At 64.7% G+C, this 57,671-nt stretch carries 46 protein-coding genes and 3 tRNA genes (1 of these 49 running past the window's edge); 20 read left to right on the top strand and 29 right to left on the bottom strand.

What is annotated here, in order from left to right; translation table 11 throughout:
* The 3 genes from BBA01S_RS00255 to pgi all read left to right on the top strand — a co-directional run.
* On the top strand, positions 1-67 hold the final stretch of the coding sequence (locus BBA01S_RS00255) for an FAD-dependent oxidoreductase (RefSeq protein WP_027814670.1). 1,229 nt of this gene lie to the left of the window's left edge; 67 of the gene's 1,296 nt are visible here — the last part of the coding sequence; its start codon lies beyond the left edge, outside the window; the stop codon is at positions 65-67.
* Between the two features lie 107 nt (positions 68-174).
* Positions 175-1,758 carry an NAD(P)H-hydrate dehydratase gene (locus BBA01S_RS00250; RefSeq protein ID WP_027814669.1) on the top strand — a complete coding sequence of 528 codons (1,584 nt, stop codon included), beginning with the start codon at positions 175-177 and terminating at the stop codon, positions 1,756-1,758.
* Between the two features lie 236 nt (positions 1,759-1,994).
* On the top strand, positions 1,995-3,614 hold the full coding sequence (gene pgi / locus BBA01S_RS00245) for a glucose-6-phosphate isomerase (RefSeq protein WP_027814668.1): 1,620 nt from the start codon (positions 1,995-1,997) through the stop codon (positions 3,612-3,614).
* Positions 3,615-3,698: 84 nt separating this feature from the next.
* Here the strand turns inward: pgi and BBA01S_RS39520 are convergent, their stop codons facing one another.
* Positions 3,699-4,442, bottom strand: a complete 744-nt coding sequence (locus BBA01S_RS39520) for an ABC transporter ATP-binding protein (protein ID WP_042295500.1) — start codon at positions 4,440-4,442, stop codon at positions 3,699-3,701.
* A gap of 6 nt (positions 4,443-4,448) precedes the next feature.
* On the opposite strand from BBA01S_RS39520, the gene BBA01S_RS00235 reads away from it, so the two are divergent.
* Together BBA01S_RS00235 and BBA01S_RS00230 are read left to right on the top strand one after the other, a co-directional pair.
* On the top strand, positions 4,449-5,204 hold the full coding sequence (locus BBA01S_RS00235; RefSeq protein ID WP_042295498.1) for an arylesterase: 756 nt from the start codon (positions 4,449-4,451) through the stop codon (positions 5,202-5,204).
* 181 nt (positions 5,205-5,385) lie between these two features.
* A complete protein-coding gene (locus BBA01S_RS00230) occupies positions 5,386-5,733 on the top strand; it encodes a hypothetical protein (protein WP_027814666.1) in 348 nt (115 codons plus the stop codon).
* A gap of 160 nt (positions 5,734-5,893) precedes the next feature.
* Here BBA01S_RS00230 and BBA01S_RS00225 read toward each other — a convergent pair whose 3' ends face one another.
* The 8 genes from BBA01S_RS00225 to tig form a co-directional block, all read right to left on the bottom strand.
* On the bottom strand, positions 5,894-7,837 hold the full coding sequence (locus BBA01S_RS00225) for a SurA N-terminal domain-containing protein (RefSeq protein WP_027814665.1): 1,944 nt from the start codon (positions 7,835-7,837) through the stop codon (positions 5,894-5,896).
* 112 nt (positions 7,838-7,949) lie between these two features.
* Positions 7,950-8,026 (bottom strand) — tRNA-Asp (locus tag BBA01S_RS00220).
* Between the two features lie 86 nt (positions 8,027-8,112).
* Positions 8,113-8,188, bottom strand: a tRNA-Val gene (locus BBA01S_RS00215).
* A gap of 41 nt (positions 8,189-8,229) precedes the next feature.
* On the bottom strand, positions 8,230-8,502 hold the full coding sequence (locus BBA01S_RS00210; RefSeq protein WP_027814664.1) for an HU family DNA-binding protein: 273 nt from the start codon (positions 8,500-8,502) through the stop codon (positions 8,230-8,232).
* Positions 8,503-8,833: 331 nt separating this feature from the next.
* Positions 8,834-11,263: an endopeptidase La gene (gene lon, locus BBA01S_RS00205; RefSeq protein WP_027814663.1), complete on the bottom strand. Its 2,430-nt coding sequence runs from the start codon at positions 11,261-11,263 to the stop codon at positions 8,834-8,836.
* Between the two features lie 191 nt (positions 11,264-11,454).
* The gene (gene clpX, locus BBA01S_RS00200; protein WP_027814662.1) at positions 11,455-12,726 is read right to left on the bottom strand and encodes an ATP-dependent Clp protease ATP-binding subunit ClpX; all 1,272 of its coding nucleotides are present in this window, start codon (positions 12,724-12,726) and stop codon (positions 11,455-11,457) included.
* Between the two features lie 233 nt (positions 12,727-12,959).
* Positions 12,960-13,613, bottom strand: coding sequence for an ATP-dependent Clp endopeptidase proteolytic subunit ClpP (clpP, locus tag BBA01S_RS00195; protein ID WP_027814661.1), 654 nt, complete (start codon positions 13,611-13,613; stop codon positions 12,960-12,962).
* Positions 13,614-13,801: 188 nt separating this feature from the next.
* Entirely contained in the window at positions 13,802-15,148 is a 1,347-nt protein-coding gene (gene tig, locus BBA01S_RS00190) for a trigger factor (RefSeq protein ID WP_027814660.1), read from the bottom strand.
* 656 nt (positions 15,149-15,804) lie between these two features.
* Between tig and BBA01S_RS00185 the strand changes: the two genes are divergently transcribed.
* Together BBA01S_RS00185 and BBA01S_RS00180 are read left to right on the top strand one after the other, a co-directional pair.
* Entirely contained in the window at positions 15,805-16,962 is a 1,158-nt protein-coding gene (locus BBA01S_RS00185) for a glycerate kinase (protein ID WP_027814659.1), read from the top strand.
* A gap of 219 nt (positions 16,963-17,181) precedes the next feature.
* Positions 17,182-17,628 carry a MarR family winged helix-turn-helix transcriptional regulator gene (locus BBA01S_RS00180; RefSeq protein ID WP_027814658.1) on the top strand — a complete coding sequence of 149 codons (447 nt, stop codon included), beginning with the start codon at positions 17,182-17,184 and terminating at the stop codon, positions 17,626-17,628.
* 859 nt (positions 17,629-18,487) lie between these two features.
* Here the strand turns inward: BBA01S_RS00180 and BBA01S_RS00170 are convergent.
* A tRNA-Leu gene (locus BBA01S_RS00170) sits at positions 18,488-18,574 on the bottom strand.
* A 250-nt stretch (positions 18,575-18,824) separates the two neighbouring features.
* Here BBA01S_RS00170 and BBA01S_RS00165 point away from each other — a divergent pair.
* Positions 18,825-19,667, top strand: coding sequence for a squalene/phytoene synthase family protein (locus tag BBA01S_RS00165; RefSeq protein WP_027814656.1), 843 nt, complete (start codon positions 18,825-18,827; stop codon positions 19,665-19,667).
* Positions 19,668-19,690: 23 nt separating this feature from the next.
* Here BBA01S_RS00165 and BBA01S_RS00160 read toward each other — a convergent pair whose 3' ends face one another.
* The 3 genes from BBA01S_RS00160 to BBA01S_RS00145 all read right to left on the bottom strand — a co-directional run bounded on the left by BBA01S_RS00160 (position 19,691) and on the right by BBA01S_RS00145 (position 23,238).
* A complete protein-coding gene (locus BBA01S_RS00160) occupies positions 19,691-20,917 on the bottom strand; it encodes a DUF1501 domain-containing protein (protein WP_027814655.1) in 1,227 nt (408 codons plus the stop codon).
* Positions 20,918-20,984: 67 nt separating this feature from the next.
* Positions 20,985-22,514 carry a DUF1800 domain-containing protein gene (locus tag BBA01S_RS00155; RefSeq protein WP_407668281.1) on the bottom strand — a complete coding sequence of 510 codons (1,530 nt, stop codon included), beginning with the start codon at positions 22,512-22,514 and terminating at the stop codon, positions 20,985-20,987.
* A gap of 400 nt (positions 22,515-22,914) precedes the next feature.
* Positions 22,915-23,238, bottom strand: a complete 324-nt coding sequence (locus BBA01S_RS00145) for a hypothetical protein (RefSeq protein WP_245641392.1) — start codon at positions 23,236-23,238, stop codon at positions 22,915-22,917.
* Positions 23,239-23,467: 229 nt separating this feature from the next.
* On the opposite strand from BBA01S_RS00145, the gene ompR reads away from it, so the two are divergent.
* The 3 genes from ompR (at position 23,468) to BBA01S_RS00130 (ending at position 26,314) form a co-directional block, all read left to right on the top strand.
* The gene (gene ompR / locus BBA01S_RS00140) at positions 23,468-24,202 is read left to right on the top strand and encodes an osmolarity response regulator transcription factor OmpR (RefSeq protein ID WP_027814652.1); all 735 of its coding nucleotides are present in this window, start codon (positions 23,468-23,470) and stop codon (positions 24,200-24,202) included.
* 72 nt (positions 24,203-24,274) lie between these two features.
* Entirely contained in the window at positions 24,275-25,624 is a 1,350-nt protein-coding gene (locus BBA01S_RS00135; RefSeq protein WP_027814651.1) for an ATP-binding protein, read from the top strand.
* A 141-nt stretch (positions 25,625-25,765) separates the two neighbouring features.
* Entirely contained in the window at positions 25,766-26,314 is a 549-nt protein-coding gene (locus tag BBA01S_RS00130) for a peroxiredoxin (RefSeq protein ID WP_027814650.1), read from the top strand.
* Positions 26,315-26,330: 16 nt separating this feature from the next.
* On the opposite strand, the gene BBA01S_RS00125 is transcribed toward BBA01S_RS00130, so the two are convergent.
* The 3 genes from BBA01S_RS00125 to ispD form a co-directional block, all read right to left on the bottom strand.
* The gene (locus tag BBA01S_RS00125; protein WP_042295493.1) at positions 26,331-27,470 is read right to left on the bottom strand and encodes an acyltransferase family protein; all 1,140 of its coding nucleotides are present in this window, start codon (positions 27,468-27,470) and stop codon (positions 26,331-26,333) included.
* Between the two features lie 219 nt (positions 27,471-27,689).
* Entirely contained in the window at positions 27,690-28,169 is a 480-nt protein-coding gene (ispF, locus tag BBA01S_RS00120) for a 2-C-methyl-D-erythritol 2,4-cyclodiphosphate synthase (RefSeq protein ID WP_027814648.1), read from the bottom strand.
* Between the two features lie 40 nt (positions 28,170-28,209).
* Entirely contained in the window at positions 28,210-28,923 is a 714-nt protein-coding gene (ispD, locus tag BBA01S_RS00115) for a 2-C-methyl-D-erythritol 4-phosphate cytidylyltransferase (protein WP_027814647.1), read from the bottom strand.
* Positions 28,924-29,187: 264 nt separating this feature from the next.
* On the opposite strand from ispD, the gene mfd reads away from it, so the two are divergent.
* The 4 genes from mfd to mscL all read left to right on the top strand — a co-directional run bounded on the left by mfd (position 29,188) and on the right by mscL (position 35,829).
* Positions 29,188-32,673, top strand: a complete 3,486-nt coding sequence (gene mfd / locus BBA01S_RS00110) for a transcription-repair coupling factor (RefSeq protein WP_027814646.1) — start codon at positions 29,188-29,190, stop codon at positions 32,671-32,673.
* A 205-nt stretch (positions 32,674-32,878) separates the two neighbouring features.
* Positions 32,879-34,159 (top strand): acetylornithine deacetylase, encoded by a 1,281-nt coding sequence (argE, locus tag BBA01S_RS00105; RefSeq protein WP_027814645.1) that lies wholly within the window; start codon positions 32,879-32,881, stop codon positions 34,157-34,159.
* A 32-nt stretch (positions 34,160-34,191) separates the two neighbouring features.
* Positions 34,192-35,208: a threonine ammonia-lyase gene (locus tag BBA01S_RS00100; protein WP_027814644.1), complete on the top strand. Its 1,017-nt coding sequence runs from the start codon at positions 34,192-34,194 to the stop codon at positions 35,206-35,208.
* Positions 35,209-35,379: 171 nt separating this feature from the next.
* A complete protein-coding gene (mscL, locus tag BBA01S_RS00095) occupies positions 35,380-35,829 on the top strand; it encodes a large conductance mechanosensitive channel protein MscL (RefSeq protein ID WP_027814643.1) in 450 nt (149 codons plus the stop codon).
* A gap of 121 nt (positions 35,830-35,950) precedes the next feature.
* Here mscL and BBA01S_RS00090 read toward each other — a convergent pair whose 3' ends face one another.
* From BBA01S_RS00090 to BBA01S_RS00080, 3 genes are all read right to left on the bottom strand, one after another.
* Entirely contained in the window at positions 35,951-37,951 is a 2,001-nt protein-coding gene (locus BBA01S_RS00090) for a hybrid sensor histidine kinase/response regulator (RefSeq protein ID WP_027814642.1), read from the bottom strand.
* 208 nt (positions 37,952-38,159) lie between these two features.
* Entirely contained in the window at positions 38,160-38,666 is a 507-nt protein-coding gene (locus tag BBA01S_RS00085) for a response regulator (protein ID WP_027814641.1), read from the bottom strand.
* A gap of 159 nt (positions 38,667-38,825) precedes the next feature.
* Positions 38,826-40,556, bottom strand: coding sequence for a sensor histidine kinase (locus tag BBA01S_RS00080; RefSeq protein WP_027814640.1), 1,731 nt, complete (start codon positions 40,554-40,556; stop codon positions 38,826-38,828).
* Positions 40,557-41,050: 494 nt separating this feature from the next.
* Between BBA01S_RS00080 and BBA01S_RS00075 the strand changes: the two genes are divergently transcribed.
* Positions 41,051-41,554 (top strand): hypothetical protein, encoded by a 504-nt coding sequence (locus BBA01S_RS00075; RefSeq protein ID WP_027814639.1) that lies wholly within the window; start codon positions 41,051-41,053, stop codon positions 41,552-41,554.
* Positions 41,555-41,663: 109 nt separating this feature from the next.
* On the opposite strand, the gene BBA01S_RS39515 is transcribed toward BBA01S_RS00075, so the two are convergent.
* Positions 41,664-44,150, bottom strand: a complete 2,487-nt coding sequence (locus tag BBA01S_RS39515; RefSeq protein WP_042295490.1) for an AsmA family protein — start codon at positions 44,148-44,150, stop codon at positions 41,664-41,666.
* Positions 44,151-44,278: 128 nt separating this feature from the next.
* Here BBA01S_RS39515 and BBA01S_RS39510 point away from each other — a divergent pair, with 128 nt between their 5' ends.
* Both BBA01S_RS39510 and BBA01S_RS00060 read left to right on the top strand, forming a co-directional pair.
* Positions 44,279-45,055, top strand: a complete 777-nt coding sequence (locus BBA01S_RS39510) for an ABC transporter ATP-binding protein (RefSeq protein WP_042295487.1) — start codon at positions 44,279-44,281, stop codon at positions 45,053-45,055.
* On the top strand, positions 45,052-45,867 hold the full coding sequence (locus tag BBA01S_RS00060; RefSeq protein WP_027814638.1) for an ABC transporter permease: 816 nt from the start codon (positions 45,052-45,054) through the stop codon (positions 45,865-45,867). The genes BBA01S_RS39510 and BBA01S_RS00060 overlap by 4 nt, the downstream gene beginning before the upstream one ends.
* Before the next feature lie 33 nt (positions 45,868-45,900).
* Here the strand turns inward: BBA01S_RS00060 and BBA01S_RS00055 are convergent, their stop codons facing one another.
* Complete coding sequence (locus tag BBA01S_RS00055; RefSeq protein ID WP_027814637.1) at positions 45,901-46,455, bottom strand: DUF6013 family protein; 555 nt, start codon at positions 46,453-46,455, stop codon at positions 45,901-45,903.
* Positions 46,456-46,661: 206 nt separating this feature from the next.
* A complete protein-coding gene (ligD, locus tag BBA01S_RS00050) occupies positions 46,662-47,549 on the bottom strand; it encodes a non-homologous end-joining DNA ligase (RefSeq protein ID WP_052391636.1) in 888 nt (295 codons plus the stop codon).
* A gap of 594 nt (positions 47,550-48,143) precedes the next feature.
* Between ligD and serB the strand changes: the two genes are divergently transcribed.
* Complete coding sequence (serB, locus tag BBA01S_RS00045; protein ID WP_027814635.1) at positions 48,144-48,983, top strand: phosphoserine phosphatase SerB; 840 nt, start codon at positions 48,144-48,146, stop codon at positions 48,981-48,983.
* Positions 48,984-49,079: 96 nt separating this feature from the next.
* Here serB and BBA01S_RS00040 read toward each other — a convergent pair whose 3' ends face one another.
* Positions 49,080-50,264 (bottom strand): cystathionine beta-lyase, encoded by a 1,185-nt coding sequence (locus tag BBA01S_RS00040; RefSeq protein ID WP_027814634.1) that lies wholly within the window; start codon positions 50,262-50,264, stop codon positions 49,080-49,082.
* A 161-nt stretch (positions 50,265-50,425) separates the two neighbouring features.
* Positions 50,426-51,559: a tyrosine-type recombinase/integrase gene (locus BBA01S_RS00035; RefSeq protein ID WP_027814633.1), complete on the bottom strand. Its 1,134-nt coding sequence runs from the start codon at positions 51,557-51,559 to the stop codon at positions 50,426-50,428.
* Positions 51,560-51,745: 186 nt separating this feature from the next.
* Between BBA01S_RS00035 and BBA01S_RS39505 the strand changes: the two genes are divergently transcribed.
* Positions 51,746-52,687 carry a DNA-binding protein gene (locus BBA01S_RS39505; RefSeq protein WP_167335989.1) on the top strand — a complete coding sequence of 314 codons (942 nt, stop codon included), beginning with the start codon at positions 51,746-51,748 and terminating at the stop codon, positions 52,685-52,687.
* Positions 52,688-52,723: 36 nt separating this feature from the next.
* Here BBA01S_RS39505 and BBA01S_RS39500 read toward each other — a convergent pair whose 3' ends face one another.
* The 5 genes from BBA01S_RS39500 to BBA01S_RS00005 form a co-directional block, all read right to left on the bottom strand.
* Positions 52,724-53,266: a hypothetical protein gene (locus BBA01S_RS39500; RefSeq protein WP_042295481.1), complete on the bottom strand. Its 543-nt coding sequence runs from the start codon at positions 53,264-53,266 to the stop codon at positions 52,724-52,726.
* A 41-nt stretch (positions 53,267-53,307) separates the two neighbouring features.
* Positions 53,308-54,234, bottom strand: coding sequence for a sugar kinase (locus tag BBA01S_RS00020; RefSeq protein ID WP_027814632.1), 927 nt, complete (start codon positions 54,232-54,234; stop codon positions 53,308-53,310).
* Between the two features lie 17 nt (positions 54,235-54,251).
* The gene (gene rimO / locus BBA01S_RS00015) at positions 54,252-55,589 is read right to left on the bottom strand and encodes a 30S ribosomal protein S12 methylthiotransferase RimO (protein WP_027814631.1); all 1,338 of its coding nucleotides are present in this window, start codon (positions 55,587-55,589) and stop codon (positions 54,252-54,254) included.
* A 417-nt stretch (positions 55,590-56,006) separates the two neighbouring features.
* Positions 56,007-56,627 (bottom strand): polyhydroxyalkanoate synthesis repressor PhaR, encoded by a 621-nt coding sequence (phaR, locus tag BBA01S_RS39495; protein ID WP_042295476.1) that lies wholly within the window; start codon positions 56,625-56,627, stop codon positions 56,007-56,009.
* A 153-nt stretch (positions 56,628-56,780) separates the two neighbouring features.
* Positions 56,781-57,521, bottom strand: a complete 741-nt coding sequence (locus BBA01S_RS00005) for a 3-ketoacyl-ACP reductase (RefSeq protein WP_027814630.1) — start codon at positions 57,519-57,521, stop codon at positions 56,781-56,783.
* Between the last annotated feature and the right edge of the window lie 150 nt (positions 57,522-57,671).

Below are 57,671 nucleotides of genomic sequence, written 5' to 3'. Positions count from 1 at the left end.
GATTTCCGGCACCGCTCCGGAACTGCCCACCGAAACGGTCGAGGCACTCCGGCCGGAGCGCAGTTAAGCAGGCATTCGCGCCATGCGCCTTGTAGTGGTTGCGGGCGGACGTCGCTCGGGTATCGTTGCGCTATCGATTGAACGCACGAACTCACGAACGCACGCTCCGCCGCCATGACCGACGCCACGCCTTCTCACCCCACCCTCGTCAATCCGCATGACCGCGCCGTGGCACTGCTCACGGTCGCTCAACTGCGCGAACGCGAGCACGCCGCCCAGGCGTCGCTGCCCGCCCATACGCTGATGGCGCGCGCCGGAGCCGCTGCTGCGCACTTCCTGCGCGAGCAGATCGTTCATGCGCCTTCGCCGGTTAGCGCAAGACCGGTCTGGTTCGCCGCGGGGCCCGGCAATAACGGCGGCGACGCGCTGGTGGCCGCCGCCGCGCTCAAACGCGCGGGCATCGACTGCGAAGTCTGCATGCCCATCGAAGTGAAACCCGACGACGCACGCTGGGCGCTTGCCGAAGCGCGCGCAGCCGGCGTGCCGATCACACAGACGCCGCCCGCCTCGTTCGACGCTTACGGCTGGCTCGTGGACGGACTGTTCGGCATTGGACTCGCGCGCGCGCTGGACGGCGAATTTGGCGCGCTGGCCGAACGCCTGTCGGCGCGCTCCCGCAGCAATGGGCACGTGCTTGCGCTCGACGTGCCCAGTGGACTCGACAGCGACACCGGCAACGTTGTCGGCGGAGGGCCGGCGGTGCGCGCGAGCCACACGATCACGTTCATCGGCGCGAAGCCTGGACTTTATACCGGCATGGGACGCGATTACGCAGGCGTCGTGAGCATTGCGCCGATCGGCATTGAAGTCGAGGTTTCGCTGCACAGCGCCGATATCGCCGTGCTCAACGCCACGGTGCTGTTCGGCCCGTCCATGCCCGCGCGCGACTTCGCAACCCACAAGGGCAGCTTCGGCACGCTGGCGGTCGTCGGCGGCGAAACCGGCATGTGCGGTGCGCCGATCCTCGCTGCACGAGCCGCGCTGCTCGCGGGCGCGGGCAAGGTCAACGTGGGCTTTCTCGGCAGCGACGCGCCGCCCTATGACACGCCGCATCCCGAGCTGATGCTGCACAACGCCGGCAAGCTCGCGCTCGACGCCATGAGCGCGGTTGCAGCGGGCTGCGGCATGGGCAACAGCGCGTCGGCGCGGCAACTGGTCGAGCGCATCCTGCGGCTCGACGCCGCCGTGCTGCTCGATGCCGATGCACTCAATCTCGTCGCGCGCGACGATGCCCTCGCCGCACATGTCAGCGAACATGCCCGCACAAGCGGCGCGCCTTGCGTGCTGACCCCGCATCCACTCGAAGCCGCACGTCTGCTCGGCGCCGATACGGCAGCGGTGCAGCGCGACCGGCTCGCGTCGGCGCGCACGCTTGCCGCGCGCTTCGACGCGGTCGTGGTGCTCAAGGGCAGCGGCACGGTGATCGCGGCACCGGACGGACGCCTCGCGATCAACCCGACCGGCAACGCTGCGCTCGCCACGGGCGGCACCGGCGACGTGCTCGGCGGCCTCATCGGCGCGCTGCTCGCGCAGCGTCTGCCGCCCTTCGAAGCCGCGCTCGCGGGCGTCTATCTGCACGGCCTGGCCGCCGACGCGCTCGTGGCACATGGCGACGGCCCCGTGGGCCTCGCGGCGGGCGAACTCGCGCCGATGGTTCGACGCCTCGTGAACCGGCTTTTTTACGCGCCGAAAGAATGAAGCTCGATCACATACTGAGAACAACCGGGAAGAAGGCGCGGCACACCGTTTGCTAACGTCGCGACATTGCCGTTAGCACAGCCCGCCCCGTGCGCATGCTCGCCCAGGCCCGCTATACTGATCTTTCGCGCGCCGCCCACCGGTGGCGCGCTTCCCCGCAGCGCGTGACGCGCGCGTCGGCCTGACCGGCTGACGCCGTCCGCCGCCCTTCATTCGTTTTCCCTCGCTAGACGAACATGACGAATCCGCTCCCTGCCTGGTCCGCGCTACAGACGCATTACGAACAGATCCGCAACGAACAGATGCGCGACTGGTTCGCACCCGCCAACGATCCCGCACCGACCCGCGCCGAACGCTACACGTACGCAGGCGGTGGTCTTGCCGCCGACTTCTCGAAGAACCGCATCAACGACGCCACGCTGAAGCTGCTCGTGCAGCTCGCGCGCGAAGCCGGCGTCGAGCAGCGCCGCGACGCGATGTTCGCGGGCGAAGTCGTCAACCCGACCGAAGGCCGCGCCGCCCTGCACACGGCGTTGCGCGCCACTGAGCCGAACGCACCGTTTCACGCCCAGGTGCTCGCCGAAAAAGCCAAGATGGCGAAATTCGCCGACGCCGTGCGCAGCGGCGCATGGACGGGCTACACCGGCAAGCGCATCCGCCACGTGGTGAACATCGGCATCGGCGGCTCGGATCTCGGGCCGAAGATGGTTGTGCACGCACTCAAGCACCTGGAAACGCCGGAACTCGACTCGCACTTCGTGTCCAACGTCGACGGCGCCGATCTCTGGCGCGTGATCGAAGACATCGATCCGGAAGAGACGCTCGCGATCATCGTCTCCAAGACTTTCACGACGCTCGAAACCATGACGAACGCGCGCTCGATGCGCGACTGGTTCGTCCAGCACGGCTGCCCGGAAGATGCGCTCGCGAAGCACTTTGTCGGCGTGTCGGCGAATCCCGCGGAAGTCGTCAAGTTCGGCATTGCCAAAGAGAATGTCTTCGAGATGTGGGACTGGGTCGGCGGGCGCTACTCGCTGTGGTCGGCCGTGGGCCTGTCGATCATGATTGCGATTGGGCCGCAGCAGTTTGACGAACTGCTCGCGGGCGCGCACGACATGGACGAGCACTTCCGCACCGCGCCGCTCGAAAAGAACCTGCCGGTGCTGCTCGGCATGATCGGCATCTGGTATCGCAACTTCTTCGGCTCGCAAAGCTACCTGGTTGCACCGTACTCCGAAGCATTGCACTACCTGCCCTCCTACCTCCAGCAACTGGAAATGGAGAGCAACGGCAAGCAGGCGCGCCTCGACGGCAAGTTCGTCGACTACGCGACCTCGGCGATCACCTGGGGCGAGCCTGGCACCAACGGCCAGCACGCGTTCTTCCAGATGCTGCACCAGGGCACGACGATCGTGCCGATCGACTTCATCGCCGTGCTCACGCCCGAGCACCCGCTCGCCGATCATCACCCGAAGCTGCTCGCCAACTGCTTCGCGCAGAGCGAGGCCATGATGCTCGGCCGCACCGAGGAAGAAGCGAAGAAGATCGCCGGCCCGGACAAGCCCGAGCTCGTGCCGCACATCATGTTCCCCGGCAACCGCCCGACCACGACGCTGCTCGTCGACGCGCTTACGGCGCGCTCGCTCGGCGCACTGATCGCACTGTACGAGCACAAGGTGCTGGTGCAGGCGTCGGTGTGGAACATCAATCCGTTCGACCAGTGGGGCGTGGAGCTCGGCAAGATCCTCGGCAAGGTCGTGGAAGCCGATCTCACCGCGGCAAGCGGCGACGTGAAGGCGCACGATTCGTCCACGAGCGCGCTGATCGCGCGGGCACGCGCGGCGCTCAAGCGCTGATGCCCTGCTGATGTAGAAAAGGCGTGTACGGTGATTGCCGTGCACGCCTTTGTTTTTTGTAGCGCCAGATTTCAGTCGATGTGCTTACCGGGCCGTTTCGATGCGATCATCGTTGGCGTCTTCCGGGCCGTCGACGTGCAATGCGTTCGCCACGCGGCGGCCCGCTTCGATCGTCACCACGGTATCGCAGCGACGCGCGAGATCGATGTCGTGCGTGACCAGTACGAGCGTCGCGCCATTCGCGCGGTTGAGTTCGAACATCAGGTCGATGACGGCATGGCCCGTGGCGGCGTCGAGGCTGCCGGTGGGTTCGTCGGCGAAGAGCACGGCCGGATGCGTGACGAAGGCGCGCGCAAGCGCCACACGCTGCTGCTCGCCGCCCGACAGCAGCTTGGGATAGTGCCCGGTGCGCTGGCCGAGGCCCACGCGCTCCAGCAGCGCACGGGCGCGCGTAAAGGCTTCCCGCGTGCTCAGGCCGCCTTGCAGTTCGAGCGGCAGCGCGACGTTCTCCAGTGCGCTTAGATGCGGCATCAACTGGAACGACTGGAACACGAAACCGACCGCGCCATTGCGCAACGCAGCGCGACGATCCTCCGCCATGCCGGTAAGCTCATGTCCAAGCAGGCGAACCGAGCCGGCGCTCGCGCTGTCCAAACCGGCCAGCAAGCCCAGCAATGTCGACTTGCCCGACCCCGACGCACCCACGATCGCCACGCTGCTGCCCGCGTGCACGGTCATGTCGATGCCGTCGAGGATCGTCAGTTCGCCGGCGGCGTCAGTGACGCGCTTGCTTAAACCCCGTACTTCGATGACTGGATCGCTATTCATTCGCACATGATGAAGCAAAGATTAGCCGACAGGAAACACCCTCGCGCACGCCTTGGGGCGTTGGTCACCCCGTTTGCCGCCCCGTTTGCCGCGCGATGCGTCGCGGCCTTCGTGCTGTTCGCGGCGATCGCGCTGCCCTGCGCAGCGCCGACTACCGCCGCTGCGGCCACGCCGCCCGCCGCACAAAACGTCGCGGCCAAACCTGTGATCGCCGTGCTCGGCGACAGTCTTTCCGCCGAATACGGCCTGCCACGCGACACGGGCTGGGTGGCCTTGCTGCGCCAGCGCCTCACCAGCGAGCGAATCGATTATAGCGTCGCGAATGCCAGCATCAGCGGCGACACGACGAGTGGCGGCCTCGCGCGCCTGCCGCTCGTCATGCAGCGCATGAAGCCCTCAGTCGTGATCGTCGAGCTTGGCGCGAACGACGCGCTGCGCGGCGTACCACTCGCGACAACCAGCAGCAATCTGCGCGCCATCGTCGCCCAGATCCGCGAGGGTCATGCGCAGCCGGTGCTGGTGGGCATGTACGTGCCACCCAATTACGGCCCCGACTACACCCAGAATTTCCACGCTCTCTACGGTCAGCTCGCAAAGGAACTGCACGTGCCGCTCGTGCCGTTCCTGCTCGCGGGACTCGAAAACAAGCCGGATCTCTTCCAGGCCGACCAGATGCATCCGACCCAGCAGGCACAGCCTTTGCTCCTCGACAACGTGTGGCCGACGCTCAAGCCGCTGCTGGGTGGCAGCGCGCAGCGCTAACGGACACGTGGCAGGCGTCACGACGCGCTGCCGCGTATCCTGCCGCTGTCAGATGTCCTGTCCGGTGTTCTGCCCGCGCAGAGCGTCTGGTGTGGAGGCGTCGTGCATCAGGTCACATTTTTATGCGCCGGACGAGAAGCTTCGTCCACTCTCAGATTGACCCTGACTGGAGGGATAAAACGTGAAATATTTACCTCTTATTGTCGTTACGGCAGCCCTTGCTGCCTGCGCCAATCAGCCGATGCCGAGCGGCACGCAATCGGTCGGCACCAGCCAGCAACCGCCGACGGCCGTTGCTCAGTGCATCGCCAAGAAGTGGGCCGACAAGTCCCAGCAACAAGTCGTCTCGCAAAGCGTGATGGCGAACGATCAGGCCGTGGACGTCTATGTCCCGGGCCAGCAGCCGCCTAACGGCGCTGCCGCGACGGTGCGTCCGGCGTGGAACGCCAATGCGAAGACCTGGGTGGGCTTCCGTGCGGGCGGCGGCGCTGGCGCCGATGCCACGAGCGATATCAGCGCCTGCCTTTGATGCGCTTTGATGTGTGGCGTCTGAGGTGATTCTGTGTGCGCCGCATTCCGGGCTCGACTCGCGAATACAGCGCACAAAAGCAAAACGCCCCGCAAGTTGCGGGGCGTTTTCGTTTGCTGCGTTTGCTGCGTTTGTTGCTTCAGACTGGCAGGACAGCGGCTTACTGGCCGTCGCCGTCGCTCTGCTGGTTCGACGCACCGAGCGAGCCGTAGTACTTGACCTTCGAACGCTCGCGCAGCGCATCGAGGTAAGCCTGCGTCTGCGACTGGCCGCCCACGCCTGCAAGCTGCTGCTGAGCCGTCGCGAGACGCTGACCGTCGGCCGCCGGGCCATTCGTCACGCTGTTCACGCGATAGATCGCGTAACCATCCTTGCCGAGATCGACACCCACGTAAGCGGGCAGCTTCTGCGCATCAGCCTTGAACACCGCTGACAGCGCGCTGGGCGGCAGGCCCTGTGCGTCGCCGCGCGACACCTTGAGCGCCGACGAGAAACCATCGGTCGACTTCGACTTCTGAAGATCGGCCAGCTTCGCTTCGCCGTCCTTGCGGGCCATATCGGCGGCCTGTTGCGCGACCACCTTCTGATGCACCGCATCCTTGACCGCGGCGAACGCGGGCACGGTGGCAGGCTGGAAGTTCGTCACGTGCGCCGAGATCAGCGTGCTGCTGCCCACGTCGATCGCCTGCGTGTTGTTGTGGCTCGTGACCGAATCGTTCGCGAACACCGCATCCAGGAACTTCTGGTTGTTCAGCGGGCTATCCGGCGGCAGCGCGGGGTTCGGCTTCGGCGTGACCGTGGCGGTCTGGATCGTCAGCTTGTACTTGTCGGCGGCCGGCTGCAGGCTCTTGGCCTGTTCGTAGACCGTCGAGGTAAAGCCTTCCGTTGCATCGGCCAGCACCTTGGCGGCCTGCTGCGTCTTCACGTCGTTGAGGATTTGCCCCTTTACGTCGTCGAACGGCTTCGTCACCGACGGCTTGATGTCCGTGACCTTGACGATGTGATAGCCGAAGTCCGACTGGATCACGTCGCTGATCTCGTCCTTCTTGAGCTTGAAAACAGCGTCGTCGAAAGCCTGACCGCCGGCGATCATGCCCGGGCCGAAGTAACCGAGATCGCCACCCTTGGCAGCCGAGCCCGGATCCTGCGAATCCTTCTGCGCGAGCTGCGCAAACTGATCCGGATGCGCCTTCACGTCGGCGAGGATCTGCTCGGCCTTCTGTTTCGCGGCTGCGCGATCGGCCGCGCTTGCGTCCTTTGCCACCGTGATCAGGATGTGGCTCGCACGCACTTCTTCCTGCGACTTGTAGTGCGCGATGTTGTCGTCGTAGTACTTCTTCAGATCAGCGTCGCTCGGGTTGACCGACGCTGCAACCGTCGCCGCCGACAGCACCAGATACTGGATCTGCGCGGTAGCGGGCGTGGCGAACTCGTTCTTGTGCGCGTCGTAATAGGCCTGCATCTGCGCGTCGGTCGGCTGAACCTTCGGTGCATAGTCGCTCGCGTGGAACGCGAGACCCTGCACTTCACGCGTCTGTTCCGACAGACCCGTGAGCTGCTGCGCAAGCGCCTTCGACGTGAACGCGCTGTTTACGAGCGCCGCGGGCAATTGCTGCATCGCGAGGCTGTAACGCACCCGCTCGTCGTACTGCTCGGGCGTCATGCCCTGCATCGCGAGCAACTGCTTGTATTTGTCGAGATCAATCGAACCGTCGGGGTTCTTGAGCGACGAGATGATCGGATCGGCGAGCAGCGTGCGGCGCACGGCTTCGTCCGAAGCCGTCAGGTGCAGACGCTGCACTTCGTCGGCGAGCACGCGCTGCTGGATCAGACCGTCGAGGACGTCCTTGCGACGTTGCGGCGTGTCGAACAGAGTGGCGTCGAACTGCGCGCCCATCATCTGGCGCGCCTGATCCATCTGCTGGCGCACGGCGCCGTCGTAATCGACGCGAGTGATCTTGTGACCGTTGACGCTGGCGACGTTCGCGCTTTCGTCAAAAAAGCCGCGGAAACCTTGAATACCGACGAAGCCGAGACCTGGCAGAATCACCAGCATCAACATCAGCATCATCAGTCGTTTGTGATTGCGGAAAAAGTCGAGCATGCGGGACCAAGCGTTGAGGGGCGCCAAAAAACAGAACGCCCGATCTTACATCAGCAGGCAACAAAAAAGGCGAACCGGAGTTCGCCTTCTTGCTTTGCTGCTGGAGTATTCCTGGCGGAGCGGACGGGACTCGAACCCGCGACCCCCGGCGTGACAGGCCGGTATTCTAACCAACTGAACTACCGCTCCGTGCGGTTTGCTGCTTCATGTACTGCTGAGGTACTACCGAGTGCCAGCGCGGCGATGTTTCGCGCGCAACGGCCGATCTGAAACTGTGGTGGGTGCTGAGAGGCTCGAACTCCCGACCTACGCCTTGTAAGGGCGCCGCTCTACCAACTGAGCTAAGCACCCAGCTTCAGACTGTCTGCGCTGCTTCACATGCACAGAGCCCGCTAGTTTAGCGCATCTTTGAGCGCTTTGCCAGGCCTGAATTTAGGAATTTTTGCGGCTTTAATCTTGATCGCGTCGCCGGTGCGCGGATTGCGCCCCGTGCGGGCCGCGCGCTTGCCGACCGCGAAGGTGCCAAAGCCGACCAGCGTGACCGAACCGCCCTTCTTCAGCGTGCCTTTGACGCCGTTGATCACCGCATCGAGTGCGCGTCCTGCGGCCGCTTTCGAGATGTCGGCTTGTTGCGCGATGTGGTCGATCAAATCCGTTTTATTCATTCCAGCCCCCGAGAATGTGTTTTGGGCAATCGTGGTGGCGCATCGTGCCGCCATGCGCCGCGAAGGAACATCGCTTATGGGTGTCGCTATGGATGATGCCGGTGTTGCGGCCACGGCCTGAAGCCGGAGCCCGCTCATTTAACGAAGCCGAATAAGACGTGTCAAGCGGGGTTCAGCCTGATAAGACGGGGCTTTCGAGGAAGTCTTCGACAACACAACGGCAGCGCAACGTCAACGAATCTCACGCCGTTGCATCGGGGCAAGTCGCTAAAAACAAAAAACCCGCGGGCTATGCCGCGGGTTTTCGGGGTACTGCTCAAGGGACTTCAGCTTAGTGCTTCACGACTTCCGTCGCAGCCGCCGGATCCTTCGATTCGACCACGGGCGCCTTGGCGTCCTCGGCCTTCACTTCTTCTTCCGGCAGCGGTTGCGGCACGCGTTCGAGCGCAAGCTCCAGCACCTTGTCGATCCAGCGAACCGGCACGATCTCGATGGCGTTCTTCACGTTGTCCGGGATCTCAGTGAGATCCTTGACGTTCTCTTCCGGAATCAGCACGAGCTTGATGCCACCGCGATGCGCTGCGAGCAGCTTCTCTTTCAGCCCGCCGATCGGCAACACTTCGCCGCGCAGCGTGATTTCACCGGTCATCGCAACATCAGCGCGCACCGGAATGCCCGTGAGCACCGACACCAGCGCCGTCGTCATCGCGCCGCCTGCGGACGGACCGTCCTTCGGCGTTGCGCCTTCCGGCACGTGGATGTGGATGTCCTGCTTCTCGAACGCTTCGTCCTTGATGCCCAGACGACGCGAACGCGAACGCACCACCGAGCGAGCCGCTTCGACCGATTCCTTCATCACGTCACCGAGCGAACCCGTGCGGATCACGTTGCCCTTGCCGGGCATGACCGCCGCTTCGATCGTCAGCAGATCGCCGCCGACTTCCGTCCACGCGAGACCCGTGACCTGACCGACCTGGTTTTCCTTCGCAGCCAGACCGAAGTCGTACTTGCGCACGCCAAGGAAGGTGTCGAGGTTGGCGCTGTCCACCGTGACGGCCTTGTCGGCCTTCTTCAGCAGCAGCATCTTCACGACCTTGCGGCAGATCTTCGACACTTCACGCTCGAGCGAACGCACGCCCGCTTCACGCGTGTAGTAGCGAATGATGTCGCGGATCGCGCCTTCGGTCACTTCGATCTCGGTCGGCTTCAGCCCGTTGTTCTTCTTCTGCTTCGGCAGGAGATAACGCTGGGCGATGCTGACCTTCTCGTCTTCCGTGTAACCCGACAGACGGATGACTTCCATCCGGTCAAGCAGCGGCGGCGGGATGTTCAGCGAGTTCGACGTAGCGACGAACATCACATCGGACAGGTCGAAATCGACTTCGATGTAATGGTCGGCGAACGTATGGTTCTGTTCCGGATCGAGCACTTCGAGCAGCGCCGACGACGGATCGCCGCGGAAATCCATGCCCATCTTGTCGACTTCGTCGAGCAGGAAGAGCGGATTGCGCACGCCGACCTTGGTCAGGCTCTGCAGGATCTTGCCCGGCATCGAGCCGATGTACGTACGACGATGGCCGCGGATTTCGGCTTCGTCACGCACGCCGCCCAGCGCCATACGCACGAACTTGCGGTTCGTTGCGCGCGCAATCGACTGCCCGAGCGAGGTCTTGCCGACGCCCGGAGGCCCGACGAGGCACAGGATCGGCGCCTTGACCTTGTCCACGCGCTGTTGCACCGCGAGATACTCGAGAATGCGTTCCTTCACTTTCTCGAGACCGAAGTGGTCTTCGTCGAGCACGGCTTCGGCGTTCGAGAGGTCGTTGTTGACCTTGCTCTTCTTGCGCCACGGCAGGCCGATCAGCGTGTCGATGTAGTTACGCACGACGGTGGCTTCTGCCGACATCGGCGACATCAGCTTGAGCTTCTTGAGCTCGGCGTCAGCCTTCTTCTTGGCTTCCTTCGGCATGCGCGCGGCGGTGATGCGCTTCTCGAGTTCTTCGAGATCGGCACCCTCTTCGCCTTCGCCCAGTTCCTTCTGGATTGCCTTGACCTGTTCGTTCAGGTAGTACTCGCGCTGGCTCTTCTCCATCTGGCGCTTGACGCGGCCACGGATGCGCTTTTCGACCTGCAGGATGTCGATTTCGGCTTCGAGCTGGGCGAGCAAATGCTCCAGACGCTCCACGACCGGGAACATCTCGAGGATATGCTGCTTCTGGTCGAGCTTGAGCGGCAGGTGTGCGGCGATGGTGTCAGCAAGACGACCGGCTTCGTCGATACCCGACAGCGACGTCAGGATCTCCGGCGGGATCTTCTTGTTGAGCTTCACGTACTGATCGAACTGCGAAACGATCGCGCGGCGCAGCGCTTCGGTTTCAGCGCCGTCGGCGTGATCCGGCTCGAGCGGCATGACTTCGCACGAGAATTGCGTTTCCTGCTCTTCGATCGAGAGCGTCTTCGCACGCTGCAAGCCTTCCACGAGCACCTTCACGGTGCCGTCGGGCAGCTTGAGCATCTGCAGGATGTTGGCGATACATCCTACTTCGTACATGTCCTTTTCGGTCGGCTCATCCTTTGCGGCAGTCTTCTGCGCGACGAGCATGATGTGCTTGCCGCCTTCCATTGCCGCTTCGAGGGCCTTGATCGATTTCGGCCGGCCCACGAAAAGGGGAATCACCATATGCGGGAAAACTACAACGTCTCGCAGCGGCAGCAGCGGGAGCGTGGTGCGTTCCGGCGGGAGGAGTTGGGTTCCTGACATTTCATTTCCCCATGAGTGGAATCAATTGTTCGGTAAGTGAGGCCTGAAAAACCGATTACAAGCCTCGCGCGTGTGGGAAAAGTTCAGTGACTCCAAAAAAGGTGCGCCATCGACCACAAGATAAACGAAAAAGCCGTTCATCTCAGTGTATGAACGGCTTTTTCCCGGAACTCTTTAGCCGATCACCCTCATCAGTTCGACCCAGCGACTTTAGGCGCGTCTTCGTAAATCAAGAGCGGCTTGCCGTCGCCATCAATCACGTTGTCGTCGATGATGACCTTGCTCACACCCTTCATGGCCGGCAGCTCATACATCACGTCGAGCAATGCCTGTTCCAGGATCGAGCGCAGGCCACGAGCGCCGGTCTTGCGGCGGATCGCCTTGCGGGCGACGGCCTGCAGCGCGGCCGGGCGGATCTCAAGTTCCACACGCTCCATGTTGAAGAGCTTGTGATACTGCTTGACGAGCGCGTTCTTCGGCTCGACCAGAATCTTCATGAGCGCGGCTTCGTCGAGCTTGCCGAGCGTGGCGACCACCGGCAGACGGCCGATCAGTTCGGGAATCAGGCCGAACTTGATCAGATCTTCCGGTTCCGTCTCGCGCAGCACTTCACCCGTGTCGCGCTCCTGCTTGCTCTTCACGCTTGCGCCAAAACCGATACCGGTTTTTTCCGTGCGATCCGTGATGACCTTTTCCAGGCCATCGAACGCGCCGCCGCAGATGAACAGGATGTTGGTCGTATCGACCTGGATGAAATCCTGGTTCGGATGCTTGCGGCCACCCTGCGGGGGCACCGACGCCATCGTGCCTTCGACGAGCTTGAGCAGCGCCTGCTGCACGCCTTCGCCCGACACGTCGCGCGTGATCGACGGGTTGTCCGACTTGCGGCTGATCTTGTCGATTTCGTCGATGTAGACAATGCCGCGCTGGGCCTTGTCGACTTCGTAATTACAGTTCTGCAGCAGCTTCTGAATGATGTTCTCGACATCCTCACCCACATAACCGGCTTCGGTCAGCGTGGTGGCGTCCGCGATCACGAACGGAACGTTCAGAAGGCGAGCGAGCGTCTGCGCGAGCAGCGTCTTGCCCGAACCCGTGGGCCCGATCAGCAGGATGTTGCTCTTCGAGAGTTCGACCTCGTCCTTCTTGTCGAGATGCTTCAGGCGCTTGTAGTGGTTGTACACCGCGACCGCAAGGATCTTCTTCGCGCGTTCCTGCCCGATCACGTACTGGTCGAGGATGTCGCGGATCTCCTGCGGGCTCGGCAGGTCCGAGCGCGACAGCGCCGCGTCGACGCCCGCACCAGCGGCTTCGTCGCGAATGATCTCGTTGCACAGGTCGATACATTCATCGCAGATGAACACCGACGGGCCAGCGATCAGTTTCTTGACCTCATGCTGGCTTTTGCCGCAAAACGAGCAATACAACAGCTTCTCGCTGTTAGAACCTTTTTTGTCCGCCATGGATAGATGAGCCTCCGGACACTCTGTTACACATGATACGCCGTTTCCCCAGGCCCGGCCGGGGGGTGCGTGAACCGCTTGCTATGACGGCGTTGGGGCCGCAGGCCGCGAAGCGCGTTTGCCGATTATTTCACATGGTTCGCACGGGCGTGCCTATCCCTTTTTTCACGGGGTTAAGTCACGCCGCATACGCGCGTCCGGCGCTCTTTTCAGCGCCGGAAACGCGTGCCGGATCAGGGGCGCTTGTGGAGCACCTGATCGACGAGGCCGTAAGCCTGTGCGTCGTCGCCGGACATGAAGTTATCGCGATCGGTGTCGCGCGCAATGCGCTCGACCGGCTGGCCAGTATGGTGCGAAAGCAACTGGTTCAGGCGTTCCTTCAGGTACAGGATTTCGCGGGCCTGGATTTCGATATCCGAAGCCTGACCGCGCGCGCCGCCGAGCGGCTGGTGAATCATCACGCGCGAATTCGGCAGCGCGAAGCGCTTGCCCTTCTCGCCCGCGGCCAGCAGGAACGCACCCATCGAGGCCGCGAGGCCCATGCAAAGGGTCGAAACGTTGGGCTTGATGAACTGCATCGTGTCGTAAATCGCCATACCGGCCGACACCGAACCGCCCGGGCTGTTGATGTACAGGCTGATGTCCTTGTCCGGGTTCTCGCTTTCGAGGAACAGGAGCTGGGCGACGACGAGGTTCGCGGTCTGGTCGTTCACTTCGCCGACCAGGAACACCACGCGCTCTTTCAGCAGACGCGAGTAGATGTCGTACGAACGCTCGCCGCGACCGCTCGTCTCCACGACGATCGGCACGAGGCCGAGCGCCTGCGGTTCGAGGTCGCGCGAGGCGTGGGAGGTCAGCGTGTCCAGCGATTGAGCGCGAATGGTCATGCGGTGGATCCTTGTCTGGAAGAGTTGTTCTGGTAACGCAGGTAAAACGGATTGAACCTGAAATACCGGAATGGCGACGGACCCCGCAGAAATCAACCCTAACGTGATTGTGGCCAAATTCTGCGGATACAAAAACGGCGTGCTGGCCGTCGGTCGCTCCGACAGCCGGCACGCCGTAGCGGGCGAATTTAAGCCTGCGCCGTTGCGCTTGCCAGTTCTTCGAAGCTCACTTGCTTGTCCGTGACCTTGGCCTTGCCGATCACGAAGTCAACGACGTTCGATTCGACGACGTACGCTTCCATTTCGGCCAGACGCTGCTGGTTCGAATAATACCAGCGCACGACTTCCTTCGGGTCTTCGTAGCTTTTCGCGAATTCGTCGACTTCAGCGCGGATCTGTTCCGGCTTCGCTTCGAGGTTGTTCGCCTTCACCAGTTCGGCCAGCACGAGGCCCAGCTTGACGCGGCGCTCAGCTTGTTCCTTGAACATTTCGGCCGGGATCGGTGCGTCCTTGGCGTTGGGCACGCCGCGTTGCGCCAGGTCTGCGCGCGCCATTTCGACGAGGCGCTGCTGGTCCTGTTCGATCAGTGCGTTCGGCACGTCGAGTTCGGCGATCTTCAGCAGTGCGTCCATCACCTGGTTCTTGACGATGGCCTGCGTGCGACGCTTCGCTTCGCGCTCGAGGTTGTCCTTGATTTCAGCGCGCATCTTCACGAGGTCGCCGTCGGCGATGCCGAGCGACTTTGCGAATTCGCCGTCGATTTCCGGCAGGTGCGGCCACTCGATCAGTTGCATCGTGATCGTGAACTTCGCGGTCTTGCCGGCGACGTCCTTGCCGTGGTAGTCCTCAGGGAATGCCAGGTCGAATTCGCGCGATTCGCCCTGCTTCAGGCCAATCGCTGCCTTTTCGAATTCCGGCAGCATGCGGCCTTCGCCCAGCACGAAGGCGAAGCCTTCTGCCGTGCCGCCCGGGAATGCGACGTCGTCGATCTTGCCGACGAAGTCGACCGTCACGCGGTCGCCTTCCTTGGCTGCCGTGTCTGCGCCGCCGTCACCGTGCTCGCCGGCTTCGCCGCGTGCGTGGTAGTGCACGCGCTGCTTGCGCAGGATGTCCAGCGTGCGGTCGATTTCGGCTTCGGTGATGGTCGTGGTCGTGCGCTCGATTTCGGCGCTGGCGACGTCGCCCAGCTTCACTTCCGGATAGACCTCGAAGGTCGCGTCGAAAGCGTAATCGCCTTCAGCGGCTTCGGCCTTCGGCGCGAAGCTCGGCTGACCGGCAACGCGCAGGTTTTCCGCGCGGCTGATGTCGAAGAATTCCTTGCCGACCTTGTCGCTCAGCACTTCGGCTTCCACCTGGCCCGAGTACTGTTGCGTGACCATCTTGAGCGGCACCTTGCCCGGGCGGAAACCCGGCATGCGCACGTTCTTCGCGAGTTGGCGGATGCGCGAATCGACTTCTTTCTGCACGGCGTCCTTCGGCAGGGAAATCGTCACGCGGCGTTCGAGCTTGCCGAGGTTTTCAACAACGTTAGCCATGGCTTCAATCGTCCTAAAATTGTTCGAGCGTATCAGTAATCTTTGCTGCCGCAGTCCGATGGGAAAATCCGCATCGCTTGCGTCTCGCTTGTGCCTTGTCGGCGCCGCTTGCCTGCCGCGACCTGGGTCGCAACCGGCTTGCGCTCTCTATCAAACCAAGCGCGCCTTTTACAGCCATCTGCTGCGTGTCGCCCGTGCTGCCCGCGCGATACGCCAGCGGCGTCGAAGCGGACTTGCGCGGGCGCTGCCTGCTGGGCGGCGCCCTTTACGGGAGCCGCGAGACCCGGCCCGTTCCAATCGGCCCAACAGGCCGACATGGACGGTTTGCGGTGCGGTTCCGTCAAAAGAGCCGGGTATTTTAGCAAACTATTGCCCGACCCAAATGGAATTGCCGTTCGGGCGCGTAAAAGACGGGTAAAAGGCGCCCGAACCGGCCCGTTTTGGGCCTAAAACCGCCCTCTTTTCGCGTCCGCCGCTCTCGCGCATTCGCCGCGCCAGGCCACCTCAGGTCACCCTCAGGCCACCTCAAGCCGCCGCGAGCAATGCGCGCTATCGCGCTCCGGGTATCCAGCGGGCCCCGCGCCGCTGGTAAGCTAACGCTCGCGCCGGACGCCCCGCCGGCAGCAGCCGCCAACACTACTTCCATTCGAGACACCATGCCTAACCAGACGTTTGCTGACGCACCGGTCGTCGTCATCGCCCCCGATTCGTTCAAAGGCTCGCTCAGCGCGGAGGGGGTCGCTAGCGCGATCGCCGAGGGGATCCGCCGCGCCCGCCCCGATGCCGAAATTCGCTGCTGCCCGATGGCCGATGGCGGCGAAGGCACGCTCAACGCCATGCTGAGCGTGGGCGGCGAGCGCCGCACGCTCAATGTCGAAGGTGCTGCGGGCGCGCGTCGCGACGCGCTTGTCGGCCTCCTGCACGATGGCAGCGCCGTCGTCGAAACCGCCGAGATCGTCGGCATCACCGATCCGGTCGGCATGGCCGTGGCGGTTGCGTCGCGCAGCACGCGCGGCATGGGCGAAGCCGTGCGCGCGCTGCTCGACGAAGGCGTGCGCCGCTTCTACGTGGCGCTCGGCGGCAGCAGCACTAATGACGCGGGCGCGGGCCTGCTCGCGGGCCTCGGCCTGCGTCTGTTCGATGCGGCGGGCGCTGAGCTCGAACCCACGCCTGAAGCGCTCGCACGTGTGGCGCGCGTTGACGTATCCGGCCTCGACGTGCGGCTCGCGCAAGCCTCCTTCATCGCCATGTCCGATGTCGATAATCCGCTCACGGGCGACCACGGCGCCACCGCCGTATTTGGCCCGCAAAAAGGCGTGACGGCCGCTGAAGTCGCGTCGATCGATGCGGCGCTGGGCCGCTTCGCCGATCTGCTCGAAGCCGCGCTGAATCGCCGTGCACGCGATGAAGCGGGCGCGGGCGCAGCGGGCGGACTCGGCTTCGCACTGCGCATGCTGGGCGCGAGCTTCGAACCCGGCGCGGAAGTCGTTGCCCGCACTATCGGCCTCGACGCGGCGCTTGAAGGCGCGCACTGGCTCATCACCGGCGAAGGCCGCTCGGATGTGCAGACGCTGCATGGCAAGGCCCCCTTCATCGCCTGCCGCCACGCGCAGGCGGCGGGCGTGCCCGCCACCCTGCTCTCGGGCGCGGTCGATTCCGCCGCGCTCGCACGCCTTGGCGAGCACTTCAGCGGCTGCTTTTCGCCCGCGCCGGGCCCGATCACGCTCGAAACGGCTATCCGCGACGCGGCCACGCTGCTCGCCAACGAAGCCGAACAACTCACGCGCCTGCGCTACGGCCCGAAGCCCGCGTAAAACTGCTTATATCGCGCGCGCCCGAATCGTCAGACTTTTTCGGGTGCGCGCGCAACGATTTCCGCAGTAAGCGATTAATAGATTCGTAGGCTCCCGGCAAGCGTGCGCCCGCATGCGTTTTGAGGGTTCTTGCGCGTTGACCCGCGCGCTGGTTGCGGCAACAATCACGATACGCGCGACACCATCGCGCATACCTTACGCGACCAGACCAGGACGACCATGAAGGAAAGCAAAGCCGGACTTGAACAATTTCTGACCTATCGGCTCCATGTCCTGAACAAGCTCTCCGAACGCGGTGCGAGCGAGCGCTACCAGGCGAAGCTGGGCATCACGCTGCCCGAGGCGCGCCTCATCGCCGCTGTCGGCGCGTTCGGCCCGTTTTCGGTGATGGAGCTTGCGCGCCACGCGAATCTCGACAAGAGCCAGGCCAGTCGCGCTGCCGAAGCGCTCATGCGCCGCGGCCTCATGGAGCGCAACGCGAGCGAGGAAGACGGACGCCTCGTGCTCGTGTCGCTCACGGCCGACGGACGCGCCCTCTATCGCAAGGTCATGCCCATCGCACGCAAGTGGAACGTCGACCTGTTCGCCGCGCTTGACGACAAGGAGCGCGAGCTGCTCAACCGTGCGCTGGAAAAGGTCATCGCGGCGGCTCAGGAAGAACTCTGACGCGGCGCATGCGATAAACGAAACTGATGGGGTGACACGCCAGCGTGTCGATGTGCGAGGAAACGCTCGGGCCGTCCCCGGATGCAGTACAAAAAGGCCACGTGCTGTCAGGTACGTGGCCTTTGCTTTTACTGGAAATACAGCCCCCGTTTTCCTCAAACTCAAGGTCGTCATTCGGGCCGATGCTGTTGGTCTTTTTGAATCGGTGAACCATGCACCTGAAGGTGGAACTGTCGTAGTTGTGGACGTTATCGTCGAGCCAATGACAGGGACAATCAGGCCATCTCGCACCGCTTCGCGCAGAATGCGCGTGATGTCATCGCCGTCGATTGGCTTGTGCCATCGCCCACGCACGTGCTTGCCGATGAAGTCCGCGTAGGCGCTGAAATCGCCGGATACACGCGCCGCGCGACGAGGAATGTTCACTCTAAATATTTGACCGAAATCCCGCCTGTCCTGCTCCATCTGGACTTCGCGCGCCCTGCGCGCTTTCTCACGCTCACCGTAAGACAGACGCCCACGGCCCAGGTCTTCGATATCACGAGCCGGCGCCAGCGCGCACTGCCAACTGCTCTTGAGCGGGACATACAGCGCGTTAAAAGAGCCGCCCCATTCAGGTAACGACATGCCACCTCCGCCTCTGGTTGTGGCGTGTTTATTAGCACGTCACCAGGCGGCTGGCCTTGCGCTATCTGGACTGGCGCACAGTTGATGCAAACTGGATCGAGAAGCGGTCGTGACATCAGCAAAAGCTGAGCGTTACCACAGTGACAGACAGGCGCAACGCGCAACAAAAAACCCCGCAGGGCTAAGCCCGGCGGGGTTTTCTGGTCAAACGTCATGAACGCCTGAAAGCATTTGGTGCGTGAGGCCGGACTCGAACCGGCACACCCTTGCGGGCGTCAGGACCTAAACCTGGTGCGTCTACCAATTTCGCCACTCACGCGAATCTTGCTGGCCGGCAACACTGCTGCGAAATCGTGCGGATTGCGATGACAAACCGGTGAAACGCGTCGCGTGCGATACAGACCTTGCGCGCTCCGATTGTGCCCCATCAGGGTGCCGTCAAAGCGCAAGCGCGAGATTCTAACCGATTGCCTCACGCTTGTCTGCATCTCGCAAGCGCCGCGATTGCCGAACGCCCCAAAGCCGCGCCGGTGCTAGAATCGCCGCGCTTCCCCACGCCCCCGAACCCCGTGAATTTCGACGAATACTGCCTGCAAAAGGCGGCTCCCCCAGGATCGAGCACTTACTACGCGCTGCGCCAGGCAAGCGCCGCGCAGCAGCCGCTGCTCGCCGCCCTTTTCGCGCTGCGCCGCGAACTCGAAGAGACCGCCAAGGAAACGAGCGACCCGACCGTCGGGCGCACCAAGCTCGCCTGGTGGCAGAAGGAACTGGCCGCGCTCGCCGCGGGCAATCCCGCGCATCCAGTCACGAAAGCCATCGCCCAACACGCGGGCGACGTGTCGAAGCTCTATCCGCTGCTCCAGCAGTTGCTCGCCGGGTTCGAAATGGATTTCGAGCAGGCTCGCTATCTCGATCTGCCGAATCTGCGCCGCTACATGGACGGCGTGGGTGGCACGTTCGCGACGCTCATCGCGCAAGTTGGCGCACGCACGGATGAGGAGCGCGCCGCCGTCGCGCAATGGGCGACGCCGCTGGGCAACGCGCTGATGCTTGCGCAATTCGTGCCCGAGATCGGCAACGATGCGCGCCACGGCCGCATCTATATTCCGATCGACGAATTGCAGCGCTACAACGTCACCGCCGCCGACCTGATCAACCGCCGTTACAGCGCCGAGTTCACCGAACTCATGCAGTTTCAGACCGCCCGCGCGCGCGAAGCGGTGCATGCAGCGCTCGCGGCCATTCCGGCGAGTGAACGTCGACATCAGCGCACGCTGCGCGCGCTCGCGGCACTCGAACTCGCTTTGCTCGACGAAGTGGAGCGCGAGCAATTCCAGGTGCTGCATCAGCAGATCGCGCTCACGCCGATCCGCAAGCTCTGGATCGCATGGCGCGCCGCGCGCCGCGGCTAAGCCACGCGATTTTCTCGCTGCTTTCAGGCGCGCAATAACGGCAGCGGCTCGAAGCGCTGTTGCAGCACCGATTGCGCGTCGAGCCCCCACCAGTTCCCCAGCACCGTCGCATAGATCTGCCGGAAATCGACGGCAACCGGCAGATTGCCGTTACCGTCGAGCCGCGCGAGTTGCGGAGCGGCGCCGTACAGACCGCCGGCCACGCGCCCGCCCGCAACGAAATGCGCCGATGCCGTACCGTGATCGGTGCCGCGGCTCTGGTTTTCGCGCACACGGCGGCCAAACTCCGCATAAGTGACGATCATCGTGCGATCCCAGCGCCCCATCTCGACGAGCGACGCGCGCATCGCCACCATGCCCGCCGCGAACTGGCGCAGCAGATCCGCGTGACGCTCAGGCTGGTTTTGATGCGTATCGAAACCGTTGAGCGTGAGACGGATGACGGCCACGCCCTGACCGGTAACGGGTGCGCCCTGCACCGTGTCGCCCGACGCCAGCGCCTGCATCGCGGTCTTGATCGACGCGCCGAACGCGCCATTCGGAAACGCCGTCTTCAACACGTATTGACCAGGACGCGGACGCAGTTGATCGGCGGCATGCACGATATCGTTCTCGACATCGAGGATATGTGCAAGCGCCGGATTGCGCTCCTTGAGTGCGACCGGCGTGACCAGTCGCGAGGCGCGCGCGAACTGCGCCGGATTGACCAGCGCGATGGCGCGTGCGCCGTTGGCGAGCGGGCCCATTTCGGCGCTGCCGAGCACGAGACCATCGGCGGCAAAGCCCTTCGGCACCGGCGCATTCGCGAACGCGCGCGTGAGCCAGCCCTCGCGCAAGTACTGATCAGAGCGCGAAGCCGTGTCCCAGATCTCGATTGAGCGGAAATGCGACAGGTTAGGCTGCGCGTAACTGACGCCCTGCACGATTGCGAGTTCGTGCGCGCGCCACATCGGCATCAGCGGCGCGAGTGCCGGATGCAGCGCCGTATGCTCGTCGAGCGGAATCACATCGCCCCGACGCACGCCGATCGTCGGCCGATAGCTCGCGTAGAGCGGGTCGGCATAAGGCACGACGGTGTTCAGTCCGTCGTTGCCACCCTTGAGCTCGACGAGGATCAGCAGGTTCTCGTAGCCGCTCGCGCGCGGCTGCGCAGGCACGCTGCTGGCCTGTGCCCAGGCCGCTTCGGGCAGCCAGGTCGCGCCCGCTGCCGTCATTGCGGCGGCGGCCGCCAGGAAGTCGCGTCGCTTCATGCCATGCCTCGTTGAGTCCACGCGGCGTCAAGCCGCTTGTTTTCTGAAGTGATCATCGCATCCTGCTTCATTTCAACTGGTACACCGGATCCATCAGGAGTGCCTGGAGATAGGATTCGGCACTGCTGCCCGCGGCGATCGCATCGACGGGCGCAAGCGGCAATACCGCGTGCTGCATCTGCAATTGCGCCGAGAGACCCGGCACCGTGCCCGCTGTGAGGCCATAACGGCCGAGCCAGCCGTCCAGATCGAAATGCATGCTCGCGGGCATGGGGCGCACGGGCGCTTTTGCCGCCCCGCTTGTTGCCCCGCTCACCGCCGTGCTCGCGGCCGCCTTCGTCATCGCACCGCCCATGTGAGGCCGCGCCGTTTCGGTCGCGCGAAACAACTGTTCGACAAACTGCTTGCGCGCCAGCAACGTCGAACTGTTGATCCACGTCGCACCGCCTGGCCAGCCCTTCACATTGGGCGGATAAAACAGATTCTCGCCGAGCGACGCCGAAGTGCGCGCGAACTGCGCCGTGCTGGCATACGTCACGTCGAAACGGCGCACCGTGCCCGCGATGAACTCGACCGGCGAACTCACCAGCACGCCACGATTGCGTTCGTCCCAGAACGCGGGCGCGACCAGCAATGCGCGCAGTGCCGCCTTGATATCGTAGCCGCTCGCCCTGAAGTGGCTGGCCACGCTATCGAGTTGCGCCTGATCGGGCGTGTCCGACACGAACTCGCGCCAGAGTTTCGCTGAAACGAACTGCGCCGTCTGCGCCTGGCTGAGCAGAATGTCGAGCACCGCATCGCCGTCGAACGCGCCCGCGTGGCCCAGTATCGTCTTGATGCCATCGTCGTGCTGCTGGACACGCCAGTCGAAGCGCCAGGTATCCGGATCGACGCCCCAGCCCGTGTAGGCGCGCGCGGCCTCCGAGACATCGCGCTGCGTGTACTGCCCTTCCCCGAGCGTAAAAAGCTCCATCACTTCACGCGCGAAATTCTCGTTGGGCTTGCCCTTGCGGTTGCTCGCGCCGTCGAGATACAGCAGCATCGCCGGGTCTTTCGCCACATCGTGCAGCATCGCCGCGAAGCTGCCGAGCGCGTGACGCCTCAGGAGCGCATTTTGCTGGGCCATCAGTTGCGGCTCGGGAACCTTGTCCTGGCCCGAGGTGAAATGGTTATGCCAGAAGAGCGTCATGCGCTCGGTGAGCGGTGACGGCGTCGTGAGGATTTCGCGCATCCACCAGGCGCGCAGATCGTCATAGTCCTGGCTGCGCTTGCGTTGCTCGTCGCGGCGCTGATCCTGCGTCAGGGCGTTGCGTTCGGCCCGGGTCAACGGCGTGTCGTTTGTCCACGCCGGCAGCGGCGTCACGGCGTCGGTGCGCGCGGTCGACAGCACGCGTTCGACGGCGGCTGCTTTTGTGAGGCCAACGTAAGGCGCGACATCGGCAGGCGCGGGTGCGAAGCCGGTGCGAATCAGCAGATGTGTAGCGTCGTCGGCGTCGAGCAGATCGGCGTCGGCTTGATCGGTGGCGACGGGCGCGCTCGCGGCGCGATGGCGATGGATGTGATGGGCAGGCGTTGTAGATTGCGCTGCCGCCTGCATGGAGGCCAGCGCCGTTGCAGCCGCACCGGCCAAGGCCAGGCGCTCCGACGAGACAGGCATGAATCGCATGAACCGTTTCATGGCAGACATGGGTATCGAGGAGCGCATGAGCCAATCGCGCATCCATAAAGGATGAATGTAGCGGCTTAACGGGCGACGCAACGTGCTTGTTGACTGCGCAATTGCAACGGAATTTTTCCTCGCTGAGCGACGTTATCTGGCGTGCGGCAACAGCAAAGTCGGCGCCGAAATAAACGGAAACGAAGCGGAAAGGAAAGCGAAGGAAAGGCAGGGAATGAAGCGCAGTGCATCGAACGACACACTCGTGGGACAAAGGCGGGGAAAACTGCGGGAACAACTGTGGAACCACCGGCACGAGCACGGCGATCAGCAGAAAGACTCAGCGCTTATAGAGTTCGCGCACGGCGTCTTCGATGTGTTGACGCAGCAGACGCCGTTCTTCGGGCGTCATATGGCCGTCGCGGCGGCGTTCGTCGAGATCGGGGGGAACAGCGGGACGCTGGTTGAGGTCAGAGGCAGGACGAGGCGGTTGATCGTTGCGCACGCGCCGGATCGGCGGTCTGCCCGCGTAGCGGCTGTTCGCATGAGGGCCGTCGGCGAAGGTCTGCGCATGGACGGGCGCCGTCTCCAATGCCGCCGCGACGCCGCTGGCCAACGCCAGTGCGATCACGGTGTGGCGCATTGTCGGGCCGACCCCTCCCATCGTTTTTTTCCCTTCTTGACGCGGCAAACGGCTACCTCGAATACATGTGGACCCGGCTCTGATACGGGCACTGGTTCGAAAATCGAATGAAGTATCCACCGAATGGCCGCTAAACGTAAAGAAGTCTATCTGTCAGTGCTTGATGTCGTGGCACAGGCCGGGTAAATTTTGTAACTGACTGTAACCTGTTAATCGGTGCAATCTCGCACCGTAACTCAATCGCGCTAAGATGCCAGGCATGGAAACCAAGAACCCGTCCAAAATTCTCGTTGTCGACGACGACCCGCGACTGCGCGACCTGCTGCGCCGCTACCTCGGCGAGCAGGGCTTTAACGTCTACGTCGCAGAAAATGCACCCGCCATGAACAAGCTGTGGGTGCGCGAACGCTTCGACCTGCTGGTGCTCGACCTGATGCTGCCGGGCGAAGACGGCCTGTCGATCTGCCGCCGCCTGCGCGGCAGCAACGACCGCACGCCGATCATCATGCTCACCGCCAAGGGCGAAGACGTGGATCGCATCGTGGGCCTCGAAATGGGCGCCGACGACTACCTCCCGAAGCCCTTCAATCCGCGCGAACTGGTCGCGCGTATTCACGCCGTGCTGCGCCGCCAGGCGCCGTCCGAGCTGCCGGGCGCACCGTCGGAAACCACTGAAGTTTTCGAGTTCGGCGAATTCGCGCTGAATCTCGCCACCCGCACGCTCACCAAGGCCGGCCAGGAAATTCCGCTCACCACGGGCGAATTCTCGGTGCTCAAGGTGTTCGCGCGTCATCCGCGTCAACCGCTCTCGCGCGAAAAGCTCATGGAGCTGGCACGCGGGCGCGAATATGAAGTGTTCGACCGCAGCCTCGACGTGCAGATCTCGCGTCTGCGCAAGCTGATCGAGCCGGATCCGGGCAGCCCGCGCTTCATCCAGACGGTCTGGGGCCTCGGCTACGTGTTCATCCCCGACGGCGCCGCCTGATCCCGGATGGGCCTGTGATCGTGTCTTCGGGTGTCTGTTTGCCTGTACTGCCTTTGTTGATGGGAAGGGCCCATGCGCATTGACCGGCGTCTCCTGACGCTCGCGTTCGGTGACCTGTTCTGGCGCACCTTCCTGCTGATCGCGCTGCTGATCGCGGTCAGCCTCGCGGCATGGTTCCAGAGCTTTCGCGTGATCGAGCGCGAGCCGCGCGCGCAGCGCGTGGCGTTGCAGCTCGTCGCCGTCGTCAAGCTCACGCGCACGGCCCTGCTCTATTCCGATCCCGACTTGCGCCGCGCGCTGTTGCAGGATCTGGAGAGCAACGAGGGCGTGCGCGTCTATCCGCGCGAAACCACCGACAAATACAAGCTGCAGCCCGATGAATCGCTCAATCGCCTGATCGAGCATGACATTCGCGGCCGTCTGGGCGACGACACCATCATCGCGCAGTCCGTGAACGACATTCCGGGCGTGTGGATCAGCTTCAAGATCGATGACGACGATTACTGGGTCGCGCTCGACCGCGACCAGCTCGACAACGTCACCGGCTTGCAGTGGGTCGGCTGGGGCGTGTCCGCGCTCGCGCTGTCGCTCTTTGGCGCGGCGTTCATCACGAGTCTCGTGAACCGGCCGTTCGCGCGGCTGGCGATGTCGGCGCGCATGGTGGGTTCGGGCCAGTCGCCCGCGCCACTGCCCGAAAGCGGCATGGGCGTGGCCGCCGAAACCAATCGATCGTTCAACCAGATGGTGCGCGACCTCGACCAGCTTGAGGCCGACCGCGCGCTGATGCTCGCGGGCATCTCACACGACCTGCGCACGCCGCTCGCGCGGTTGCGGCTGGAAACCGAGATGAGTCCGTCCGACCAGGCAACCAAGGATGCGATGGTCGACGACATCGAGCAGATGGACATGATCATCGGCCGCTTCCTCGACTATGCGCGGCCAGTGCAGCGCATGCCCGAGCGCGTCGATCTGTCGGTGATCGCGAGCGAAATGGCCGCGCGCATGGCCGGCGAGGACGGCGTACGCCTGATCACGCGCCTCGCGCCCACGGCGATGATCGAAGCCGACGATACCGACGTGCGCCGCATCGTGGGCAATCTCATCGAAAACGCCCGCAAGTACGGCGCGAGCGAATCGGACGGCATTCCTCACATCATGCTGGAAACCCGCGTGTCGCATTCGCGCGTGGAGCTGTCCGTGGTCGACGAAGGCCCGGGCATTCCCGAAGACCAGCTCTCGCTCGTCACGCGGCCGTTTTACCGCGTCGACAGCGCCCGCACGCAGGCGAACGGCACGGGCCTCGGCATGGCCATCGTGCAGCGTCTGGTGGGCCGCTATCGCGGCGCTCTGCGCCTGCGCAATCGAGCCCCGGGCCCGGGTCTCGAAGTGACCATCGAGTTCCCGCTCGCCAAGGGCGCCTGAGCCCCAGCCGTTGCCTCCTTTGATACGACCACGCCGCCGCACAGGCTCGCGGCGTGCGTCGCCGTCCCCTGCCACAATCGAAGACAAGAAGCGCATGCACGGGGCGCGCGCTTCGTTTTGACGTTTTCAAGGAGCGACGCCATGAAAACCGTGGGCGACAAACTGGCAGCCTTCACCGTCACCGCCGCGAAGCCCGGCTTCAATCATCCGGAAGAAAACGGCGAATCGGCCTTCCTCGAAATCACCGAGCAGACCTTTTCCGAAAAGTGGAAAGTGATCTACTTCTATCCGAAGGATTTCACGGTAGTTTGTCCGACCGAGATCGTCGCGTTCGCGCACCTGCAAAAGGAATTCGAGGATCGCGATACCGTGCTGATGGGCGGCAGTTGCGACAACGAATACGTGAAGCTCGCGTGGCGGCGCGAGAATCCTGAACTCAACCGCCTCAATCACTACTCGTTCGGCGACGTGAAGGGCGAGCTGATCGATCAGCTGGGCATTCGCGACAAGGAAGCGGGCGTGGCGCTGCGCGCGACCTTCATCGTCGACCCGGACAACACGATCCAGCACGTGTCCGTCAACAGCCTCAACGTAGGGCGCAGCGCAAGCGAGGTGCTGCGCGTGCTCGACGGGCTGCAAACCGGCGAGCTCTGCCCGGGCGGACGCGAAATTGGCGGCGCCACCTTCTGACGCTCACAGCGGCCTCTCAAATCCGGCCCGCGGCGGTACGCGCGGGCAGACGATTGCGGATCGCGGCGCTCAGCGGCGACTTCCACTCCAGCACACGCTTTTCCAGCAGCTGCCACGACAGATGCGCAAGCAGCACGGACAACGCGAATTGCAACACGAGCGGCAGCAGTGCCTGCGCGAACGGCGGCACATGCAACCGCGCGAACAGCGCAGGCGCGTCGCCCAGCCGCGACGGCACGAGATTGTGGAACAGATAAAAGCCGTAGCTGATGGTGCCGAGATACGCGAGCGGCCGAGCCTCCAGCGCGGCGACCAGCGCGCTGTCCTGGCGGCGCACGATCCACAGGAACACCGCGCCCAGCGATAACGCAAGACCGATATCGAACAGGCCCGGGATCACCGCGCGCTGCGTCGCCTCGCAGCTCAGGCAATCGGCGCGCGCGAAGGCGAACACGCCAAGACACGCCAACGCCAGCGCGCACCACAGCGCGGCAGGCAGGCGCCCTTCCACCTGCACGCGCTCGCCGCCAATCGCGAGTGCGCCGCCCAGCGCCAGCAACGCAAAATTCCACGGCGAGAACGCATAGACGAGCGGCTCGATCGCGCCGCTCGCGTAGAGCGCGAGATGCGCGAGCGCCGCCGCGACGATCATGCCGATGCAAATGCCCAAATGGCGCGAGGCGCGGTTGAACAGCAGCGCGAACGGCGCGACCAGATAGAATTGCTGCTCGACCGCCAGGCTCCAGAAATGCGACACCGTCCCCGGCCATCCGTCGCGCACCATGCCGACCCAGAAATTAGACAGGAATACGAAATGCCACATCAGCCCGAGTTGCACATCGCGCTGATAGAAGAACGCGTGTGCAATCGTCAGCGCGATCAGCAGCAGGTAGTAGACAGGAAAGATGCGTAGCGCGCGCTTGACGAAAAAAACGTAGAGCACCGCGTCACGCCGCGCGGCATGCTGCTCGACGCGCAGCCGGTTGCGATGCAGTTCGCCGATGATGAGATAGCCGCTGATCAGAAAGAACAGCCAGACGCCGATCTTGCCGGCGTCGACCACATCGACGTGCGCCTTGTGTGAGAGGAACACCAGCATCACGGCCAGCGCCCGGAGACCGTCGAGGCCTTTCACGCGTCTTTCGAGTCCCGTCATTGCCTTTTCCGCTTCCGGTTACGTCTTCAGCATAAAGGGAAATAAACGGAAATAAAAAGGCAAGAAAAGCAAAGGCGGTGATTGCAGATGCAACCACCGCCTTCATGCAGGAGCGGGCATGCACCCTGCTCTCGCGAATCGATAGACTGGAGGCATGCCGCTTGCGCTGCACTTCCGTCGGTCGATAAAAGCCCCTGTTTTAAGGCTCCAAATACAACCTCAAGCGCGCTTGAGCAGCACTGCTGCCTGCGCTTCGATGCCTTCACTGCGGCCCAGATAGCCGAGCTTTTCGTTGGTCTTGGCTTTCACGTTCACGCAATCGAGCGGCAGGTTCAGGTCTTCCGCGATGCAGGCACGCATGGCGTCGATATGCGGCGACAGCTTCGGCGCCTGTGCGATCACGGTGCTGTCGACGTTGATCAGCTTGAAGCCCGCTTCCTCGACGCGGCGCAGGCATTCGCGCAGCAGCACGCGGCTGTTCGCGCCGTAGAACTGTTTGTCGGTATCCGGAAAGTGACGGCCGATGTCGCCGAGCGCGGCGGCGCCGAACAGCGCATCGGTGATCGCGTGCAGCAGCACGTCCGCGTCCGAGTGGCCGAGCAGCCCGCGGTCGTAGGGCACCGTCACGCCGCCGATGACGAGCGGGCGTCCCGGTACGAGCTGGTGCACGTCATAGCCTTGTCCGATTCTGATGTCCATGTGTGGTGTTTCCGTGTGGGTGGTTCGGTGGCGCTATGAATTAATGCGCGGCGCTGAGAATGGCTTCGGCGAGCGCGAAGTCTTCGGGGTACGTCACCTTGAAGTTGCGCAGGCTGCCCTGCACGAGGCGCGGCGAATGGCCGAGCCATTCGATCGCGCTCGCCTCGTCGGTGAGATCGTGCCCTTCCTGCTGGGCGCGCTCGATCGCGCCGCGCAGCATGCCGATGCGGAACATCTGCGGGGTCTGGGCCTGCCAGAGACCGTCGCGCGCTTCGGTGCGCTCGATGCGCGGGCCGCCCGGCACGTTATGGGGCGCGACGCGCTTGAGCGTGTCGGCCACCGGCAGCGCCATGATGCCGCCGACCGGATCGTCCTTGAGCGCGTCGACCAGCGAGCGGATCAGCGCGGGCGTGATGCCGGGGCGCGCGGCGTCGTGCACGAGCACCCAGTCGTCGTCGGTGGCGCCGAATTCGGCGAGTGCGACGAGCCCGTTGTACACCGACGCCTGGCGCGAAGCCCCGCCGTTGCGGCGCACCGCGAAGCGCAGGCCGCTGAAGCGGCGGGCGTCGAAGTGGTTATCGTCGGGTGAAATGACGACCAGGGTCTGGGTGAATTCGCTGCAGGCGTCGAACGCCGCGAGCGTATAGTGCAGGAGGTCGCGCCCCGCAACCGTGCGGTATTGCTTGGGCAGGGACGATCCCGAACGGCTGCCGGTACCGGCGCAGGGAATCAGGGCAAATAGGCGTGAGGTCACGGTGTCGCGAGCCGCATGAGTCAAAGTAAAGGACGGATTTTATAATAGGTGCCTCGCCCGCACGCCCAACGTCCGCAAGTTGTCCCGGATGGCGCGCGTTGCGGGCACGCCGGCGGCCTTGCGAAGACTGCAAACGGCCGTCCTGAACGACCCTGAATCGCCTTACGTCCGGATCGCATGCACCCAGGCGGTGCGCGCGCGGGCCAGCTTCCATCCTGGTATGCTCCCTGCCTGCGCCACCGTCCAGGCCAACCTGTTGCCCCTATGTCCGAAATCGCCGCATCCTCGAAGTCCCCGTCCGCTTCACCGGTCGCCGTCGTCAAGCCGGGGCAGCGCTACGCGTTCGACGGCACGCACGGCTCGTCCGACGCGCTCCTGATCGCCCGTTACCGCGAGGCCGCGCGCGACCACGGCGGCGCCCCGCTGCTGGCGGTGATCTGCGCAAGCGCCGTGGACGCCCAGCGCCTCGCCCAGGAAATCCCGTTCTTCGCGCCCGAAGCGCGCGTACGCCTGCTGCCCGACTGGGAAACGCTGCCTTACGACACGTTTTCGCCGCACCAGGATCTCGTGTCCGAGCGTCTGGCGACGCTGCACGACCTCGGCGAAGGCCGTTGCGACATCCTGCTCGTGCCGGCCACGACGGCGCTCTACCGCATGCCGCCCGCATCGTTCCTCGCTGCCTACACGTTCTCGTTCTCGCAAGGCGAACGGCTCGACGAGCAGAAGCTCAAGTCGCAGCTCACGCTGGCTGGCTACGAGCACGTGAGCCAGGTCATGCGCCCCGGCGAATATTGCGTGCGCGGCTCGCTGATCGACCTCTTTCCGATGGGCTCGCCGCTGCCGTATCGCCTCGACCTGTTCGACGACCAGGTCGATTCGATCCGCGCGTTCGACCCGGACAGCCAGCGCAGCCTTTACCCGGTCAAGGAAGTGCGGCTGCTGCCGGGCCGCGAGTTTCCGTTCGACGAAGCCTCACGCACGGCGTTTCGCAGCCGCTGGCGCGAAGTGTTCGAAGGCGACCCGAGCCGCGCGACGATCTACAAGGACATCGGCAACGGCGTGCCCTCGGCGGGCATCGAGTACTACCTGCCGCTCTTTTTCGAAGAAACGGCCACGCTGTTCCACTATCTGCCGCAGAACGCGCAACTGGTGTTCTCGGGCGACCTGGATGCGTCGATCCGCCGCTTCACCGCCGATACGAAACAGCGCCACAACTTCCTCGCACACGACCGCGAGCGCCCTATTCTTGAGCCGCAGCGTCTCTTCCTGACCGACGAGGACTTCTTCGCGTTCGCCAAGCCCTTCGCGCGCCTCGTGCTGCCGGCGGCAAGCGCGGGCGGCTGGGCCACATCGCTGCCGACACTGGCGATCGACCGTCATGCCGACGATCCGCTCGCGGCCTTGCGCAGCTATCTCGACACCACGAAAAACCGTGTGCTGTTCGCGGTCGAATCGGCGGGCCGGCGCGAGACCATCGCGCAGCTGCTCGCGGACAACCAGTTGCGTCCCACCACGGCGGACAGTTTCGAGGACTGGCTCACCGGCGACGAACGCTTCGTGCTGGGCGTCGCGCCGCTCTCGACGGGCTTCGCGCTGCCGGGCGAGGCGCTCACGATCATCACCGAAACCGAGCTGTACGGGCCGCTCGCGCGCCGTGCGGGACGCCGCCGCCAGGAACAGGCTAGCAACGTCGATTCGATGGTGCGCGACCTGTCCGAGCTGAAGGTGGGCGATCCGGTCGTGCACGCACAGCACGGCATTGGCCGCTATCACGGCCTCGTGACGATGGATCTCGGCGAAGGCGACACCGAGTTCCTGCACCTCGAATACGCGAGCGCGAGCAAGCTCTACGTGCCGGTCTCGCAGTTGCACGTGATCTCGCGCTACAGCGGCGCGGATCCCGATAGCGCGCCGCTGCACGCGCTCGGCTCCGGCCAGTGGGAAAAGGCGCGCCGCAAGGCCGCGCAGCAAATCCGCGACACCGCCGCAGAGCTGCTTAACCTCTACGCCCGCCGCGCCGCGCGCGAAGGCCACGCATTCGCGCTTGAACCGAAGGACTACGTGAAGTTCGCGGAAAGCTTCGGCTTCGAGGAAACGCCCGACCAGGCCGCCGCGATTGCCGCCGTGATCGGCGACATGACGAGCGGCAAGCCGATGGATCGTCTCGTGTGCGGCGACGTGGGCTTCGGCAAGACCGAGGTCGCGCTGCGCGCGGCCTTTATCGCCGTGATGGGCGGCAAGCAGGTGGCGATCCTCTCGCCCACCACGCTGCTCGCGGAACAGCACACGCAGACCTTCACCGACCGCTTCTCCGAGTGGCCGGTGCGCATCGCGGAGCTCTCGCGTTTCAAGAGCGCGAAGGAAGTCAGCAGCGCGATCCAGCAGATCAACGAAGGCAGCGTCGATATCGTCATCGGCACGCACAAGCTGCTGTCGTCCGATGTGCAGTTCAAGCGCCTGGGCCTCGTCATCATCGACGAGGAACACCGCTTTGGCGTGCGCCAGAAGGAAGCGCTCAAGGCCCTGCGCGCCGAAGTGGACGTGCTCACGCTCACCGCGACGCCGATCCCGCGTACGCTTGGCATGGCGCTGGAAGGCTTGCGCGACTTCTCCGTGATCGCGACCGCGCCGCAAAAGCGTCTGGCGATCAAGACCTTCGTGCGCCGCGAAGAAGACAGCGTGATCCGCGAGGCGATGCTGCGCGAACTCAAGCGCGGCGGCCAGGTGTACTTCCTGCACAACGAAGTCGAGACCATCGAGAATCGCCGCGCGATGCTCGAAGCGCTGGTTCCCGAAGCGCGCATTGCCGTGGCGCACGGCCAGATGCACGAACGCGAACTCGAAGCCGTGATGCGCGATTTCGTGGCGCAGCGCGCGAACGTGCTGCTCTGTACGACGATTATCGAAACCGGCATCGACGTGCCGACCGCCAACACGATCATCATTCACCGCTCCGACAAGTTCGGCCTGGCGCAGTTGCACCAGTTGCGCGGACGCGTCGGCCGCTCGCATCACCAGGCCTACGCGTACCTGCTCGTGCACGATCCGCAAGGACTCACGAAGCAGGCGCAGCGTCGTCTGGAAGCGATCCAGCAGATGGAGGAGCTCGGTTCGGGCTTCTATCTGGCGATGCACGATCTGGAAATTCGCGGCACGGGCGAGGTGCTCGGCGACAAGCAATCGGGCGAGATCCAGGAAATCGGCTTCCAGCTCTACACGGACATGCTCAACGACGCCGTGAAGGCGCTCAAGGACGGCCGCGAGCCCGACCTGAACGCACCGCTCGCCGCGACGACCGAAATCAACCTGCACGCGCCCGCGATCCTGCCCGCCGACTATTGCGGCGATGTGCAGGAACGCCTGTCGCTCTACAAGCGGCTGGCGAACTGCGAGCACGACGATTCGATCGACGGCATCCAGGAAGAGCTGATCGACCGCTTCGGCAAGCTGCCGCCGCAAGCCCATGCGCTGATCGAGACGCATCGTTTGCGCCTCGCCGCGAAGCCGCTCGGCATCACCAAGATCGACGCGGGTGAAGCGGTGATCGGCCTGCAATTCGTGCCGAATCCGCCGATCGACGCCATGCGGATCATCGAGATGGTGCAAAAGCACAAGCACGTGAAGCTCGCGGGCCAGGACAAGCTGCGCATCGAAACGCGCAGCCCCGATCTCGCGGTGCGCGTGGCGACGGTGAAGGAAACGCTGCGTGCGCTCGGTGCGCCATCGCGGGCTTCGGCGCCGCGTGCGTAGGTGCCAGCGTGCCAACGTACTCAACGTACGATGAGCCGGCAGCACGTTTGAACGGATGATCTGACGCCCCAACCGGCGTCGTCTCCGCCCCCGCAGCATGTTGCAGCGCGCTTTCGTCAGCGCGTGCTGCAACATGCCGTCCGGCTTTGGCGAGTCCCACCCTTTTTGGGTACTATTGGGCAAGACAAGCACGCCGGAGCCCATCATGAGCATCACCGCTGAAACAGCGCAGTCTTCACAGCAACACTCGCAGCAAACCTCGCAGCACGATTCGCAGCAATCCCCCGCCTCTACCGCCGCTCTTCCCGCTTCGCTCCCCTGGGTCACCCGCCTCGTGTCGATGGACACGGTCAGCCGCAATCCGAATCTCGGCCTGATCGAAACCGTGCGCGACGACCTGCGCGCGCGCGGCATCGAATCGACGCTGACCTACGGACGCGACGGCAAGTGGGCCAATCTGTTCGCCACGCTGCCCGCGCACGACGGCTCGACCGAAGGCGGCATCGTGCTGTCGGGCCACACGGACGTCGTGCCCGTCGACGGCCAGAAATGGGACAGCGATCCGTTCAAGCCGGAAATCCGCGACGGCCTGCTCTATGGGCGCGGCACCTGCGACATGAAGGGCTTTATCGGCGCGGCGCTCACGCTGGTGCCGGAAATCCAGCAGACGAAACTTGCGAAGCCGCTGCACCTCGCGCTCTCGTTCGACGAGGAAATCGGCTGCGTGGGCGCGCCGCTCATGCTTGAGGAGCTCGTGAAGCGCGGCGTGAAACCGGAAGGCTGCATCGTCGGCGAGCCGACCAGCATGCGCCCGATCGTGGCGCACAAGGGCATCAACACGTATCAGTGCTGCGTGCGCGGTCACGCCGCGCACTCGTCGCTCACGCCGCGCGGACTGAACGCGATCGAGTACGCAGCGCGCCTGATTTGCTACATCCGGGACATGGCCGACGAGTTCCGCGCGCAAGGCCCGTTCGACGAGCTCTACGACGTGCCGTTCACGACCGCGCAGACCAGCACGATCGAGGGCGGCAACGCCATCAACACGGTGCCTGCGGAATGCCGGTTCGCGTTCGAGTTCCGCAACCTGCCGACGCTCGATCCCGAAGCGATCTTCGCGCGCATCGAGCAATACGCGCGCGAGACCCTGCTGCCGAAGATGCAGCGCGAAGGCGTGGCAGGCGCATCGCCCGCGATCGAGTTCATGAAGATCGCCGCGGCGCCGGGCCTCGACGACACGGAGCAAGCCGCGATCACGCAACTCGTGCGCGCCCTCACCTCTGACCAGACGCGCCGCAAGGTCGCCTACGGCACCGAAGCCGGCCTGTTCGCGCGCGCGGGCATTCCGAGTGTGGTGTGCGGCCCCGGCGATATCCAGCAGGCGCACAAGCCGAACGAGTTCGTCTCGCTCGAACAACTTTCGGCCTGCGAAGGATTCCTGCGCAAGCTCGTGCGCGGCCTGTCGGTCGACGCGCAGGCGCGCTGAAGCCGCCGCGCTGCGTCAAAAGGCCGAGCGCCATGTCCACCGGCACACCGCTGCCCACCGATCACACGATCGACGGCGAGGCGATTCCCTCGCTCGACGACATTGCTGCCCAGCACTTCACGCTTGCGCCGTGGGTGCTGCGCACGCCGGTGTTCGACCGGCACGACCTGCCCTCGCTGGGCGACACGCTCGTCAATTTCAAGTTCGAACTGCTGCAGGCCAGCGGCAGCTTCAAGGTGCGCGGCGCGTTCACGCATCTGCTCGCGCTTAACGACGCCCAACGCAGCGCGGGTGTGACCTGCGTATCCGGCGGCAATCATGCGATCGCCGTTGCGTACGCAGCGATGCGGCTGGGCATCGCAGCGAAGGTCGTGCTGTTTCATACCGCGAGCGCGGCGCGTGTCGATCAGTGCCGCCGGCTGGGCGCGGAGATCGTGCGCGCGAACGACAGTCACGAGGCGTTCGACATCGTGCGCCGCATCGAAGCCGACGAAGGCCGTTACTTCGTGCATCCCTTCAACGGTTACCGCACGGTGCTGGGCACGGCGACGCTCGGCTATGAATGGGCGACGCAATCGCCCGATCTCGATGCGGTGATCGTGCCGATCGGCGGCGGCGGACTGGCAGCGGGCATGGCCACGGCGCTGCGCCTGGCGAATCCGCGCGTGCGCATCTACGGCGTGGAGCCCGAAGGCGCGGACGCGATGAGCCGCAGCTTCGCGGCGAACCACACGGTGCGCCTAACCCACATGCACACCATCGCCGATTCGCTGATGTCGCCGCACACCGAGCAATACAGCTACACGCTGTGCCGCCGCCACCTGGAAGGCATCGTGACGGTCTCCGACGATCAGTTACGCGCCGCCATGCGCGTGCTGTTCGACGAGCTGAAACTGGCCGTCGAGCCCGCGTGCGCCACGGCCACAGCGGCGCTCTACGGGCCGCTGCGCGATACCTTGCAGGGCAAGCGCGTAGGCGTCCTGCTGTGCGGCACCAACACCGACCCACAGCGCCTGAACGAACAGATCTCGCTCGCGCAGCACGGCTAGGGGGCAAGCGGGCACGCGACGTGCATTAGTCCGATTTGCGTTGTGTTGCAATCGGCGAAAGGTCAGGCAATGTCAAATCGCTACCGCGTTGCGGACGCGTTCGCTATCATTGCGCCAATGCGTCGTTATGTATCCAGGCCCGTGCCGCCCCCCTTCAAGGAGAGCCCGCTCATGAGCATGATCAAAGAGTTCAAGGAATTCGCCGTCAAAGGCAATGTGATGGATCTCGCCGTCGGTGTGATCATCGGCGGTGCCTTTTCCAGCATCGTCAATTCGGTCGTGAAAGACCTCATCATGCCGGTGATCGGCGTGGTGACGGGCGGCCTCGATTTCTCGAACATGTTCGTGCGGCTCGGCAATATTCCCGCGACGTTCAAGGGCAATCCCGATTCGTACAAGGATCTGCAAACCGCTGGCGTGGCCGTGTTCGGCTATGGCTCGTTCATCACGGTGCTGATCAACTTCATCATTCTCGCGTTCATCATCTTTCTGATGGTGAAGTTCATCAACAAGCTGCGCCAGCCCGATGCTGCACCGGCCCCCGCCGAACCGGCGCCGACGCCCGAAGACGTCCTGCTGCTGCGCGAGATCCGCGATTCGCTGAAGAACACCCCGCGCTAACCACGTTTTTTGCACGCTTTTCGCCAAACCGAATGGAAAAAGCCCGCGTCGCCTTTCAGGCACGCGGGCTTTTTTACGTCGATGCGCCTGGCGGCAGGGACATTCAGGAGGTTCGGAACATTCAGGACGTCGCACGATTGGCCGCGTCGTGTTCGGCGCGCTGCACGCGCAGGATCGCCGCCTGCTCGATCAGGTGTTCGAGCTGCTCGAAATTGACGGGCTTCGTGAGGTGTGCGGTAAAGCCCGCGTCCAGGCTGCGGCGCACATCGTCGTCGGTGCCGAAGCCCGTGAGCGCGATCGCCGGCACCGAGGACTCCTTGCGGAACGCCCGGATAAAGTCGATGCCCGAGCCATCCGGCAAGCCAATGTCGCTCACCACCAGATCGAAGCGCTGGGTGGCCGTGAGCGCAAGCGCGCTCGTCACGCTCATCGCCACCGCCACGTCGTGCCCCAGCGCGCGGATCAGTTGCGACATCACCTCGGCCGTATCCTGGTGATCCTCGATCAGCAGGATATCGAGCGCACTCGCCTGGTGCGGGCCGCAACGATCAGCGGGTTGCTCGGCGCCCGCGCCCGGCGTGGCGGTCGGCAGCACGATCGTGAAGGTCGCGCCGCAGTGCGCGCCCGGACTTTTCGCGCTGACCGTGCCGCCGTGCGCTTCGGTCAGCGCCTTCGTGACCGCCAGGCCAAGGCCCAGCCCGCCGAACTGGCGCGTCATGTTGTGGCTGCCCTGCTCGAAGGCGTGAAAGAGCTTGCCGATCTGCTCGGGCGCAATGCCGATGCCGGTGTCCTCGACCTCGATGACCACGTGCATGCGCTCGTCGCGCGTACGCACATAAATATGGCCGCCATCGGGCGTGAATTTCGCGGCGTTGCGCACGAGGTTCCAGAACATCTGCTGCATGCGCGCGCGATCGCCGCGCACGTAGTGATGCTGCGCATGGCGCTCGACGTGCACGTCCTGCTGCTTGATCTGGATTTCGCTATGGAACAGTTCGAGCACGGCGTCGATCACTTCGTGAACATCGACGGTATCGAGCGTGAGATCGAGCTTGCCGTTGGCCACACGCGTGAGATCGAGCAGGTCGTCGATCAGGCGTGCTTCGAGTTCGATATTGCGGCGGATCATCAGCACGCCCGCGCGCGCGGCGTCGGGCAGGCCCGGGATCTGTTCGAGCAGGCGCGTGCCGGCCAGCACCGGCGTGAGCGGCGTGCGCAATTCGTGCGACAGCATGGCGAGGAAGCGGTCTTTCGCGCGATTGGCCTCTTCCGCCGCCTGGCGCGCGGCCTGTTCCGAAGCCAGCAGCAATTCGCGCTCTTCGCTCGATTCGCGCTGCGCGTGAATATCGGTGCAGCTGCCAAACCACTTGTTGATGCCGCCATGCGGGTCGCGCATCGCCACGATGCGGACATCGAACCATCGCCACGTACCGTCATGGCGGCGAATGCGCAGCTCGTGCCGGTAATCGTTGTTGTCGCTACGAACCGCCTTGAGCCAGGTGTGACGGATGTCCTCGCGGTCGTCCGGATGCACGGCGTCGAGCCACGCCAGACCGTGCGACGCGCCCGCATCGAGGCCCGTGTAATCGCGCCACTGCTTCGAAAGGAAATCGCAGTCGCCGTCCGCGCCGCAGGTGAAAACGAGGTGCGGCAGCGCCTCCGACAGCGTGCGGTAGTGTTCCTCGCGGTCGCGTAATAGCAATGCCTGATCGGAGGCGCGTTGCAATGACACCTGCGAGAGCACGCGCGCCACGGCTTCGGGCAGATAGTCGAGATAGTCGCCCGATTTCGGCACGACGTCCGAGACGCCCGCGCGCAGCGCGGCGATCACGCGCGATTCGTCGGTGAAGCCGGTGACGAGGATGGCCGGCACGCGCACATTGTCCGCGCGCAGGCGGCGGAAGAAGTCGAGCCCGGTTTCGGCGCCATCGAGCTGATAGTCGAGCACGAGCACGTCGGGCGTGCGCGCGGCGAGCACGCTGCTCGCCTCGGCCACGCTGCCGCAGGTGTCCACGCGCGCGCCGGCTCGCACGAGCGATTTGCGCGCGAGCCGCAGAATGCCCTCGTCATCGTCGACGACGAGCACATGCGCGCCCGCCAACAAGGTTGCTTCTTCGTTCATGCGCGTCGCGTTCCTCGGAGCTCGCTCCAGCTGTGGAGCATGCGCAGTCGGGTCATGATGGTCATGCTTCGGTCAATCTCTCTCGCGCAAGGAATCGTGCCGTCGGCACGCCCTTGCGTGTTGTCGTTCAGTGGCGCACTCGCAGCACACTCAGTTTGGATTCTGGTTGAATCCGGCGCGAATTCTGGATCCACTCGGCCGGATGCACTCAGCCTCGCGTAAAGCGATGCCCGGCCGGCAGCTTGACGACCTGCAGGAAAAATCCAAGCCGCCGCACCGCCTCGATGAACGCGTCATATTCGACGGGCTTCGTGATGTAGACGTTGCAGCCCAGCTCGTAACAGCGTTCGATCTCGCGCGGATCGTCCGTGGTGGTGAGCACGATCACGGGCACCGAGGCGGTCACCGGTTCCGCCTTGAGCCGGCGCAGCACTTCAAAGCCGTCCACGCGCGGCATACGCAGGTCGAGCAGCACGACGAAGTTCGCCAGGTCTTCGCGCGACGGGTAGTTCGCCGCGCTCGCGCCGGATAGTCCGGTTGTGCCAGGTACGCCAGGTATGCCGGGTGCGCCGAAGAAATAATCGAGCGCCTCCTGGCCGTCGCGAAAGCGCAGGAACCCATTCGACACGCCCGAGCGGCGCAGGTTGCGTTCGACCAGCGTGGCGTGCCCGTCATCGTCTTCGATCAGGACGATGCTCACGCGCTCACCCGGCATACCGGCGCGGTAGTCGCCGTGCTGGGCTTCGTCCTGCGCCGGGTCCTGGCCCTGATCCTGTTGCCGGACTTCGTCCGCGTGGTCTGCGCGGTTGCCCGTGTCTTCCCCGTGCGTCATATGCCGCTCTCCGCCGTTCCCAACGTTTCGATGTTGCTGTCGTTATGCCGATGCGGTGCGCAGCGGCGCATCAGGCAAGGCGACGAAGAACGTCGAGCCTGTGCCTTCCGTCGATTCGACCCACACGCGACCGCCGTGGCGCTCCGCGATCCGGCGCGCGAGCGCGAGGCCCGTGCCCTGCCCGTCCGACTGGCCGCCGTGCAGGCGCTGGAACGCGCGAAACAGCTGGGGCAGATACGCCGCGGGAATGCCGATGCCATTGTCGCGCACATAATACGTCCGCGTGCGCGGCCCTGGCATGCGTGCTGCATCACGTGGGCTTTCCGTGGCAATTTCTGACGTTTTTATGCTGGAAATGGGCAACGCCGCGGCCATTGCGTCACCTTCGGCGGCCTGTTCACGCGTCTTTTGCACTTCCCCCGCGACGTCGGCCTCGTCGGTCACGACCGCGCCGATTTCCACCAGCCCCGGCCGGGACGGATCGAGATGACGCAATGCGTTGTCGATCAGGTTGCCGAAGATCTGCTCCAGCGCCGCCGGATCGCCCCATGCAGGCGGCAACTCGCCCACGAAAATCTGCGCGCGCTGTGCGAGCCCGGCGGCGAGTCCGCCCAGTGCGCGTTCGACGATGCGCCCTACGTTCACACGCTGCCAGCGATATTCGAGGCGCCCGGCGCGCGACATGCGCAGCAGCGCATCGATGATCGCCGCCGAGCGCGCCACAGCCTGGCGCAGGAATTGCAAAGACTCGGCCACGTCGCCGTCGAGCACTTCGTTCATGCGGCGATGCTCGTCGGCGGGCAGCCCGGCCGTGTCGATCTGCTCGCGCAGGTCGTCGCACGACACCTGCAGTTCCTTCGAAAAGCCTTGCAGGTTCACGAGCGGCGAGCGCAAGTCGTGCGAGACGCTGTACATGAACATCTCGTTGTCCTGGCTCTCCTGGCGCAGTTTGTCGTTGGCGGCGGCCAGGTCGGTGGCGCGCGCCTGCAACTGGAGCTTGAGCGCGCCCTGTTCGCGCTCGGCGTCGCGCAGGCGGCGGCTCGTCTGATTGAGCACGGTGTCGAGCGCGGCAATCTCGTCGTCGCCGCCCAGCGCAGGCGCCAGCGTCACGCCTTCGCTCAGGCGCTGCGCATTAACGCCGAGCGCAGCCAGGCGCTGGCCCACGTTGCGCGCGAACGCGATGGCCGTCACGCCCCAGATCAGCATGGAACCGACCACCGCGAAAATCAGCGCGTTTTGCTGGCGCTCGCGCGTCTCGCGCAATGAGGCGCTGCGCGCGACGTCGAAACGCGTCTGCTCGGCGATGAAGGCGTCGAGTTCGCTGCGCACGGCGTCGATTTCGGGTGGCAGGCCGGTCGGGCTCGCGCGCACGAAATCGCCGGTGCGGCCCTCGCGCAGCGCGTCGGCCACTTCGGCGCAGCGGGCGCGCCAGGCGCGCGCGTCGTCGTTGATGCGGTGCACGCGCGCGAGCTGCGCGGGATTGTCGGCGACCATATGGCCGAGCAGCGCGATGCGGTCGGAGAATTCGGCCCACACGGCGCGCCGGTCGATAAACGAGGGATCCTGAAGCACGACCGCGGTGCGCACGCGCGCGGCTTCGCGCAACAGCGGCTGTACGAGACTGGAGGCCTGCCAGAGGATCTGCTTGCTGGCGTCGGCGCTCCTCGCGGCCTGGGCAGCCTCGCCCTGCGTATTGAAGACGACGCCGAGCAGCGCCAGTTCGACGACGCTCGGAATGGCGATCAGCAATAGCCCCTTGGCGAACAGTTTCATGGCGGTCTGGTAGTGGCGGTCTGGACGGCGCTCGCGCACCGGCTGGCAGCGGTTCGCAGCTGCCTGCACCCATCAGCACGAGAATCTGCCCGAGTGGAATCGCCGATCCCGGCCCGGTCGGCGCGGCGGATTTCCCGCGCGGCGCATCACGCGCTGCGGGCACCAGAGCCGAAACATTATCTGCGCGAAATTGCGAGATGACAACGTATGTGGCAAGGCCCACCACGCGGCGAGAAAACCCCGCTTTTTCCCGAGAAATCGTCACACCGCGCGCGCGTGCAGGACTATTATTGAGACCGGAGACAAAAGAAAGACAAGGAAAGAGCGAGAGAGCGCCGGGATACTTACATGAGCGCGACGTGCGGCCCGGCATGGCGTTTTGCCTGACGCAATGAGGATTAAGGCACCGTCCCCACGGCCTGGCATCCTCGCGAACCGGGCAGATCCTATGCTAGAAGGATCGACGTGCGGCGCACCAATCCGGGAGTGGTCGCATGGGAACGCTGCGTGTTTTGCAATCCACCTTTTTCAGGCGAATTTTTATGTCCTTCCCGAAAAAGCGTAAACGCGTCAAGACGGATGGCGACGAGTCATTTCTCGCCGTCCTGAGCCACTTCAAGCCATTCGGCCAACTGGACACCAAGATTGCACGCGCACGCGCGCAGGACGAGCCGGTGCTTTACGCACACGTGCTGCCCGGCCTCGACGTGTTGCTGTGCAGTGTGCGCGGCGCCCACCCGCCCTATCCCGGCACGGCCGAATTGCGCAAACGCTGCATCGAATCGATCGCGCATGCGCTGGAGCAGCCGCTCGAAGGGCTCGAAAACGGCGGCTACTGGTACGAGGCCGACGGATTCGGTTTCCTCGTGTTCGCCAGCCGCGCCCGCGCGCGTATCCTGCCCGAGTTCGGCGCAGTGCGCCAGGGCTTGAATTCCCGGCGCGCGCCACGCCGCCAGGACGCGACCGGCGATCCCGCACCGCGACAGCAACTGCGCTGACCGCCACCGATGTGAAAACGCCCGACGCTCATCCGCGCCGGGCGTTTTTCCTTGCGTGCGTGCTTTTGCGGGCCGCTTCCTTCGCTGCTTCAGCTGCCCTTAGCTCCCTTTAGCTGCCCTTATAGAGACTTTCCATGCCCGGCTGCGTCGAGGCATCGGGCTTCGCATTTTTCGCAGGCGCCTGCGACGAGCGCGAGGAACGCGCTGCCGCCGTGCCGCTGCCAGCGGCGCTCGCGGGCATCGGCGGCAAGGCGCTCGCGCGCATCTTCTGCCCCGGGGGCGGTGCGACCGGATGCTGGTGCATCTGCGAAAACAACTGGTCGCAGGGCAGCGGCTTGTTGTTGCTCGGCGCAATCAGCGGAATCAGCGCCGCGAACGGGTTGATGAGGCCAAGGCCGACCATCGCGCCGCCGCGCAGCGCGAGCGCAGCCGCATCGACGCCCACATGCGGATCCTTGAAGGTGCCCTTCACATAGAGCGGCGAGCGCAGCGAGAAGATGCGGAAGCCCTTAGTATGCGGGTGCACCTTCATGTCCATCGATTCGTCGCGCAGGTCGATCGGGCCGGTGATGTCGATGACGGCATCGTCGGTATCGAGTGCGAACACGCGCGGATCGAGCACGCCGTTTGTCGCCACGAAATCGGCGGCCGCGCAGTTGATCTTCACGTCGCGCTGGCCGAACAGCTTTTCGTAGACCACGTTCGCCACGTTCAGGCCCGCCGCTTCCATCAGCAGGCGGCTGACCGTGCCTTGCGTGACGAGCAGCTTGACCTCGCCGTTCGATGTCGATGCGAGCGCCGCCGGCGAGTTGCCGACCGCCGTCAGCGACGCGTCGCCGTTGATTTCACCGAGCGCCGATTGCATCGACTTGACGCTCGGGAACAGCTGCTTGAGCTTCAGGTGGCGCGCCTCGGCCGTGCCGCGCGCCTTGAGCGGCGTGGCGCTGCCGTCCAGGTTCACGCGCGTGGCCAGCGTGCCGCCCGCGACGCCGAACTGCAGCGGATCGAGCACGAGCACGCCGTCGGTCATGATGACGTGCGTATAGAGATCCTGGATCGGCAGGCTGCCCTGCTTGATGATGCGCTTGCCGGTGAACTTCACGTCGGCGTCGATGGCGTTCCAGCGGTCGGTCTTGAACGGCTCGACCGGGATCACGCGCGCGCTGGGCTGGCTAACGGTATCGCCACGTTTGGCCTTGCTTGCCTTGCTGTCCGCACCTATGATCGGCGCGAGATCGGAGAATTGCAGCAGGTTCGAGACCAGCGTGCCAGAAAGCAAGGGGCGCGTCGGGCGCTGTGTATAGACGAAGGTGCCGTTGATGTCGCTGCCGCCCACGCGGCCCGTGAAGTTTTCGTAGCGGAACACGCTCGCGCCCTTGCGGAACTGGCCAACAAAGCGCCCCTCGGTGGCGTAAGGTGGCGTATCCGGCAGCGTCACGCCCGTGAGGTTGTAGAGATGCCCCATGCTCTGGCCTTGCAGCCACAGGCGCAGATCGACGGCGGCCAGGTGCGCCGGATCCGTGATCGTGCCGACCAGGGCGATGTGCATATCGCCCGCGCGCACGTCGGCCTGCAACGGGAACGGACGCTTCGCGTCCTGCAACGCGAGCACGCCGCCGAGCTTGCCTTCGCCCGAGAGCGCGGTCTTGTTGTAGGTGCCCTTGACCGTCCAGCCGATCGCGTAGAACGGCTCGGTGGTCTGGCCACCTGAAACCGCATTGGCGTTGCTCGCCGAACTCGCGCCGATGGCGGCGAGCTTCGCGCTCATGCCTTGCGAGGCGGCTGGCGTGCTGGCGGCGTTCTCAGCGCTTGCGGCGACGATGTCGCTCGCACCGCTAACACCACTCGCCGCACTGGCGGCGCTTGCCGCAGCCGCTTCCGAAGCCTGCTGCTTGCGCGCCTGCTGCGCGAGCCGGGTCGCGCCCGAACTTCCGATCACCTGCGCCGATTGCTGGCGTGACGCCGCTTCCTGCTGTTCCATCACCTGGCCGATCGGAATGCCATGGCCGAGCAGGCTCACGGTCACTTTCACCTCGGTTTTGGTCTGCTGGTCGCTCACGGCGATATTGCCGTTCGAAAACGTGATGTCGTGCAGATCGAGCTTCCACGTCGACGGCCCGCTCGACGCGGGCAGCTTGAAAGTCCAGTTATTGCGGCCATCGGTGAGTCGTTCGACATCGACGGACGGATTCACGAGATTGATGGCCGGAATCACGATGTCGTGCGCGAGCAGCGGCAGCACCGCGACCTCGAAGTCGATTTCGTCGAGCGTCGCGAACTTCGGCGTTTTGGCCCAGTCGGGATTGGCCACTTCGATCTGGGTGGCCGAGAAGCGCGGCCAGGGCACCCACGCACGCCAGCCGGTTTCGCCTGGCGGCTTGCGCCAGCCCACCTTCAGGTCGCCGACGATCGCAAACGGCCTGCCAATCGCCTCCGAAACCTTTTCATTCACGTAAGGTTTGGCGCGGTTCCAGTCAAAGGTAAGGATGAACACGACGAGCACCGCGACAAGCACGGCGACAACGGCCACGAGCCATGCGATGATCCTGGCGAGTGTGCGGCCGGGGCCGCGGGGCTTGGGTTGCGGTGACGTCATGCGCGCTCCGGGTTATGCATGGTTGTTTCGCCAACGAATTCAACGAATTGGCAGCAGTCGGCGTGCCCGCCTCCATCCGGCTGACCTGTCGTTCGCCTTGAAGCCTGCGCGTTGTTCACAATCATTTAATGAAGAACCCCCTGAACCCATCATCCGATGACGGCGCCCGATCTGGCGTCGCCACACCGCTTGTCGAAGCGCGGGGCCTCATGCGGCGCGACGCCCAGCGCGGCCAGATTTTGCTACATCCGACAGATTTCGCGCTACAAACGGGTCAGCGCGTGGTGCTTACCGGGCCATCCGGCTCCGGCAAGAGCGTGTTCCTTCGCGCGCTCGCGATGCTCGATCCCGCCGATGGCGGCACGCTGCTGTGGCACGGCGAGGCGGTCGCACGCGCGCAGATACCCGCGTATCGGCGGCATATTGCGTACCTGCGCCAACGGCCCGCATTGATCGACGGCACGGTCGAAGACAACCTGCGTTTTCCATGGACGTTCGCCGTGTATCGCGGCAGCGCGTTCGACGCGGCGCGCGCGGCCTCGCTGCTTGAAGCGGCCGGGCGCACACGCGAGTTCCTCGCGCGCGAGGCCTCCGAGCTGTCGGGCGGCGAAGCGCAGATCGTCGCCCTCGTACGCGTGCTCCAGCTCGATCCCGAAGCGTTGCTGCTCGACGAACCCACCGCTTCGCTGGATCCCGAATCGGCGCGCACGATCGAGACGCTGATCGCTCACTGGTTCGAGCGCGAACGCGACGCGCGCGCAACGGTGTGGGTCTCCCACGATCCGGCCCAGGCGCAGCGCGTGGGCGAGCGCCACCTGACGATGCGCGCGGGCGTGCTGAGCGAAGCGGCCGCAGCCGCCGCAGCCTCCGATACCGCCGCCCCCACGACCGGAGCGCCGCAATGAGTCCAGGCGTGCTGCAAGACCTCAGCATCGGCGACGTCGCCATCGCGGCGTTACTGGTGTTCGTGAACGGCGCGGTGTCCGTGCTGCTCAAGCTCGATCTCGAACGCAAGCTCGCATGGGCCGCCGTGCGCACCGTCGTGCAGTTGCTCGCGATCGGCTATGTGCTTGGCTGGGTGTTCGCGTTCGATCGCTGGTATGTGGTGCTGCCGCTGATGGCATTGATGACGCTGATCGCCGGCATTGCGGGCGCGCAGCGCGGCGCGCGCACTTATGTGGGCCAGCGCGTCGACAGCATCGCGTCGATCTGGGTGAGCGCGTGGCTCGTGGCGGCGGTCGGCCTGTTTGCGGTGATCCGCATCCGGCCATGGTACGAGCCGCAATATGCCATTCCGATCCTCGGGATGATTCTTGGCAATACGCTCACGGGCGTGTCGCTCGGCGTCGAGCGCATGATGCAGGAACTCACGGCGCGGCGCGACCGCGTGGAGAGCGCGCTGGCGCTTGGCGCGACGCGCTGGGAAGCCGCCCAGCCCGCCGCGCGCGAGGCCGTGCGCGCCGGCATGATCCCGACGCTCAATCAAATGGCCGTGGTGGGGGTGGTGAGTCTGCCCGGCATGATGACGGGCCAGGTGCTGGCGGGTCAGTCGCCCTTGCAGGCCGTGCGCTATCAAATCGTGATCATGTTCCTGATCGCGGCATCGTCGGCGCTGGGCACGGTGGGCGCGGTGGTGCTGGCCTACCGGCGGCTCTTTTCCGCTGACCACTGCTTCATGGCCGCGCGACTCAAGGAGCGCGAGAAAGCGCGAACCTGAGCGGCCCGCGCCTGCGACGCCGCTACTTGCACGCTAGCGTTGCGCCGATACGCTCAACTGCGTGCCGTCGCTGAGCGTGAGGGTCTTCGCCGTGCCGTTGGTCGGCATCGAGAAATGCAGCACCTCGCTATGCGCGACGACTTCGGGGCACTGCGCCCCGCCCGCTGCCTTGCCGCCGCGCGGCGCCTGGGCACGGAAGCTCACCTGGACATTCGCCGTACCGTTCTGCGCGACGATGGGCGCGAGGCGCACCTGGATCTGGCGCACCATCGCGCCGTTGGCGTCGAGTGGCATCGAACCGTAGTCGGGGCAGTTCTGCGCGGTGGGCACGGCGCCGCCTGGCGGCGTGGAACGCCAGTTGAAGTCGTCGGTGTCGCCGGAGCGAAGTGTGCGCGTCTCCTGGGCCGTGCCATAGAGCTTCGACGTGACCTTGACCGTGTAGCGGATCGGCCCGTCCGGGGCGGCCCTGGACGTAACCGTGATCGGCGTCGTGGCGAATGCCGGCAGCGCGAGCGCGCAGGACAGGGCAACGGCGACATGAGCGAGCGCCGCGCGAGTGCGGCGGGAGCGGGTGCGGCTGCAAGGCATGCGTCATCTCCTGGCGGGTTCTGCCGCGACCGCGAAAGACGTAGCCGAGGCAGCACGTGGCGGATTTTTCTTCTGTCAGTCTAGCGCGCCGCGCGATGGCTTGCGCCGGGCGATCGCATCGCCCGGCCCAGGTTTTATACGGCTTGCCAGGCTGCGTGTTTTGTAGGGCACGCGAGACCGCGCACGCTGCCTGGCACGCCGCACTTTCACGCGCCGCCCTCTTCCAGACGCAGCGTCAATTCGCTGCTGACGGACTGGCGCACTGCCGAGTAGTGCGCCCAGGGCGCCGGACGCTTCGGGCGATTGAGCTGCTTGAGCCGGACATCGATATTGGCCAGCGTCCAGTGCGCCCCGCCCGTCGTCTGCGCCAGTTCTTCCCACGCAATCGGCACACTTACGCCCATGCCGGATCGCGCGCGCACGCTGTAGGCCACGGCAGTGCCCGCACCGCGCACATTGCGCAGGTAATCGACATAGACCTTCTTGCGGTGATGCTCGCTGGTCTGGGTGGCGGTAAACAGCGTCGGCCAGCCCGAGGCAAGCCGCTGCGCCACGGCGCGCGCGAAAGCCTTCACGTCATCCCAGCTCGCACCCTGCACAAGCGGCACGACGATGTGCAAACCCTTGCCGCCGCTCGTCTGACAGAACGACTCCAGGCCCAGATCGCCGAGCAGCGCGCGCATGAGCTCCGCCGCCTCGATGACACGATTCCAGCCGAGCAACAGATCCGGATCGAGGTCGAACACGACGCGGTCGGGCGACTCGACATCGGCGGCACGCGCGCTCCAGGTGTGAAGCTCGATCGCGTCCAGCTGCGCGACGTTGATCAGCGCTTCAAGCGAATCGATGCCGATAAGCGGGTGGCCGCCATCGAGTTCGTCATGCAGGGTCACGCCGGGAATCGGCATGCGGCCGAGATGGCGCTGGAAAACCCGCTCGCCGTTCAGGCCTTGCGGTGCGCGCAGCAGCGAGACCGGCCGATCGCGCAGATGCGGCAGCAGCCAGGGCGCCGCACGCGCGTAGTAGCGCACAAGATCGAGCTTGCGCACGCCGCTGTCCATGTCGACGATGCGACGCGCGCTGGTGATATGCACGCCGGCGACCTCGCCTGTGGTGCTCGCGCGAGCGTTGCGCGCCCGTGCGCCTGAAGACGGCTGGGGCGGTTGAACTGGCGGGGCCGGAGGGACTTCCCGAGCCTGCTTCAAGGCGCGCGGCGAGCGTCGCACCGGAGTGACCGTGGCACTCACCGCAGCGTCGAGCGTGAGCGCCTGAAGCGCTTCATGCGTGGCTTGTGGCGCGTTGTCCGGAAGCTGTTTCCGCGCGCCGGTCGGCGTTCGGGTGGGACTTGTCTGGGTGGAAGGAGCGTCCTGCATACCGGTTCCCCTGGCGCCAGTTGGCGCATGCGACGCATCGCGCGACGCGAGTCGCGACACGTATGGTTGACGGCACGCGGCGGCCTTCCCCCGTCGGACGCCGCACGTTCGCTCATTGTGCCTCGAAAGCTCGCTTTCGTCTCTGTAAGCTGTACGGGCGGTCGCGCGAGGACGCCGAAACGGTACAATTCGCGTTTTCGCCGCGCGTTCCGGCCAGATTTGCCGCTATTGGCGGTGCTTCCTGCTCGCGTTCGCGCCCTGTTTCGATTCCGACTCAAACCCGCCGCCTCCGGGGCGCCCCACGCCGCACACGTCATGAATCTCGTCATCCAGAGTCCCGCTCCGCTGCAAGCCGTCCATCACAAGCCGCTCCTCGCGCTCGCGCGCGGCAGCCGCCTCGTGCCGATCGACGAGCACGCCATCCGTATCGAGGACGCCGCGCCGGCGCAGCGTCCGGATCTCGACGTCTACTGCGGCACGCATCAACTCGATTACGCGTTCGTGGAAGCGGGCCGCACGCTCGGCAGCTTCGGGCTGGTCGCGATGGACATGGACTCGACGCTCATCACGATCGAATGCATCGACGAAATCGCCGACTTCTGCGGCCTGAAAGCCGAAGTCGCGGCGATCACCGAAGCGTCCATGCGCGGCGAGATCAAGGACTTCAACGAAAGCCTCACGCGCCGCGTGGCGCTGCTCAAGGGTCTCGAAGCGAGCGCGCTGGAGCGCGTCTACGAAGAGCGCCTGCAACTGTCGCCGGGCGCGGAAAAGATGCTTGCGGGCGCGAAGGCCGCTGGCCTGAAGACGCTGCTGGTGTCGGGCGGCTTCACGTTCTTCACCGAGCGCCTCAAGGCGCGGCTCGGCCTCGACTTCACGCGCGCGAATTCGCTTGAAATCGTCGATGGCAAGCTGACCGGCCGCGTGAGCGGCGAGATCGTCAACGCCGAAGTCAAGGCGCGTACCGTGCAGGAAACCTGTGCGCAGCTCGGCATCGACCCGCGCCGCGCGATCGCCATGGGCGACGGCTCGAACGACCTGAAGATGATGGCGGTCGCGGGCCTGTCGGTCGCGTTCCGCGCGAAGCCGGTGGTGCGCGAAGCAGCCAGCGTCTCGTTCAACTTCGTCGGGCTCGACGGCCTGCTGCGTCTGTTCTGATTCGATCCGATCGACGCAACTAGCCGCTGAAAACACAACGGCCGCGCCTGTCTTCACTGACAGGCGCGGCCGTTTGCCTTTATGCGCTAGCGGGTATTACGCAAGCGCGGCGAGCGCGCGCTCGATATCGGCGCGCAGATCGGCTTCGTCTTCCAGACCGATGTAGAAGCGCACCAGCGTGCCGCGATAAGGCCAGCTCGACGCCGAACGCATCGACGCGATGTCGTATGGCATCACGAGGCTGCGCGCCCCGCCCCAGCTCCAGCCCAGCGCGAAAAGTTCGAGCGATTCGCAGAACGTGTCGATCTGCGCCGCGCTATAGCGTTCGTCGAACACCACCGAGAACAATCCGCCCGCGCCGGTGAAATCGCGCTTGTAGAACGCGTGGCCGGGGCAATCCTCGAAGGCGGGATGCAGCATCGCCGCAATTTCGCTGCGCGTCTTGAGCCACTGCGCCAGCGACAGCGCCGCGCGGTCATGCGCGTCGAAGCGCACCTTCATGCTCGGCAGGCCGCGCAGCACGAGCGAGCAGTCATCCGACGAGACGCCGATCCCCATGCGCATGCGTGCGAGCTTGATCTTCAGGTAGAGATCGCGGTCGCGCGTGATGGTCGCGCCCATCAGCACGTCGCTGCCGCCCGACTGGTACTTCGTGAGCGCCTGCACCGAGATATCGACGCCATGATCGAAGGGCTTGAACGCAAGCCCCGCCGACCACGTGTTGTCGATCGCCGTGAGGACGTTGTGCTTGCGCGCAACGGCCGTGATCGCGGGCACGTCGGGCACTTCCATCGTCACCGAGCCGGGTGCTTCCAGCCAGATCAGCTTCGTTTCCGGACGGATCAGCGCTTCGATGCCTGAGCCGATCATCGGGTCGTAGTAGCGCGCCGTGATGCCGAAGTCGCGCGCGAGCCAGTCGCCGTGGTCGCGGTTCGGCGAATAGACGTTGTCGGGAATCAGCACGTCGTCGCCAGCCTTCAGGAGGCCGAAATACACGTTGGAGATCGACGAGAGGCCCGAGGGTTGCAGCAGCGCATGCTCGCCGCCTTCGATATCGGCAAGACGCTGCATCAGCATCGTGGACGTGGGCGTGGCGTGCAGGCCGTAGCGCCATTGCGCGTCGTTTTTCCAGTCGAGGCCGCGCACGGTCGCGAGGTCGGGGAATACGACGGTCGAGGCGCGCGTGACAGGCGCGGCGAACGATTCGAAGCCGGGCGTGATGTCGTCCTGCGGATTGACGATGCGCGTCTGCAAGGCGCGGCTGGAGTCGGATTTCTTCATATCGGGGAGCAGGCGGTGAAAGCGCGGATGGAAGGCATGGCGCGGGTTCGGGCTGGCTTTGAGTTGGCTTTGAGTTGGTTTCGAGGCTTTGGCTTCGGCTTGCCCGAGCGCGCCGCATGGCGAAGATTAACACCGGCGCCGCGACGTATCACCCAACTGGATCATGTCGAGGACGTGTCGCGCACGGTCTGGGCGTGGCGCGCATCGTCGTCGGCGTGCAGGTAGAGGCCGGTCGTTTCGATCGATGCGTGGCGCAGATTCTTCTGGATATAGCGCAGGTCGGTGCCGGCATCGGCCTGATGGGTCGCGGCGGTGTGGCGCAGCCAGTGCGTCGAGGCGCGGCGCAGCGTGGCCGCGCCCGCAGGATCGCGCGCGTCAAGCGTATCCGCGATACGGCGGAATACCGTCTTCACGATCATATAAACGGCGGTGGACGTGAGCGGCCCCGCATCGCCGCCCGCGACGCCCAGCACAACCGGACGCGCCTCGCCCGGCACGGGCATTTCCGGCAGGCCGTGGAACGCACGATAACGAGCGAAGTCGGCCATCAGATCGTCGCTGACCGGTACGTCGCCTTCCACGCCGCCCTTGCCCACCACGCGCAGCCACCAGCGGCCACGCCGACGCTCGAAATCCCCCGCGCGCGCCTGCGCGGCTTCGCTGGCGCGCAACGCCGTGCGGTACAGGAAGCGCATGAGCCAGCGGCAACGCTCGTAATGCTGGCGCTCGCGCGGCGTGTCCTGCGGGAAGGCGTCGACGCCGTCGAGCACCTGCTGCCAGAGCGTCTGGTCGAGATAGCGCTCGACGCGGCGGCTGCGGGGCGTTGGCGCCGCACGAGCGCGCCGCAGCGCGAGCGGGTTGCCCGCGAGATAACCGGCTGCCACCAGATAGCCGAACAGGCCGCCAAGAATACCCATTGCCTGCCGACGGCTGCGCGGCGCAAGCGGGCCTTCGAACAGCCTGCGCTCGCGGCCCTTGCGCGGCCGCGCCGGATCGACCCAGTCGCCATTGGGTGCGGCGAGAAACTGTTCGTAGAGCACGAAATCTTCGCGCGTGAGGCTCGACAGCGGTTTGTCGAGCGTGCGCGTGGCCCACAGCATCAGGCGCACCGCTTCCTTGCGGTAGCTGCGCAGCGTGTGCGGGGAATCGATGTATTCGGCCAACCAAAGGCGCACGGCTTCGATGTCATCGCGCGCCGCCGTCTGCGCTACCCCGCTACGTGCGCGGTTCGTGCCGTTACGGCCATCGAGCGCCGGTGGCAAGGCGGGAATCAGGGTGATGGCGTCTTCTGACATCGATCTGGAAGCGGGATTGGGTGTTCGGGCAAGCGTACCGCAGCTTTAATTGCGATTATAGGTGTTATCGTAAATTTTTTAGCCTATATCGTACTTATATAACGTTATACGATGATATACAGTATGATTTGATCCTCTAGCCCTCTTCGCGTCCGAAAAACCATGTCCCGTATCAGCGATACCCGTTTGCGCACGCGCGAAACCGCGTCTCGCCTCGTAGCCGACGGAAAACGGCCGCACGAGCTGACCGTCGACCTCATCTACGCGGAAATCCGCCAGGGCAGCCGCACGACGATCAACGACGAGCTCAAGCAGTGGAAAGACGAGAAAACGCGTAGCGACGCCCTTGCCTCGCAACTGCCGCCCGCCGTCGCAGACGCGATGCTCGGCATCTGGGCCGTCGCCGTGGAGCATGGGGAGAAGGTTTATGACGCGCGCGTCGCCGAACTGGAGCAAGTCTCGGCGCAGGCTGAATCGCGTGCTTCGGAAGCCATCGAGGCCCGTGAGGCTGTCGAAGATACGCTGCGGCTTCGAGAGGTCGAATTGGGTGCGCTGGGCGAGCAGGTCGCCGCGTTAAAGGAGCAGCTTGAGGCCGCGAATGCGCGCGCAGAAGAAGCCCGCAGCCGGGCCGATGCGCTGGAAACCCAGCGCGATGCCGAACGTGAGCTTGCCGATACGCGGCTGCGCGAACAAAGGATCGAGCACGAGCAAGCCAGCGCCGCATTGCGTGCGTCGCTAGAAGCGCGCGATGCAACCTTTCAGGCGGAGCTGGACAAAGCGACGCAGCGCATGGAAGGCGTGCAGAAGCACATGATGCAGCAGATCAGCGAGGCCCGCGAAGAGCGCCGGCGCGCCGATTCGCTCGCGGCGTCCCTCCAGCAGCGCAATGAAACGCTGCTGGGCGAACTCGGCGCGGCGCGTGCCACGCAAGCGAGTCAGGACGACGCGCTAAGCGCAGCGAAGCGGGAGAACGAGGTGTTGATGCGCGAGCGCAGTGAGTGGCAACGCGAACGCACAGTGCTGGAAAACCGGCTGAGCGCGATACGCAATCGCTCGCGCTCAAAATTGAAGCGTGTCGCGGTGGCCGCGCCACGCGGCGGGCGCGGACTACCGCCGCCAAAACAATAAAGGCCTCAGGCGCGCGCTGCGCCTGAAGCCGGGGACTTACTCGCCGGTCACGACGTTGCCGACACCGCCCACCGCGTTGCCGCTCTTCGCAGCGGGTGCCGGTGTCGAAGCTCCCGCCACAACCGGTTTCAGGTCGAACGGCACCGGGTTCGAATCGTCCACTTCCATCCGGTCGCCGGAAATCGAGCCATCGGCGGCAAAGGTGCCGACCCAGTTGCCCGTGATACGCGTGCCGTCGTTGGACTCTTCCGCTTCGAGCGTCGCGCCCGAACGGTCGCCCGCAATCAGGATCACTTCGCCCGTATCGCTGAACTGGTACTCGCCGTGTACGCCGGTCGGGTCGTCCGGGTCGGTCTTCGCGCCCAGCCGCATCACGATCCTGCGCTTGCCGAGCGTGCCCGCGTACTGAGGCAGTTTCGCGAATTCCGGATTCGGCTTGAGCGACGAATGCACCGGCGCGCTTGCCGCAGCGTCCGTCGGGTGACTGCCGCCGACCGCGCAGGCCGCGAGCGGCAGCGTGATCGCCAGCGCTGCGAGCCAGGCGAAACGACGCGCGGCTTTCGAGCTTGAAACTTCCATCGGGTTCCTCTGATCGGGGTTCTGTGCAGCGCCGCGTCGACTTAGCTTGCGGCCAGCGCGCGCTCGACGTCGTCGCGATGCGGGATCGGCGCGACCGCGCCGTAGCCCAGCGTCGAGAGTGCCGCCGCCGCGTTGGCGTAATGCGCCGCCGCGAACGGATCGTCGCCCGCCACCAGACGCGCGACGAAGGCGCCGCCGAAGCAATCGCCCGCGCCGGTCGCATCGATAGCCGAAACGACACGGCCCGGCACCACACGGCGCTCGTGCGGCGTCGCCACGTATGCGCCTTCCTTGCCGAGCTTGAGCGCGACGACGCGCGCGCCCAGCGTGAGCAGCCGGTCGACGATCGCATCGCGGTCGTCAAGGCCGGTCAGCACGGCGACATCGTCCCAGCTGGGCAGACAGATGTCGGTCAGACGCATCACTTCGGTCATGACGGCGCGGGCGCGCGCCAGCGGCCAGAGCTTGAGCCTCAGATTGGTGTCGAAGCTGATCTGCACGCCATTCGCGCGTGCATGCTCGATCGCAGCAAACGCCGAATCGCACGCAGCGTCGCCAATCGCGACGCTCACGCCCGACAGATGCAGCACACGCGCGGCAGCCAGCGCATCGAGCGGCAGGTCGCCCGGCGCGTAGCGGCTCGCCGCCGACCCCTTGCGCAGATAGTCGAACGCATGGCCGTCCGGGCCATGCGAAACGAAGTACACGCCGGTCGGCGCGTCGCTGCGCACGCGCACGTGCGCCGTATCGACACCCTCGCGCGACCAAAGATCGACTAGCAGACGCCCGAACTGATCGTCTCCGACCGCCGACACAAAACCAGTGCGCGCGCCCTGGCGCGCCGCCGCGATCGCGAAGTTGGAGGTGTCGCCGCCGAAGCCCTGCAGGTATTCCGGCTTGCCCGGCGCGGCCTGGTTGAATTCGACCATGGCCTCGCCGTAGGCGAGGATTTCAGGCATTGCAGGCACCGATGCCGCCATGCCGCTCAGACCTCGCCCCAGAGGTCATGGCCATCGGCGCCGGTGATTTTCACCGACACGAAATCGCCCACCTTGTAGCGCTTCGACGCCTTGGTCGCCGGCGCCACGTAGACCACGCCGTCGATCTCGGGTGCGTCAGCCGCCGTACGGCCAATGCCGCCATCCGGGTTGATCTCGTCGATCAGCACCTTGAGCGTCTTGCCGACCTTGCGCTGGATACGCTTGGCCGACACTTCCTCGGCGACTTCCATGAAGCGCGCGCGGCGCGCCTCGCGCACCTCATCCGGCAGCGCGCCGTCGAGTTCATTGGCCGTCGCGCCCTCGACCGGCGAGTAGGCGAAGCAGCCCACGCGATCCAGATCGGCTTCACGGATGAAGTCGAGCAGCGTCTCGAATTGTTCTTCCGTCTCGCCCGGGAAACCGGCAATAAAGGTGCTGCGGATCGTCAAATCCGGGCACATTTCGCGCCACGCCTTCACGCGCTCCATGACCTTCTCGGCGTTCGCGGGGCGCTTCATGCGCTTGAGCACTTCGGGGTGAGCGTGCTGGAACGGCACGTCGAGGTATGGCAGCACGTGGCCCTTGTACGGGCCTTCGGCCATCAGCGGAATGACTTCGTCGACGCTCGGGTACGGGTAGACGTAGTGCAGGCGCACCCACGCGCCGTACTGCGCGGCCAGCTCGCCGAGCGCCTCGACCAGATCGGTCATGCGCGTCTTGATCGGCTTGCCGTTCCAGAAACCGGTGCGGTACTTGACGTCCACGCCGTACGCGCTCGTGTCCTGCGAAATCACCAGCAGTTCCTTCACGCCCGACTTGAAGAGGTTTTCCGCTTCGAGCATGACTTCCGCGACGGGGCGCGACACAAGGTCGCCGCGCATCGACGGGATGATGCAGAACGTGCAGCGGTGATTGCAGCCTTCCGAAATCTTCAGGTACGCGTAGTGGCGCGGCGTGAGCTTGATGCCCGCGGGCGGCACGAGATCGACGAACGGATCGTGTGGCTTCGGCAGGTGGCTGTGCACCGCCTGCATCACTTCGCCGACCGCGTGCGGGCCGGTCACGGCCAGCACCTTCGGGTGCACTTCCTCGATCAGGTTCGAGCCGCTTGCGCTCGCCTTCTTGCCGAGGCAGCCGGTGACGATCACCTTGCCGTTTTCGCTCAGCGCCTCGCCGATGGCGTCCAGGCTTTCCTGCACCGCTTCGTCGATAAAGCCGCAGGTGTTGACTACGACCAGATCGGCGCCGTCGTACGAACCCGAGATCTCATAACCTTCCGCACGCAGTTGGGTAATGATCTGCTCGGAGTCGACTAGCGCCTTCGGGCAGCCGAGGGAAACCATCCCGACGCGCGGGGCGGGTTTGTGGGAGGTCGTTGATTCAACTGGGTTTTTCACGTGTACGTCCGGATGTGGGGCGCAAGGCGTTCGTTGCGCCGCGCGGATTCAGGCCAATCCGCCATTTTACCCATTTGGCGTAGGGAGAGGGGCTGCGTGGGTGGCAGACAACGAGGAGGGAAAGGGTCGGATGAGTGGAATTCGGGATCGAATCCGGCACTCAATCGGGATAGAAACAGAATAGAAACGCGGGACAAACAGCGGCTGAGCGAGCAGCACGCCGGACTGGCAGCTTGCCCTGCGCGACCTGAAAACACCTGGAACCGGCAAGCCTGAGCCGATGAACACACGGGCAACAAACAAGCGGCCACCGGCGCGTGGGCTGCCGCGCCATGCCGCTTCGCTACCTCAATCCGCCACGCCTTACTTCTTTTCTTCTTCGCCACTCGCGTTTTCGTTCGCGCCCTGCGCCGATGCCGCAGGCGACGCCGGCGAAACCGGTGCCACAGGCTTGAACGGGAAGCTGCTGAACATGTTCTTCGCCTGGTTCTGCATCTGCTCCTGCATCTGCACGAACATGTTCTTCGACTGCTCGATGTAGCTGGTCATCATGCCCTGCATCATCGGCGCCTGCATGTTCATGAACTGCGACCAGACTTCGGGATTCATCGCGTTGCCTTCGTAAAGGCCCTTCGATTGATCCGCGAGCTTGTTCTGGATGTCGATGAACGCCTGGATGTTCTTTTCCAGGTAGGTGCCCATCATGCCCTGCATGGCATGACCGTAGAAACGGATGATCTGCGACAGCATCGACGACGAGAACATCGGCAGGCCGCCGCCCTCTTCCTCAAGGATGATCTGCAGCAGGATGCTGCGCGTCAGATCCTCGTTGGTCTTTGCGTCGATGACCTTGAACTCCTCCTGATCGAGCACGAGTTGCTTCACATCGGTCAGCGTGATGTAGGTGCTCGTCTCCGTGTCGTACAGCCGACGGTTCGGATATTTCTTGATCAGTCGTTCGGCGGTTTTCTTTGTAGTCGTCATGTGTCGCCCTTGTATGCGCCAACGCGCGAAGGCCAATGCCATCGCGCGTCGTCTAGCCCGGAAGCGGCCTGCCCCGGCGTGCAAACAGGCCCTTACCGCCGTCGATCCCGCCTGGGCGCCGCGCGCGTCCTTCAACACGTGCGGCGCGGGGGATCAGCCCATGTGCAACCCGCCATTGAGCGAGAAGTCAGCACCGGTTGCGAAACCCGACTCTTCCGAGGCGAGCCACGCGACGATCGAGGCGATTTCCTCCGGCGCGCCAAGGCGGCGCACGGGAATCGTCGCGACGATCTTTTCGAGTACGTCGGGGCGGATCGACTTCACCATGTCCGTGCCGATATAGCCCGGCGACACGGTGTTGACCGTCACGCCCTTGGTCGCCACTTCCTGCGCGAGCGCCATCGTGAAGCCGTGGATGCCGGCCTTGGCGGTCGAGTAGTTGGTCTGACCGAACTGGCCCTTCTGGCCGTTCACCGACGAGATGTTGATGACGCGGCCAAAGCCACGTTCGACCATGCCGTCGATCACCTGCTTCGTCACGTTGAAGAGGCTGGTCAGGTTGGTGTCGATCACCGCCGTCCAGTCTTCGTGCGTCATCTTGCGGAACACGCCGTCGCGCGTGATGCCGGCGTTGTTGACGAGCACGTCGACCTCGCCCACTTCGGCCTTGACCTTGTCGAACGCCTGACAGGTCGAATCCCAGTCACCGACGTTGCCTTCCGACGCGATGAAGTTGAAGCCCAGCGCTTTCTGCTCTTCGAGCCACTTCACGCGACGCGGCGAGTTCGGGCCACAGCCCGCGACAACCTTGAAGCCCTGTTTTTCGAGGCGCTGGCAGATAGCCGTTCCGATGCCGCCCATACCGCCCGTTACATACGCAATACGCTGTGACATAAACCACACTCCATTATCGTTTTCCGGAGCGCCGATCGACGGCCCCGGCCTCGCCTTTCGCCTGCTGTTCCTGATGCCGCCTGGCGCATGCGCAGCCTGTGCGCATGCTATCAAATTAATGCCAGATCACCACTATGCCGAACGGCTTAC

Origin of the sequence: Paraburkholderia bannensis NBRC 103871 (assembly GCF_000685015.1) — a bacterium.
Lineage (GTDB): Bacteria > Pseudomonadota > Gammaproteobacteria > Burkholderiales > Burkholderiaceae > Paraburkholderia > Paraburkholderia bannensis.
Note: the sequence above shows the minus strand (reverse complement) of the source record. Positions and strands in the feature narration are given on the sequence as shown.

Bases quoted from the DNA above. Each gene is read 5' to 3' on its own strand.
- BBA01S_RS00250 (WP_027814669.1), top strand. From the start codon at position 175: ATGACCGACGCCACGCCTTCTCACCCCACCCTCGTCAATCCGCATGAC.
- pgi (WP_027814668.1), top strand. From the start codon at position 1,995: ATGACGAATCCGCTCCCTGCCTGGTCCGCGCTACAGACGCATTACGAA.
- BBA01S_RS39520 (WP_042295500.1), bottom strand. From the start codon at position 4,442: ATGAATAGCGATCCAGTCATCGAAGTACGGGGTTTAAGCAAGCGCGTC.
- BBA01S_RS00235 (WP_042295498.1), top strand. From the start codon at position 4,449: ATGATGAAGCAAAGATTAGCCGACAGGAAACACCCTCGCGCACGCCTT.
- BBA01S_RS00225 (WP_027814665.1), bottom strand. From the start codon at position 7,837: ATGCTCGACTTTTTCCGCAATCACAAACGACTGATGATGCTGATGTTG.
- BBA01S_RS00210 (WP_027814664.1), bottom strand. From the start codon at position 8,502: ATGAATAAAACGGATTTGATCGACCACATCGCGCAACAAGCCGACATC.
- lon (WP_027814663.1), bottom strand. From the start codon at position 11,263: ATGTCAGGAACCCAACTCCTCCCGCCGGAACGCACCACGCTCCCGCTG.
- clpX (WP_027814662.1), bottom strand. From the start codon at position 12,726: ATGGCGGACAAAAAAGGTTCTAACAGCGAGAAGCTGTTGTATTGCTCG.
- clpP (WP_027814661.1), bottom strand. From the start codon at position 13,613: ATGACCATTCGCGCTCAATCGCTGGACACGCTGACCTCCCACGCCTCG.
- tig (WP_027814660.1), bottom strand. From the start codon at position 15,148: ATGGCTAACGTTGTTGAAAACCTCGGCAAGCTCGAACGCCGCGTGACG.
- BBA01S_RS00185 (WP_027814659.1), top strand. From the start codon at position 15,805: ATGCCTAACCAGACGTTTGCTGACGCACCGGTCGTCGTCATCGCCCCC.
- BBA01S_RS00180 (WP_027814658.1), top strand. From the start codon at position 17,182: ATGAAGGAAAGCAAAGCCGGACTTGAACAATTTCTGACCTATCGGCTC.
- BBA01S_RS00160 (WP_027814655.1), bottom strand. From the start codon at position 20,917: ATGAAGCGACGCGACTTCCTGGCGGCCGCCGCCGCAATGACGGCAGCG.
- BBA01S_RS00155 (WP_407668281.1), bottom strand. From the start codon at position 22,514: ATGCAGGCGGCAGCGCAATCTACAACGCCTGCCCATCACATCCATCGC.
- BBA01S_RS00145 (WP_245641392.1), bottom strand. From the start codon at position 23,238: ATGGGAGGGGTCGGCCCGACAATGCGCCACACCGTGATCGCACTGGCG.
- ompR (WP_027814652.1), top strand. From the start codon at position 23,468: ATGCCAGGCATGGAAACCAAGAACCCGTCCAAAATTCTCGTTGTCGAC.
- BBA01S_RS00135 (WP_027814651.1), top strand. From the start codon at position 24,275: ATGCGCATTGACCGGCGTCTCCTGACGCTCGCGTTCGGTGACCTGTTC.
- BBA01S_RS00130 (WP_027814650.1), top strand. From the start codon at position 25,766: ATGAAAACCGTGGGCGACAAACTGGCAGCCTTCACCGTCACCGCCGCG.
- BBA01S_RS00125 (WP_042295493.1), bottom strand. From the start codon at position 27,470: ATGACGGGACTCGAAAGACGCGTGAAAGGCCTCGACGGTCTCCGGGCG.
- ispF (WP_027814648.1), bottom strand. From the start codon at position 28,169: ATGGACATCAGAATCGGACAAGGCTATGACGTGCACCAGCTCGTACCG.
- mfd (WP_027814646.1), top strand. From the start codon at position 29,188: ATGTCCGAAATCGCCGCATCCTCGAAGTCCCCGTCCGCTTCACCGGTC.
- argE (WP_027814645.1), top strand. From the start codon at position 32,879: ATGAGCATCACCGCTGAAACAGCGCAGTCTTCACAGCAACACTCGCAG.
- BBA01S_RS00100 (WP_027814644.1), top strand. From the start codon at position 34,192: ATGTCCACCGGCACACCGCTGCCCACCGATCACACGATCGACGGCGAG.
- mscL (WP_027814643.1), top strand. From the start codon at position 35,380: ATGAGCATGATCAAAGAGTTCAAGGAATTCGCCGTCAAAGGCAATGTG.
- BBA01S_RS00090 (WP_027814642.1), bottom strand. From the start codon at position 37,951: ATGAACGAAGAAGCAACCTTGTTGGCGGGCGCGCATGTGCTCGTCGTC.
- BBA01S_RS00085 (WP_027814641.1), bottom strand. From the start codon at position 38,666: ATGCCGGGTGAGCGCGTGAGCATCGTCCTGATCGAAGACGATGACGGG.
- BBA01S_RS00080 (WP_027814640.1), bottom strand. From the start codon at position 40,556: ATGAAACTGTTCGCCAAGGGGCTATTGCTGATCGCCATTCCGAGCGTC.
- BBA01S_RS00075 (WP_027814639.1), top strand. From the start codon at position 41,051: ATGGGAACGCTGCGTGTTTTGCAATCCACCTTTTTCAGGCGAATTTTT.
- BBA01S_RS39515 (WP_042295490.1), bottom strand. From the start codon at position 44,150: ATGACGTCACCGCAACCCAAGCCCCGCGGCCCCGGCCGCACACTCGCC.
- BBA01S_RS39510 (WP_042295487.1), top strand. From the start codon at position 44,279: ATGAAGAACCCCCTGAACCCATCATCCGATGACGGCGCCCGATCTGGC.
- BBA01S_RS00060 (WP_027814638.1), top strand. From the start codon at position 45,052: ATGAGTCCAGGCGTGCTGCAAGACCTCAGCATCGGCGACGTCGCCATC.
- BBA01S_RS00055 (WP_027814637.1), bottom strand. From the start codon at position 46,455: ATGCCTTGCAGCCGCACCCGCTCCCGCCGCACTCGCGCGGCGCTCGCT.
- serB (WP_027814635.1), top strand. From the start codon at position 48,144: ATGAATCTCGTCATCCAGAGTCCCGCTCCGCTGCAAGCCGTCCATCAC.
- BBA01S_RS00040 (WP_027814634.1), bottom strand. From the start codon at position 50,264: ATGAAGAAATCCGACTCCAGCCGCGCCTTGCAGACGCGCATCGTCAAT.
- BBA01S_RS00035 (WP_027814633.1), bottom strand. From the start codon at position 51,559: ATGTCAGAAGACGCCATCACCCTGATTCCCGCCTTGCCACCGGCGCTC.
- BBA01S_RS39500 (WP_042295481.1), bottom strand. From the start codon at position 53,266: ATGGAAGTTTCAAGCTCGAAAGCCGCGCGTCGTTTCGCCTGGCTCGCA.
- rimO (WP_027814631.1), bottom strand. From the start codon at position 55,589: ATGGTTTCCCTCGGCTGCCCGAAGGCGCTAGTCGACTCCGAGCAGATC.
- phaR (WP_042295476.1), bottom strand. From the start codon at position 56,627: ATGACGACTACAAAGAAAACCGCCGAACGACTGATCAAGAAATATCCG.
- BBA01S_RS00005 (WP_027814630.1), bottom strand. From the start codon at position 57,521: ATGTCACAGCGTATTGCGTATGTAACGGGCGGTATGGGCGGCATCGGA.